This window comes from Pseudobdellovibrionaceae bacterium (assembly GCA_023898385.1).
Lineage (GTDB): Bacteria > Bdellovibrionota > Bdellovibrionia > Bdellovibrionales > UBA1609.
In genome coordinates, this window is the sequence record CP060220.1 from 1441787 (window position 1) to 1499457 (window position 57671).

At 47.2% G+C, this 57671-nt stretch carries 54 protein-coding genes and 1 tRNA gene (2 of these 55 running past the window's edge); 20 read left to right on the forward strand and 35 right to left on the reverse strand.

Annotated elements, in window-relative coordinates:
• Nucleotides 1-608, reverse strand: the beginning of a protein-coding gene (gene hemC, locus H6626_06355; GenBank protein USN48709.1) for a hydroxymethylbilane synthase. 901 nt of this gene lie to the left of the window's left edge; the window shows 608 of its 1509 coding nt (coding positions 1-608); it begins with the start codon at nucleotides 606-608; the stop codon falls past the left edge of the window.
• Nucleotides 599-1501 carry a hypothetical protein gene (locus H6626_06360; GenBank protein USN48710.1) on the reverse strand — a complete coding sequence of 301 codons (903 nt, stop codon included), beginning with the start codon at nucleotides 1499-1501 and terminating at the stop codon, nucleotides 599-601. Before H6626_06360 ends, hemC begins: the two co-directional genes overlap by 10 nt.
• Nucleotides 1502-1686: 185 nt before the next feature.
• Here H6626_06360 and H6626_06365 point away from each other — a divergent pair, with 185 nt between their 5' ends.
• Nucleotides 1687-2526: a class II glutamine amidotransferase gene (locus tag H6626_06365; protein ID USN48711.1), complete on the forward strand. Its 840-nt coding sequence runs from the start codon at nucleotides 1687-1689 to the stop codon at nucleotides 2524-2526.
• Between the two features lie 43 nt (nucleotides 2527-2569).
• A complete protein-coding gene (gene can, locus H6626_06370; protein USN48966.1) occupies nucleotides 2570-3202 on the forward strand; it encodes a carbonate dehydratase in 633 nt (210 codons plus the stop codon).
• A 20-nt stretch (nucleotides 3203-3222) separates the two neighbouring features.
• Here can and H6626_06375 read toward each other — a convergent pair whose 3' ends face one another.
• The 3 genes from H6626_06375 to H6626_06385 form a co-directional block, all read right to left on the reverse strand.
• Entirely contained in the window at nucleotides 3223-3825 is a 603-nt protein-coding gene (locus H6626_06375; GenBank protein USN48712.1) for a hypothetical protein, read from the reverse strand.
• A 463-nt stretch (nucleotides 3826-4288) separates the two neighbouring features.
• Complete coding sequence (locus H6626_06380; GenBank protein USN48713.1) at nucleotides 4289-5083, reverse strand: hypothetical protein; 795 nt, start codon at nucleotides 5081-5083, stop codon at nucleotides 4289-4291.
• A 174-nt stretch (nucleotides 5084-5257) separates the two neighbouring features.
• The gene (locus tag H6626_06385) at nucleotides 5258-6445 is read right to left on the reverse strand and encodes a hypothetical protein (protein ID USN48714.1); all 1188 of its coding nucleotides are present in this window, start codon (nucleotides 6443-6445) and stop codon (nucleotides 5258-5260) included.
• 204 nt (nucleotides 6446-6649) lie between these two features.
• On the opposite strand from H6626_06385, the gene H6626_06390 reads away from it, so the two are divergent.
• Together H6626_06390 and H6626_06395 are read left to right on the forward strand one after the other, a co-directional pair.
• Nucleotides 6650-7228: a DUF2799 domain-containing protein gene (locus tag H6626_06390; protein USN48715.1), complete on the forward strand. Its 579-nt coding sequence runs from the start codon at nucleotides 6650-6652 to the stop codon at nucleotides 7226-7228.
• A 233-nt stretch (nucleotides 7229-7461) separates the two neighbouring features.
• Nucleotides 7462-9039 carry a S8 family serine peptidase gene (locus H6626_06395; protein ID USN48716.1) on the forward strand — a complete coding sequence of 526 codons (1578 nt, stop codon included), beginning with the start codon at nucleotides 7462-7464 and terminating at the stop codon, nucleotides 9037-9039.
• Here the strand turns inward: H6626_06395 and H6626_06400 are convergent.
• From H6626_06400 to H6626_06420, 5 genes are all read right to left on the reverse strand, one after another.
• Nucleotides 9014-11005, reverse strand: coding sequence for a DUF3488 domain-containing transglutaminase family protein (locus tag H6626_06400; GenBank protein USN48717.1), 1992 nt, complete (start codon nucleotides 11003-11005; stop codon nucleotides 9014-9016). The two genes, H6626_06395 and H6626_06400, sit on opposite strands and share 26 nt — an antisense overlap.
• Nucleotides 11002-11937, reverse strand: coding sequence for a DUF58 domain-containing protein (locus H6626_06405; protein USN48718.1), 936 nt, complete (start codon nucleotides 11935-11937; stop codon nucleotides 11002-11004). Before H6626_06405 ends, H6626_06400 begins: the two co-directional genes overlap by 4 nt.
• Nucleotides 11938-11939: 2 nt before the next feature.
• The gene (locus tag H6626_06410; GenBank protein USN48967.1) at nucleotides 11940-12878 is read right to left on the reverse strand and encodes a MoxR family ATPase; all 939 of its coding nucleotides are present in this window, start codon (nucleotides 12876-12878) and stop codon (nucleotides 11940-11942) included.
• 275 nt (nucleotides 12879-13153) lie between these two features.
• Nucleotides 13154-13297 carry a four helix bundle protein gene (locus H6626_06415; protein USN48719.1) on the reverse strand — a complete coding sequence of 48 codons (144 nt, stop codon included), beginning with the start codon at nucleotides 13295-13297 and terminating at the stop codon, nucleotides 13154-13156.
• A 156-nt stretch (nucleotides 13298-13453) separates the two neighbouring features.
• A complete protein-coding gene (locus tag H6626_06420; protein USN48720.1) occupies nucleotides 13454-14692 on the reverse strand; it encodes a hypothetical protein in 1239 nt (412 codons plus the stop codon).
• A gap of 504 nt (nucleotides 14693-15196) precedes the next feature.
• Between H6626_06420 and H6626_06425 the strand changes: the two genes are divergently transcribed.
• Both H6626_06425 and H6626_06430 read left to right on the forward strand, forming a co-directional pair.
• Complete coding sequence (locus H6626_06425) at nucleotides 15197-15523, forward strand: type II toxin-antitoxin system RelE/ParE family toxin (protein ID USN48721.1); 327 nt, start codon at nucleotides 15197-15199, stop codon at nucleotides 15521-15523.
• On the forward strand, nucleotides 15507-15815 hold the full coding sequence (locus H6626_06430; GenBank protein USN48722.1) for a helix-turn-helix transcriptional regulator: 309 nt from the start codon (nucleotides 15507-15509) through the stop codon (nucleotides 15813-15815). Before H6626_06425 ends, H6626_06430 begins: the two co-directional genes overlap by 17 nt.
• 632 nt (nucleotides 15816-16447) lie before the next feature.
• Here the strand turns inward: H6626_06430 and H6626_06435 are convergent.
• The gene (locus H6626_06435; GenBank protein ID USN48723.1) at nucleotides 16448-16912 is read right to left on the reverse strand and encodes a hypothetical protein; all 465 of its coding nucleotides are present in this window, start codon (nucleotides 16910-16912) and stop codon (nucleotides 16448-16450) included.
• Between the two features lie 98 nt (nucleotides 16913-17010).
• Between H6626_06435 and H6626_06440 the strand changes: the two genes are divergently transcribed.
• Entirely contained in the window at nucleotides 17011-17787 is a 777-nt protein-coding gene (locus H6626_06440; protein ID USN48724.1) for a methyltransferase, read from the forward strand.
• 8 nt (nucleotides 17788-17795) lie between these two features.
• Here H6626_06440 and H6626_06445 read toward each other — a convergent pair whose 3' ends face one another.
• Genes H6626_06445 through H6626_06455 form a run of 3 tightly spaced genes read right to left on the reverse strand, consistent with a single transcriptional unit; the run spans nucleotide 17796 to nucleotide 20255 of the window.
• The gene (locus H6626_06445) at nucleotides 17796-18368 is read right to left on the reverse strand and encodes a hypothetical protein (GenBank protein USN48725.1); all 573 of its coding nucleotides are present in this window, start codon (nucleotides 18366-18368) and stop codon (nucleotides 17796-17798) included.
• On the reverse strand, nucleotides 18358-19416 hold the full coding sequence (locus tag H6626_06450; protein ID USN48726.1) for a hypothetical protein: 1059 nt from the start codon (nucleotides 19414-19416) through the stop codon (nucleotides 18358-18360). Before H6626_06450 ends, H6626_06445 begins: the two co-directional genes overlap by 11 nt.
• Nucleotides 19407-20255: a hypothetical protein gene (locus tag H6626_06455; GenBank protein USN48727.1), complete on the reverse strand. Its 849-nt coding sequence runs from the start codon at nucleotides 20253-20255 to the stop codon at nucleotides 19407-19409. Before H6626_06455 ends, H6626_06450 begins: the two co-directional genes overlap by 10 nt.
• A 219-nt stretch (nucleotides 20256-20474) precedes the next feature.
• On the opposite strand from H6626_06455, the gene H6626_06460 reads away from it, so the two are divergent.
• Nucleotides 20475-21428: a prolyl oligopeptidase family serine peptidase gene (locus H6626_06460; protein ID USN48728.1), complete on the forward strand. Its 954-nt coding sequence runs from the start codon at nucleotides 20475-20477 to the stop codon at nucleotides 21426-21428.
• Nucleotides 21429-21476: 48 nt separating this feature from the next.
• Here H6626_06460 and H6626_06465 read toward each other — a convergent pair whose 3' ends face one another.
• A complete protein-coding gene (locus H6626_06465; protein ID USN48729.1) occupies nucleotides 21477-22217 on the reverse strand; it encodes a hypothetical protein in 741 nt (246 codons plus the stop codon).
• 268 nt (nucleotides 22218-22485) lie between these two features.
• On the opposite strand from H6626_06465, the gene H6626_06470 reads away from it, so the two are divergent.
• Both H6626_06470 and H6626_06475 read left to right on the forward strand, forming a co-directional pair.
• On the forward strand, nucleotides 22486-22950 hold the full coding sequence (locus H6626_06470; protein USN48730.1) for a hypothetical protein: 465 nt from the start codon (nucleotides 22486-22488) through the stop codon (nucleotides 22948-22950).
• A 64-nt stretch (nucleotides 22951-23014) separates the two neighbouring features.
• Nucleotides 23015-24469 (forward strand): protease, encoded by a 1455-nt coding sequence (locus H6626_06475; protein ID USN48731.1) that lies wholly within the window; start codon nucleotides 23015-23017, stop codon nucleotides 24467-24469.
• Nucleotides 24470-24500: 31 nt separating this feature from the next.
• Here the strand turns inward: H6626_06475 and H6626_06480 are convergent, their stop codons facing one another.
• The 3 genes from H6626_06480 to H6626_06490 form a co-directional block, all read right to left on the reverse strand.
• Nucleotides 24501-26306 (reverse strand): hypothetical protein, encoded by a 1806-nt coding sequence (locus tag H6626_06480; GenBank protein USN48732.1) that lies wholly within the window; start codon nucleotides 26304-26306, stop codon nucleotides 24501-24503.
• Between the two features lie 415 nt (nucleotides 26307-26721).
• Entirely contained in the window at nucleotides 26722-27597 is an 876-nt protein-coding gene (locus tag H6626_06485; protein USN48733.1) for a hypothetical protein, read from the reverse strand.
• Nucleotides 27598-27684: 87 nt separating this feature from the next.
• Nucleotides 27685-28125, reverse strand: a complete 441-nt coding sequence (locus tag H6626_06490) for a hypothetical protein (protein ID USN48734.1) — start codon at nucleotides 28123-28125, stop codon at nucleotides 27685-27687.
• Nucleotides 28126-28204: 79 nt separating this feature from the next.
• Between H6626_06490 and H6626_06495 the strand changes: the two genes are divergently transcribed.
• Both H6626_06495 and H6626_06500 read left to right on the forward strand, forming a co-directional pair.
• The gene (locus tag H6626_06495; protein USN48735.1) at nucleotides 28205-28921 is read left to right on the forward strand and encodes a hypothetical protein; all 717 of its coding nucleotides are present in this window, start codon (nucleotides 28205-28207) and stop codon (nucleotides 28919-28921) included.
• Between the two features lie 49 nt (nucleotides 28922-28970).
• Nucleotides 28971-29591, forward strand: coding sequence for a hypothetical protein (locus H6626_06500; protein USN48736.1), 621 nt, complete (start codon nucleotides 28971-28973; stop codon nucleotides 29589-29591).
• Between the two features lie 7 nt (nucleotides 29592-29598).
• On the opposite strand, the gene H6626_06505 is transcribed toward H6626_06500, so the two are convergent.
• The 11 genes from H6626_06505 to H6626_06555 form a co-directional block, all read right to left on the reverse strand.
• On the reverse strand, nucleotides 29599-30153 hold the full coding sequence (locus H6626_06505) for a hypothetical protein (protein USN48737.1): 555 nt from the start codon (nucleotides 30151-30153) through the stop codon (nucleotides 29599-29601).
• A gap of 177 nt (nucleotides 30154-30330) precedes the next feature.
• On the reverse strand, nucleotides 30331-31611 hold the full coding sequence (locus H6626_06510) for an insulinase family protein (GenBank protein USN48738.1): 1281 nt from the start codon (nucleotides 31609-31611) through the stop codon (nucleotides 30331-30333).
• 14 nt (nucleotides 31612-31625) lie between these two features.
• A complete protein-coding gene (pnp, locus tag H6626_06515; GenBank protein USN48739.1) occupies nucleotides 31626-33728 on the reverse strand; it encodes a polyribonucleotide nucleotidyltransferase in 2103 nt (700 codons plus the stop codon).
• Nucleotides 33729-33826: 98 nt separating this feature from the next.
• On the reverse strand, nucleotides 33827-34096 hold the full coding sequence (gene rpsO, locus H6626_06520) for a 30S ribosomal protein S15 (GenBank protein ID USN48740.1): 270 nt from the start codon (nucleotides 34094-34096) through the stop codon (nucleotides 33827-33829).
• A gap of 93 nt (nucleotides 34097-34189) precedes the next feature.
• On the reverse strand, nucleotides 34190-35143 hold the full coding sequence (gene truB, locus H6626_06525) for a tRNA pseudouridine(55) synthase TruB (GenBank protein ID USN48741.1): 954 nt from the start codon (nucleotides 35141-35143) through the stop codon (nucleotides 34190-34192).
• A 7-nt stretch (nucleotides 35144-35150) separates the two neighbouring features.
• A complete protein-coding gene (gene infB / locus H6626_06530; GenBank protein ID USN48742.1) occupies nucleotides 35151-37856 on the reverse strand; it encodes a translation initiation factor IF-2 in 2706 nt (901 codons plus the stop codon).
• Nucleotides 37857-37921: 65 nt separating this feature from the next.
• Nucleotides 37922-39367 (reverse strand): transcription termination/antitermination protein NusA, encoded by a 1446-nt coding sequence (gene nusA / locus H6626_06535; GenBank protein USN48743.1) that lies wholly within the window; start codon nucleotides 39365-39367, stop codon nucleotides 37922-37924.
• A gap of 2 nt (nucleotides 39368-39369) precedes the next feature.
• On the reverse strand, nucleotides 39370-39900 hold the full coding sequence (locus tag H6626_06540; GenBank protein ID USN48744.1) for a ribosome maturation factor RimP: 531 nt from the start codon (nucleotides 39898-39900) through the stop codon (nucleotides 39370-39372).
• A 141-nt stretch (nucleotides 39901-40041) separates the two neighbouring features.
• The gene (locus tag H6626_06545) at nucleotides 40042-40494 is read right to left on the reverse strand and encodes a GNAT family N-acetyltransferase (protein ID USN48745.1); all 453 of its coding nucleotides are present in this window, start codon (nucleotides 40492-40494) and stop codon (nucleotides 40042-40044) included.
• Nucleotides 40495-41145 carry a hypothetical protein gene (locus H6626_06550; GenBank protein USN48746.1) on the reverse strand — a complete coding sequence of 217 codons (651 nt, stop codon included), beginning with the start codon at nucleotides 41143-41145 and terminating at the stop codon, nucleotides 40495-40497.
• A gap of 116 nt (nucleotides 41146-41261) precedes the next feature.
• Complete coding sequence (locus H6626_06555) at nucleotides 41262-42380, reverse strand: porin family protein (protein ID USN48747.1); 1119 nt, start codon at nucleotides 42378-42380, stop codon at nucleotides 41262-41264.
• A gap of 253 nt (nucleotides 42381-42633) precedes the next feature.
• Here H6626_06555 and H6626_06560 point away from each other — a divergent pair.
• The 3 genes from H6626_06560 to H6626_06570 all read left to right on the forward strand — a co-directional run bounded on the left by H6626_06560 (nucleotide 42634) and on the right by H6626_06570 (nucleotide 43712).
• A tRNA-Leu gene (locus H6626_06560) sits at nucleotides 42634-42720 on the forward strand.
• 29 nt (nucleotides 42721-42749) lie between these two features.
• The gene (locus H6626_06565) at nucleotides 42750-43148 is read left to right on the forward strand and encodes a high-potential iron-sulfur protein (protein USN48748.1); all 399 of its coding nucleotides are present in this window, start codon (nucleotides 42750-42752) and stop codon (nucleotides 43146-43148) included.
• Between the two features lie 42 nt (nucleotides 43149-43190).
• Entirely contained in the window at nucleotides 43191-43712 is a 522-nt protein-coding gene (locus H6626_06570; protein USN48749.1) for a hypothetical protein, read from the forward strand.
• A 48-nt stretch (nucleotides 43713-43760) separates the two neighbouring features.
• Here H6626_06570 and H6626_06575 read toward each other — a convergent pair whose 3' ends face one another.
• The 3 genes from H6626_06575 to H6626_06585 all read right to left on the reverse strand — a co-directional run bounded on the left by H6626_06575 (nucleotide 43761) and on the right by H6626_06585 (nucleotide 49175).
• Nucleotides 43761-45554 carry a S8 family serine peptidase gene (locus H6626_06575; protein ID USN48750.1) on the reverse strand — a complete coding sequence of 598 codons (1794 nt, stop codon included), beginning with the start codon at nucleotides 45552-45554 and terminating at the stop codon, nucleotides 43761-43763.
• 326 nt (nucleotides 45555-45880) lie between these two features.
• Nucleotides 45881-47206, reverse strand: a complete 1326-nt coding sequence (locus H6626_06580) for an ATP-binding protein (GenBank protein ID USN48751.1) — start codon at nucleotides 47204-47206, stop codon at nucleotides 45881-45883.
• 451 nt (nucleotides 47207-47657) lie between these two features.
• A complete protein-coding gene (locus H6626_06585; protein USN48752.1) occupies nucleotides 47658-49175 on the reverse strand; it encodes a SurA N-terminal domain-containing protein in 1518 nt (505 codons plus the stop codon).
• A 126-nt stretch (nucleotides 49176-49301) separates the two neighbouring features.
• Between H6626_06585 and mreC the strand changes: the two genes are divergently transcribed.
• From mreC to rodA, 4 genes are all read left to right on the forward strand, one after another.
• Complete coding sequence (mreC, locus tag H6626_06590; GenBank protein USN48753.1) at nucleotides 49302-50204, forward strand: rod shape-determining protein MreC; 903 nt, start codon at nucleotides 49302-49304, stop codon at nucleotides 50202-50204.
• Nucleotides 50201-50746, forward strand: coding sequence for a hypothetical protein (locus H6626_06595; GenBank protein ID USN48754.1), 546 nt, complete (start codon nucleotides 50201-50203; stop codon nucleotides 50744-50746). The genes mreC and H6626_06595 overlap by 4 nt, the downstream gene beginning before the upstream one ends.
• Nucleotides 50747-50820: 74 nt before the next feature.
• The gene (gene mrdA / locus H6626_06600; protein USN48968.1) at nucleotides 50821-52779 is read left to right on the forward strand and encodes a penicillin-binding protein 2; all 1959 of its coding nucleotides are present in this window, start codon (nucleotides 50821-50823) and stop codon (nucleotides 52777-52779) included.
• Complete coding sequence (gene rodA, locus H6626_06605) at nucleotides 52776-53897, forward strand: rod shape-determining protein RodA (GenBank protein USN48755.1); 1122 nt, start codon at nucleotides 52776-52778, stop codon at nucleotides 53895-53897. Before mrdA ends, rodA begins: the two co-directional genes overlap by 4 nt.
• Nucleotides 53898-54377: 480 nt before the next feature.
• Here the strand turns inward: rodA and H6626_06610 are convergent, their stop codons facing one another.
• Together H6626_06610 and trxA are read right to left on the reverse strand one after the other, a co-directional pair.
• Nucleotides 54378-54671 (reverse strand): hypothetical protein, encoded by a 294-nt coding sequence (locus H6626_06610; GenBank protein ID USN48756.1) that lies wholly within the window; start codon nucleotides 54669-54671, stop codon nucleotides 54378-54380.
• 321 nt (nucleotides 54672-54992) lie between these two features.
• Nucleotides 54993-55316 carry a thioredoxin gene (gene trxA, locus H6626_06615; protein USN48757.1) on the reverse strand — a complete coding sequence of 108 codons (324 nt, stop codon included), beginning with the start codon at nucleotides 55314-55316 and terminating at the stop codon, nucleotides 54993-54995.
• A gap of 169 nt (nucleotides 55317-55485) precedes the next feature.
• Between trxA and H6626_06620 the strand changes: the two genes are divergently transcribed.
• Entirely contained in the window at nucleotides 55486-57432 is a 1947-nt protein-coding gene (locus H6626_06620; protein USN48758.1) for a response regulator, read from the forward strand.
• On the opposite strand, the gene H6626_06625 is transcribed toward H6626_06620, so the two are convergent.
• Nucleotides 57429-57671, reverse strand: the 3' end of a protein-coding gene (locus H6626_06625; protein USN48759.1) for a hypothetical protein. 744 nt of this gene lie beyond the right edge of the window; 243 of the gene's 987 nt are visible here — the last part of the coding sequence; its start codon lies beyond the right edge, outside the window; it ends in the stop codon at nucleotides 57429-57431. The two genes, H6626_06620 and H6626_06625, sit on opposite strands and share 4 nt — an antisense overlap.

The window sequence follows — 57671 nt, forward strand, 5'->3', positions numbered from 1 at the left end:
TCCAACTGCTCACGAAGTTTAACTCTTGCAGCCTGAATATCCGCCCAAGAGGCCTCCAACAATCGATCCATCGCGGCTTTTGCAACCACCAGAGCATCACCCTCGCCGTCCATCAATTTGTTTAATCGTGTGGGGATATTTCCCCGCACATCTTTAAACTGAATTTGCATTTGGGGTGCCGGCAAAATATTGGGCAAAAGCCGACTCAAATTGTACACGCGACGTGGGGAAGACGACAGCACCGTCAATTGCCCGAGGTTAACCGCCTTTGCCCAGGCCGCTTTTGGAATTAACAACAAGTCCCGATGGTCGGCTCGCGAAAGTGTAGCTACCACTTCGGTATGAGGCCGCATTTCAATAGGCAAATCTTTCCATGAGTGTACCACGGCATCCACCCGGCCCGCCTCTAAGTCTTCGGCAAAATCTTGAGTGAACAGGCCTTTATTCTCAGCCGCCCAAAGGGGCACTTGCTGATCTCGATCGCCCAAAGACGAACTAAACTTGTACTCTATTTGAATATCTGGAAATTTTTTTTTAAGCGCCTCACCCACCGAATAGGCCTGTAGCCTTGCCAAATCGCTTTTTCGAGAAGCTAACCTTACGAGCATAAGTCTTCCCAACCAAAGGGTCGGTGTTGCGTGGTTTTAGATTTCACTTGAATCAACTGCGAAATCATCTTTTCGGCTTGGGCTATTTTTTCATTCACTTGCTTTTTTGTTTTCTTGATCGTGGCAAACACCATCTGCAGATTTCGAACTTCAAGCCACGCCGGTAAAGGGTCAGATGCCGACTCCCCACGCAAATCAATCACTGTCAGATTTTTATTGTCGCCGACCCAAGCAACAATGGCTTGAGCCGAAACGGGAGCCGCTATAACCAAAACTCCTTGCAGTGAATCATTGGCCGATCCCTCAGGCCCAAACACTTCTGAAATCACCTTTGGAAACCCAGCGAGGGCGGCGGCGGCTTTTTGTTGATTCCGGGCATGCACACGCACGGGGCCAGAAAATTTTTTAAGCCAGGGAAGAATGTCTTTTGTTAACAAGCCCGCACCGAGAATATTCACTTCTGGTTGTCCGCGCACAGCTTTTCGCACAAAGCTACCGTAAGATTGACTTCCCAAACCAATCAGATGTTTTTGTCGCACTAGTTTTGCATCGGCAATGAGATCTGCCATAAATCGCCGAAGACTTTGCTCCCAGGACAACTCACCCCAAGGGGTGTCTGAATGCAGAGCCTTAAATTGACCGTATATTTCAGTTTCCCCTTTAATCGGTGACTGTAATCCGCAGACAATGTTCAACAAAAACCGGTAAGCCTCTACACCACGGTACACCTCGTCGGACTCATCCAAAAGAATCTCCTCCAAGGCTTGAGCAGAACAAAACAGAACGCTACGCACACAAGTGCGCCACAGCAACTGCTCCACTGCTGGCTCGGTAAAAACAAAATTTTGTTGTGACCGATGGTGCACAATGTAGATGTCATCGAACATAATCATAGTATAGTGAAATCAGACACATAGAGTGTCACAGTAGTGTCACACGTCCCGGTAATGCTGAAGCCAAGGGGTATGTGGTATTATAAAAAAGCCCTCTAGCGCCATTAGTTTTGCGGCGCGTCTCATAATGAGACAATGGGCTTGAACTTAAAATTGATGGAACCTCAACCAACGGGAGATTTTCCATGTGCCGAATTTTTGGCTTTCGCTCTGTCATTCAAAGCCAGGTTCACCATAGCCTCATGGAGGCCGATAATGCACTTGGCCTTCAAAGTGACGCTCACCCTGACGGATGGGGCGTTGCCTATTACCAAGCCGGAGCCCCCCATGTGATCAAGTCCGGGGCCAAAGCCATGGAAGACGCTCTTTTTAAAAAGGTCTCGGGAATTGTTTCCTCTAACACCGTGGTGGCTCACATCCGGGCGGCTACCGAAGGACCGGTTGCCATTCTCAATACTCACCCCTTTCAATACGGCCAGTGGACATTTGCCCACAACGGCAACATCAAAAATTTTGGGAAACTTCGCGATCAATTACTCACGGAAGTGGACCCGCCTCTGCGCCGATTTATTCTTGGCGACACAGACAGTGAACTGCTGTTTCACCTCACTCTAACTGAACTTCAAAAAAAGCTGGATCTTGAAAAGAAAGTCTGCAAAATCGAATATTTGGCTGAAGCCATCGGCAAAACCGTAAACAAAGTGACAGCCCTTGCCGGAGAGTATTCCAAAACGGATTCGGCTCCATCAACGGAGACCTTTTTGACTTTTATTCTAACCAATGGCCCCTGCATGGTGGCCTTTCATGGCGGCAAGAACCTTTACTACAGTACGCACAAGCAACGGTGTCCTGAACGTGACTCCTGTGGCTACTTTGCACCTTCTTGTGAGTCGGCCACGTCCTCTGGATCAGTGAATCATTTAATATTTTCCAGTGAACCCCTGTCAGGGCAAAATGTGTGGGAACCCATGAAGCCAGGAGAAATTGTAGGTGTCGATGGACTTATGAACCTGTATAAGGGTTAGCTGTGCCGTATTACCTACGATCCGCGACAAAAAGGTGGGGATGATGAAAACACTCAAACATATTTTTGATAAAAATCAGGCTTGGGCGATGAAGCTGCGCGAAGATCAGCCTGAGATATTTTCGAGATTATCCAAAGACCAGCAGCCGGAGTACCTTTGGATTGGATGTTCTGACAGTCGCGTGCCGGCAAATGAGATTTGTGGTCTTGACCCAGGTGAGATGTTTGTTCACCGAAACATTGCCAATATGGTGGTTCACACCGATTTAAACTGTTTATCCGTAATTCAATTTGCCATTGATGTTTTAAAAATAAAAAACATTATCGTTTGCGGACATTACGGTTGTGGCGGGGTAAAAACGGCTTACCAAGGGGACTCTTTGGGCCTTATCGATAACTGGCTCGCCAACATCAAAGACGTTATCGCAAAAAGCCAACCGGAGCTAAAAAGCTTAAAAGACCCGCAAGCTCAAGTGGATCGAATTTGCGAATTAAACGTGGCTCAACAGGTTCAAAACCTATGTTCGACCACCATCGTACAAAATGCCTGGAAACGAGGCCAAGAGCTCAGCGTGCACGGCTGGATATACAATATGAAAGATGGCCTCCTTCACGATTTAGGACTGTGCTTTAGTTCTCCCGCGCAGATTGCGGAAACATTTCAACTCAACCTTTAATGGTGATATCAATCATCGCGCTAGTAATCGCCGTAACGTAAATAGCGCATGACCATGGGCTCATTGTATTGACTATGAAAGCCAAAAACCACGTGACCACAATCACTGTTTTCTGAAAGTATTTCCATCAACCGAGATACAGGATCCGTCTCTTTAAACCTTCGAAATTCTCTTTTGATTCGCAGGCGACCGCGATCCATACGAAAATCCATACGCACAAAATCACCTACATTTAATTGCGAAACCACACACATGCGGTGGTACCGCTGACTTTGCAAATCTTTGGCGATTTTTGCTAAATTCTTTTCTTGCTCGGGCAAGTCCAAATCCCCTTGCACCACTCGCCGCCTCAACTCTTGATAGTTTTCTTCGGTAGAAGCACAAAGGCCCGCCCTCTCGGCCTGCTGCACCAGAGCCTCCACCTCACCGCGGTCTTCCGGCCCACGCACATGAAACAAAAGATAATCACTGTCATTGGCCACAAACATCACATGGGGCCGGCGATCTCCCTCAATAACACAAAGCCCCGTGGGGCCGACTATGGCACGAAGCGGCTTCATTTCCTCGGCCCACAGTCCGCTTTGGCTTTTTAAAACTAGCAATAAGAAGATAAATAAAGACATGGCTCTCACAGCGCCTCCAACAAATCACTTTCAATTCATGAAAAATTTTTAAGTCTCAATTAAACTACAACCTTTATGCCAAAAGGAAATCCACCAGAATCCACAGGGGCAAATCACCGTGTCACGTCTTCGCAAAAACTGTTGCATCAGTTTGCAACCACATACCCGGATATCCCGTTTAAATCGGGTCATTCCCGCAGTTAACGCACGGGCCAACATGGGCGAAGCTTCATGGTACACGATACGCCTTTTAGCCACTTCTACCTACCAGCAGGAAGCTCTGCCGCCAAAAGATCCTACGAACAGTTAAAATTTTTACCTGGCCCGACCCCTTGGCCCGCGGCAGACGTTGTCTTTGCGAAGTTTTGGTAAACGTAATGCTGGGAAATCGGCAAGATAAAAGACTTCGCAACGGGGGCGCCTCTAATAACCTCACGGTGGAATTGCCTTAATTATGGCCGGTTTAATATATCAATGAAAATCCCAAATAAAATAGCACCAACAACACTAGAAAGAACACGATGGTCAGTGCTCCCTCAACTTTTGACTCAAATTGTTTTTGACGGGTCGGCATTTGTCCCGCAGCAGCTGCCATGGCTAGGCGAAGCTGTCTGATCACCACCTTTTCTTCTATAGAATTACAAATAAATCCCACCAAGAAAACCACAGAAAATGCAGCCAGAAACAGTCCCATCCCTTGCTCTAAAGTGGGCACCTGCCCCTGAGATCGCCAAATATAAAAATCGTAGATCACACTCACCGCGGCCGGCACTGCCAGATATTTTAACATCCACCGTGGCCACCTTCGAAGTTTTTCTCGAAGGCGCTGCCATGAAACATCCACTAGGTGACTCATGGCTGTGTATTTCTGCAAGCGAGCCTCTGAAATAAGTGCGGGCTGTTGCCTATACACAGCTTCAAGGATCTTGTGACTGTGGTGAAGGGCTGAAAAAAATCTCCATTTAGTCCCCGTGGAAAGAATGAGAGTGAAACCACCTAAAAAACGGGGGGAGAGCCATGAGAATTTGACCTCTTTTACTTGCTCCCACCGGATACGTTTTTCTGATTTTCGATACCGGATCACTAAATTTTCTGGCAACACTTCATAAGTTGAAAATAGCGGCGGTCTCATAAAAAAATAAAGCCGTATAAAAATAGATAGGGGCACTGTTGATGCCAATAGCATCTTAAACAAAACCTTCCACCAAGGCTCGCCCATGACTGAAAACAAGTTAATACGAATGATTATGACTTCCACCAAGACGAGTCCTAAAAGGACATAATTAAAAAGATTTTTTGTAAATCGGCGATAATGCAATTGCACGAAGACAAGCCTTGTTCTGTGTTCACCCTATTAAATAAAACAACTACCATGGTGACACAGACGTAGGCTAATGAAAACACCAATTCCTAAAAGGGGGCCACGACGAGACTAGTTGCTCGCACCAGGAATCAAGATTCTGTACCTGAATTCAATGACCACCTGCGATCCACCGCTACCGGCATCCTGAGATGCAATATGCACAGCCCCTGTGCTTGGCTCAAAAGTGAACGGCACATCATGACCATCGACCTGCACTTTGATGGTGTCAGCCATAATTTGATCTGGTCGTGTGAGGTTGGCAAATCGCACAGGGTCTACTAACAAAAACTCAGTGATAATATCCAACTTTAACTGGGTCATTTCTCCAATCACAGCCAAGCCATTGGCTAGATTTCCTGCACCCAAATCGATGGCCGGACCTTTATTTATGTCAATGATATCGATATAACCATACCCGATTTCATCTTCATTGTTCACCGGCACGGCGGAGCCGCCAGTGTATATGATTCCACCCACCAAAAGCGGAGCCCCGTTTTGAAGCGCCAATAGCTCTTGGTATGTACTCTCTGCCGTTACACTTGGATTTTGACAGTCATTCAAAAACGCTGGGCCTTCTTTTTTGTCTGGATCTACCTTGGGAGTGACACCATTAGGATATTGGGCACAAATATCATTTTCATCAGAAAGAAACACCACGGCCAGAGCCGTCCCGGCCCGAAAAAAGCCCACGTCTCGGGCCGCCTGCAGGCGATCACCGTTGAGCAGCTGATGCAAAGAAAACAGGCCCTCTTCGCCACCATCAGACACAGAGTCCCCTGCGGGTCTTGATAATTTAGTTGATAAATGCTGTCGAAGCTCATCCGTCGTTAATTGAGCCGGATTCAACACCACTGGTTCTGAGCTTTTTTGATACAATCGACCCGAATGGGCACTGGAGCTGCCATGGGCTAACAGCACCCCAATTTGGTAGTTCACGCCTAGACTCAATCGCGATACAAACTGGTCTACGTTGTTGACGATTTCGGCTCGCTCATTATCCAAAGACCCAGAAGTATCCATCACAAATAGAATATCTAATTTGTCAGAAATCTGAGATTGCGGCTGCTCAGATCTTGAATAGGCCACATACTCATTGAAACAGCTTTCACTCGCCGTGCCCTCATCCACACACACTTTTTTAGGGTCTTCTGAATAGCCCAGCGTTGTAAACTTCACTTGCGAACACGCCTGAAAAGCGAAAACAAGTGCCACCGTCAACAGCTGCACTAATCCCATAATTTTATATGAATTCTTCATGGCTTCCCCCACTCCTCTGCCATAAAATCAAGCATCATTGATGCCACCCCGTTTCGCGATATTTTCGAATTCAGCGGTGTACAATGTCTAAAACCTGTTACTGCATGTGAGATTTTAACAGGAGTCTCAATTTGAGACGGTTGACTGGCGCCCCTGTCTTGGGCAGAGTTATTTTATTAGCCAATCACCTAAGGAGTCCCCACCATGTTAAAAAGTATTGTCTTTTCTGTTTTGCTCACTGGATTCGGGTTTATGGTGAGTTCGTGCTCTTCCATATCAAAAGAAGAGTGCCAAGTGGGAGACTGGACTGGCATCGGGCATCGAGATGGGTCGCAAGGCCGCGAGCAAAAGCGGTTTTATAGCTATGTGGAAGATTGTGGCGAACACGGCGTTACTCCGAACCATGACCAATATAAGCAGGGCTACGAAGAAGGGCTCAAAGTATTTTGCACACCGGATAACGGCTGGTCAGTAGGTCGGTCGGGACGCTCTTATAACAACATCTGCCCCCCTCACCTGGCTAAAGAATTTATGTCTCAGTACAGAAAAGGCCAAAAAGTACATCAACTTGAGGTTAAGATCAGAAATCTACAGCAAGACATCAACGCCACAGACAATGAAATATCGGTTCAAGAAAAAGCTTTGCTCAACAAAACCAATACAGGCGCCGACGTTTTGCTCATCGGAGCCCAAATTGATAAGCTTCGCCGCAAGAAACTGGATCAAGAAAAAGAAATTTTTAAGCTGCAGCAAGAAATGCAGCGGGTAGAACAAGGAGGATGACCTCCCCCGTTGGGGTTTTTCCCGCTGGATTCCAACTGTTTTGTCGGTCATTTATACACCGGCTCTGTGACACTGCATTTAAAATGTCCAGTGATTCTGTCAAAATTCAGTTTGGCTTCTCAATATGAGCCGTTTCTCCGTCTGACAGAAAAAATTTATTTTTTTTATGTGAAAATTAGCTCATGTTTTCAGACTTTCGTCCGATAAAAAGTTATTGGGGGAGGTCGTGAGTGATGGCGGTACAACAAAATAGAGTATCAAAACTTGAGATTTCAATAGTTCTTATATTTACAACAATCATGCTCTCGGCCGGCGGCTGCAAGGCACCAGAACCGGCTAGCAGTGATAGCGGATCCGGAGGGGGCGGGGCCTCGTGTGAGGTGAGCGCGTCAGCCGTCGTGGCCAGCAAAATGCCCGGCACAAATCTGCACGGAAAAGTGCAATTGGACAAATTTCTCTTAGGGCAAAGTCCGCAAGCCGGAGCTCTTCAAAAAGGATCTCAAGCTTTCGTTCCCGCCGGAACAAGACTATCCATGGCCATTGACCGTGCCTGCGCCTCGCAACCAGAAAACGCTTCTGGATTTTTTTCTCACGAAATTCAGGCAAGCCTAGTCAGTCAGCCGTCCCTTCAAATTCATGCAAAAAAAGTGATCTATTCATCGCTTGAGCTTCATGACGCTCACTCCGTTGCAGAGCTTGAAGATCTCGCCGATCAAGACCCGTGTCTTTTAAAACTCGGCGTAGATATGCAACTTAAAACCACGGCGGTTTTCTCAGATCCATTGGCCATCAACCAAGCCCACCTCTCATCCATTGGATACAGCTCCGCCTATGATGGATTTTTTGGAGCTAACGGAATTACCGGGGAAATTGTAGTGGCAGTGATCGACACCGGGATGGAACTCACCCATCCCGATCTTTCAGCCAACGTTTGGGTCAATACCAGTGAAGTCGATGGCGACAGTATCGACAATGATGGTAACGGATATGTAGATGATGTGAACGGCTATAACTTTGTCGATAACGATGGAGACCCCACACCCATCACCACCAGTGGACCCCACGACATCTCTCAACACGGCACCATGGTGGCCGGCCTACTAGCCGCTCGCAGCAACAACTCGGTGGGAGTTGTGGGTATCATGGGCACAAACGTGAAAATCATGGCTCTCAATGTTTTCGGCGATCAAGAGGGGTCAAATTTATCTGACGTGGATGAGGCCATTCAATATGCTGTGGACAATGGAGCGGATGTCATTAATTTAAGCCTTGGAGCGCAAGGGACATCCGTCACCACTCAGATGGCCATACAAAATGCCGTTTCAAGTGGAGTCGTCGTCCTGGCCGCCACCGGCAACAGTTACCTGCACCTTTCACCATCTGTATGGATGACGCCGGCCTCCTATGCTGTGGGAATCAATGGCATGATTTCAGTGGGCGCCAACTATTCTGATAGCAAGCAAATCACTTACTACTCCAATTATAGCAGCGACTACGTGGAGCTTGCAGCCCCCGGCAGCGAGACTTACGGTTCCTCCGGTAACGAAGGGCTTTTGACCACCGCTAATACCAACATGTATGCCCGGGTTGAAGGCACTTCCATGAGTTCGCCCGTAGCCGCAGGTGCGGCCGCATTGACCATTGGATTAATCAGGGCCCGTGGCGGCAGCCCCACACCAGCGCAGGTGGAGAGCCTCTTAATAGGTTCAGCCACTCGAGTGGACGGATTAGTGGGCTACGTGAAAGGTTGCAAAAGCCTCAATGCGAGCACGCTCTACAACCAAGTTAACTTGCAATATCCAGCGCCTTGATCTGCTTGCGCAAGTTTTTGACTTTTTTTGCTGAAAACTCGGTCTGGCCATAGCGAACTTCCACGATCTCTGCAATGATCGCAGCCGCCTCTGTTCGCCCGGCCTTGTCTTTTTCCATTAAGATTCGATCTCGGTAAGAGATTGGCCCTTCATTAAACTGCCTGGGAAGGCCCCGCTTAGCCAGCCGTTCACAAAGTAGCCTGTACACGGATAAAAGTGGATCTACCTTTTCTTTTTGTCTTAAGCTTATGAGATAAAGTATCGCCAAGACAAACACCAACGACGAACCCAGAAGCAGCCAGAGGTATTTTCGGCTCACCGAAGAAAACCCTAGTTTCTCCAAAAACTGTTTCTGCCACGAAAAATCATAAGTTAACACGAAGCTTGCCCAAGACGACTCCACCATGTCCCACATCAACAGCCCTTGGGCAAACATACGAGACCACGGTCCTTCCACAACGCGCCCTCCTTCAACTTGCAAGTTGTCGTCGCCCAGTCGCCCTTGCAAATAGGCTTCTCGATAGGCCGCACCACCCAGGCGCAAACGCTCTGGCGCCACCCATTGCGTGGGATCCTGCCGAACCCACGCCCCTTTTCGCTCACTCCAGTATTCCACCCATGCATGGGCATCAAGATTACGTACAATTAAATACTCTCCAAAAAGCCCCATGGTCCCGCCCTGGTAACCCGCCACCACTCTGGCCGGTACCCCAGCCACGCGCAACATGCTGGCCATGGCCGAGGAAAAATGTTCGCAAAACCCACGACGCTCTGAAAATAAAAAATCATCAAGGCTTGCCATCTTTCCTGGCTCCAAGGTGTATCTAAAATCCTCTGATACGAAGAATTCCCGGATTTTTTTTACTAACTCGTCAGGATCAGCCGTCTCAGAAGCCCAACGCTTAGCTAATCGTTGCGCTCTTGGCGCAGTTTCCAGGTCGCATATGATATCACCCACTGAGCTTGGCGGCGGCCACGTGATCTGCTCAGAGTCCGGCGTGGACCATACCTTGTACCGAACGAGTGATAAAACATCAGTTTGACTTTGCAAGACACGCCCTTCCCGCAACCGGACCCGCAGTCGATGAGAGTCTGTGATAAACTCTGCCGAAAGCGGCCAATCCAAACCAAAAAGATAGGGTTTTTGGGTTGGCTCTAAAATCACTTCTTGTTGAATACCTGACTCGCCTTTTGCCATTGGATAATAAAGCGATTCTTCGCTCCGCCGCCACCGCAAACCGGCACAATTATTTAAAATGGCCCCACGCCAATAGAGTTCTGAAATGGTGGGATAATACGACTCAGGAAAAGAAACCCTCATCACCACTTTTTCGGACTGTGCTAGTTTTGCCACCTGTCCCGGATCTACACTGTCAGAAAATTCCGTCGTGGCCTGACTTTGAGCACTTGGTCGGTACATCCCCATGTTGAAACGGGGAAACAAAAAGAACAATAGTGCCGCAATAGGCACCGCCTGCAGCGTGATTCGCAAGGCATGCGAGCCCAACGATCGCCAAGAATGGCGCTCGTTGGGTGAGTGGTACAAAGCGAGCATCGTTGTGATTAACACCACATCCAAAACAAGAAATGCAGTCATCAACAGCGTTTGTGTGAGTACCAAGCGAAACATCAACAAGAGGTAACAGAGCAAAATCAATAAGACCATATCTCGATCTTTTTGAGTCTCAAACAACTTGTAACTGACCATCAACACCAATAGTGGAATGGAGGTATCCGGCGTCCAAAGGTTGCCGTGAATATAGTAGAGCCCTGTCGCTGATAGAATTACAAAAACATTGACCCAAAATCTTTTTGGTGGCTTTAAGTATCCTGAATCAGACAACACTCGCCAAAGCAAAAATGATATGGAAATAACAATCACCCAAATATCCACTTCCAAATAATTGGGTATGAGATTCACAAGCACCAGGCCATAGATAAACCTACGGATGGTTTCCCGGTTCATGCGGCCCTCTCTATGCGGGCCAGCTCTCTTAGGCACTTTTGATAGTGATAAATTCCGCCATCAGCTAACATTCGGTTTGCTGGCAAGACAAGCTCATAGTGATGTCCCGACTTGTGGGCCGTCTCAATCCATTTTGCCAGCTGCTGCAACCGCACTTCATGGTCTTTGGCATGGGTATCTTGATAGCGAAAACTATAAATAACGGGTTCATCGCCTTCAAAAGTCTTCTTTAGCAATAACCTCTTTCTTGCATACACTTTCCAGTCTACATGCCGAAAGGACTCCCCCGGCAAATAACTTTTGTGTTCGTTAAACTCATCGCCTCGAAGATCGCCCTTGTTTTCATAAAACTGACTGGATTGATTCCTATACGGAATAGCCCTTTGCATGCGCTGAATGCCTTCAGGTTTCGGGTATACATAAAATGGGTGCTCTGGATACTCATACGCCCACGCATAAAATAGTCCAAGCGGGTAAACCGTCGAGAAAGTGAGTCGGTCCAGAACATGAACGCCTCGACCTGGATTGGGCATCTCAAACTGACCGGCTACAGATTGGCTGGGGTGCACGTACTCCTTGCATAGGGATGCTCCACTGGTTTTTTTGAATGCCGAGATATTCACTTCTATGCGCTGGCGCACCACTCTTGATGTGTTTGTAATGCGTGCTAAAACTTGCACAGGCTGACTGCTGGCCGTATCTCTAATGTCGACAATCTCAACGCGAACGCCTCGTAGATTATTGTGAGTATGGACCATACTGGTAATAAAAATGGCGAACATCAAAAATGCCAACATAAAAACTAAGTTGTTACTGTAGGTTCCCGCAGAGATAAGAACAACGATGTTTACTCCTAAAAATAAAAATCCGTTTTTGCTGGGAACGATGTAAATTTTTGGTTTTCTAGGTCGCCGCCTTTGAAACAAGCGCATGGCTAGTCCACCCGTACAGCTTGCAAAATTTCCTTTGCTCTTTCTTGCTCGCGAAAACTATCGTGCTCGTCTATTTGATTCAGTCGATGAGCCATTACGCTGACGCCAACGGCTTGCACATCATCCGGCACCACCATGTTTCGACCCTCTAAAAAGGCCCACGATTTTGCAGCCGCCATCAACGCCAAGCCCGCTCGTGGCGACAGTCCAAAACTGCCGCCAGATTGTGTGCGGCTATATTCGAGGATCTGCTGAACATAGTCCACAATGGCAGCCGACACATGCACCGATGCACAAGCCTGTTGCATGGCTAGCACCTCTTCGGGAGTCCAGAGGGGGTCAAGTTCATCAATTAACTGTTGCCGAAGAGTCCCCCTTAGAAGTTCTCGCTCCGCCTCTCTGTTGGGATAGCCCAAAGATATTCTCATTAAAAATCGATCGAGCTGCGACTCGGGCAAGGGGTATGTCCCAGCTTGTTCGCGCGGGTTCTGAGTGGCTATCACCATAAAAGGCTTTGGCAAATCATAAGTGACCCCATCGATACTGACTTTTCGCTCTTCCATGGCCTGCAAACAGGCACTTTGCGTTTTCGGTGTGGCACGGTTGAGCTCATCAGCAATAACCAGTTGGCCAAAGATAGGTCCTCTATGAAAGCGAAACTTATGAGCCTCAGAATCATAAACAGTGGTTCCGAGAATATCGGCAGGCAAAAGATCGTTGGTAAATTGTATGCGAGTGGGTTGAAGACCAAGCGCCTTCGCTAAGAATTTTACCAGGGTCGTCTTACCCACCCCCGGAACATCTTCGATAAGCAGATGCCCTTGCGCCAAAATTGTACATAGAGCCAATTGCACTTGATGAGATTTTCCGAGGACAATTTCACCGGCCCGCTGAAGAAATTCTGAAGGTGAAACTGATGACAACTGGCTTGCTGCTAAAATTTGGGAGGACTTCAATGCTGGCTCCTTTTTTACCTCAAAGGGAACACCCTCAGATCGGAAAAAAAAGGCCAAATCTTTAGCAAAAAAAAATGCGTCAAGTCGGCGGCCTCATGCTCGGCTTAGACCCAGATTTTAATACCTTTAGATCTTGTCGAATGGCCGCGCTATCGCACACCAAGGTCGAGGCCAGGAGACCAATCGAAACGGCAATCAGCAAACAAGTCAGGGCCGGTCGAATAGCAAACGTATCGCCACTGACAAAACCCTCGCCGTCTTCAATGAAGTGGAAAGCCGGACCGACTAATGTCTGAGCCCAAATCGTACTTGAGTAGCTTCGGCAGCTTCGCCTTAAGGCGATAAGACTCGCGAACGAAGCTATAGCTCAGTTGGTATACCGGTAAATGCTGATATCTTGCCACACCCAACCATCTGCGGCTTGCACAGGCCACTGGAAAAAATCATTAAATCACTAAAAACTTAAGGACTTCTTCTTGCCATCGCGCCGTGCAATGGGCACGGGCGCGCTAGCAGCGTCGATTCAGTTCATGGAATCTTTCTGCGAAAATTCCCTGCGCCTAGCGACCAACACACCGAACCGCCCTTGTGCCGTAGCGGCTGAGGAGGCTGACGCTGCCAGTTGACCCGTTGAAGATCCAGGCGAGGTTCCGAAGAGACGAAACCACCGAGGCGGACCATTCATAATTGCCATCGGAATCCGGTAACACAAAGCGGATACCATTGATATTGGCTTGCTCATATTCGTATATACTGGGCAGCCGCCAGCGCACAGCTGGCGTAGACGCCGACCCTAGACTTCCTTTGCCCGCGTCGTCAATGGCGCCGTCTGTGCCCGTGAAGTAATTCTCACCATCTTCGTAACAAGCGCTTATGGCCTTATTCCCAGGGCCCGTCCCGGTTGTTTGGGAAGTGGCATTGTCGCAATAATCATTGGGGTCATCTTGGGCTGAGGGATTATTGGTAATGAAATTACTGCCGCTGGCTTTACACCAGTTTAAACTCGTTGCCACTTTTGACGACCACAAAAGTCCTGTTCTCTCATCGCGCCAGACCTCACGACCCGCACCGGCAAGAGAACTCCCCAGGTCGCCTTCACGAGTGACCAGTTTCCAAGCACCCTGCCCCGCATTGCCCTTAACGGCACCATCCCACGTGGCCTCAGTGCCTATGGTGCCATTTGCCGCACAGTCCGCTATTCTCTGATCAATCGTGCCCGAAAGACCACAGGTGGTGGTACTCCACCCTGTGCGGTCCACGAAGGTCACGTTGCCACCGACAGAGCCCTCATCATCCAGCAGAATGTCTGGCACCTCCCGGTACCCTGCTGGTAGGTCGACACCAGCATAAGTCGTCACCTCATCACTTTGGCTGATCTGGGTGGCCCCGAGATTTCGATGGGCGTTGGAGGCTAAGCTGGATGCGCCAGCACTAAGTGACCCTGTCACACCGAAGATCGTGACACCATTTACAATATTGCCAGGTGTAAGATCTGAGTCTTGAGCGGTGCAGGTTTGCGCGCCAGAATAATAGCCTTGGGGAATTGAAAACGAGACCTCTCCGTCACTGCCTATGACATTGCTGCCCTCTGATGCCGAAAAATACCCAGGCTCCACCACACACGGCCCGCCATTAAAACCCTCCGAACAGGGATTGGACTGACTCGTCACTTTAACTGATCCCTTGATTGAATTGTCGCCGATTTTGCAACCTGATAACAACAGGGCGGCCAATACCGCAGCACTGCCACTCAATGGTAATCGGTATGTCATCATGATTTTTGGGCAACATTTTGTCATGCTAAAAACTCCATCTGGTTTGATGGACTTCGTATCGGTCGTTGGTCCGAATTACTTGATCGGATTTTTTAGGTTTTTTTAGACTTTTTTAGGTCGAATTGATCCGAAATTATCGACACCGAAACGCATCGAATTAAGGCAAAAGGCCAGTGATGGCATTGTGAAGTTCAGCCTGGTTGACTCATTGACCTTGGTCCGTCTTTTTTTTAGGTGAATTGCCTAAAAATGAGAGTTAATGGGCATTTTAAGGGGTTACTTCCCAGACGTTGGCGCTGGGAAAATAGCCTGAAGACAGCTTGTGCAGAACAAATAATGGGAAGATCACTCATGGGGCAGCTCAGCGAGTTTATTTCGTTAATCTCCAGGTTAAAAGTTGCCTCAAAAGTGCAATTTTAGTTGGCACAGAATCTCAGGGAGAAACCAACAATGTCTCCTGGCTTCAGCGTTTTAAACTTATTCTTGACAAACTACGCTATATGACGTAATTTCTCCAAAAGGATTAGGATGATTGAGAAACAAGTTATTTACTATACGCTCGAGAACGGGAACTCACCTTTTAGAGACTGGCTGAAAAAACTCGACAACCTGAGCCGTGCGATTGTCGTTCGCTTCATCCAAAGAGTCGCATCTGGTGGGGCAAGAAAATCCATTAAAGCTTTGAAAGACGGCATATTTGAAATAAAAATCACTCATGGACCTGGTTATCGAGTTTATTTTGCCGAAGACGGTAACGATATAATAATTCTATTAATTGGTGGTGATAAAAAAACACAAACCCGTGACATTGATAAAGCAAAAGAGTTTTGGAGGACTTATGGCAAACAGACATAAAGACTTTAATGAATTAGTCGCTCAGGAATTTGAGGATTTAGGCTTCGCTCAAGCTTACATTACAAATTTAATTAATAATGAGGGACTTTCTCTAGAAGATGCCTTAAGAGAATCCGTCAAATCTATGGGACTGCAGGCATTTGCTGAAGAAGCAGGCATATCCATTTCTTACGTTTCTGATTTCGTAAATAAGCGTCGCAAGTGGAGCACTGACAATTTAGTGAAATATATCGAGCAAGTGTTTGATTTAAAAGTAAAAATGAGCATTGAATCTACTGATGAAGTCGCATAAATGGCTCTAGTTGAGTTATTAACCCAGCAATCGATAATAGGTCCACAACACTTCAACTTCGAGGCTGACCTGAACCAGTATTCGAACGCGAGACACTCCCGCATGGGAGTTCGCTAAAATGGCCCCTTTAAGAATCCGTAAACAAGACCGACTAATGTCTGAGCCCAAATCGTACTTGAGTAGCTTCGGCAGCTTCGCCTTAAGGCGATAAGACTCGCGAACGCATGAATTTACCTGATGAGCTTCAAAAAATACTCTGGGTCTCGGTTACTTCTGCTCATATAGAGACTTAATAACTTTCATCCGAGGTTTATGATGACGGTGGTTAATCGCCCACGTGGCGGCCCGCTCGGCGCTTCTGGACTTCGCACTCCGAGTCAACGTTATGTTTGTGTCTATTCGTCTCTCTCCATGAAATTCACCGTGATCCCCATTGCCTGTCGATTCACCGAACAACCACTTTCGGCGCAAGTTTTTACGAACCACTAGCCTTCATTTCTACCAATAACTTTGACTTGCTTAATAGGGTATTTTACTCATATCCAACCTGATGAACATTCAATCGTAATCAATTTAGTCAAAAAATATTTGGCTGAATCTGTTACTTGGTTTTGCCAGGTAAATTTCGATACTTAAATAGCCGCGTTATCACACACCAAAGTCGAGGACAGGATACTGGCCGACACGGCATTGAACACGCCTGGAAGATCAAATTGTATGGCATAGGCATCGCGACCGATGAACCCCTCGCCGTCTTCGTTGAAGTAAAAATTGATTTGAAATCCAGGCTGTACCAAGACGATGTGGTCTCTGTATAGGGGTTCTTGCAACAAACACGACACCACTATCTCTTGTTTTTCTAAACCCACTCGCTGAACCGTGCAATTTTTCAACTCATTACTCTTAAGTTGATCCTCTTTTGCGAAAGACAAATACCTCCACAAGGTCAACTCACCCCCACCTTGACCAGGATTCACATTCAATTGAAAGGACAGCTCATCGTCTCCGTCAAACCGGCAATCCAAAGACTGCGACTGCGCCCAGGCGCCTACTACAAGGAACTGCACAAACAAAGCTCTAACAATTATCTTTCCCACTTAATTCCTCCCACAAAAATTAAAACCCACTGAGTGGCATGATCCCTTTTCAAAATTCGTTCCCGGAAATAGCCCCAAGGCAACGGCCGATCCGCCATTTGGGTAAAAAACTGTTTCATCAAGTTGAGACGCAGTTTTCTCAAATTGATACAAAAATTCTTTACAGAAGAAGCCCACATCTGCTACCCCATCCCCCCATGGCACTATTTATTGTAGCAACCCCCATAGGAAACCCTGGGGACTTTTCTGAACGAGCCAGAGCCACCTTAAAAGGCGCTGATGTGGTCATCGGCGAAGAGGGCAAAATGGCCCGGAGGCTTCTTAAGCAGGCCGGTGCTTTGCCTAAAGAAATCCACCTCCTCAACGAACACAGTGACGCCGACGATGTGAACCATCTGGCAGAAATGTGCCTCACAAAGAATGTGGCATTAATTTCTGATTGTGGAACTCCAGGCTTTAGCGATCCTGGCCCGCGACTGGTGGAGCGCTGTCGCTCCTTGGGCGTTGCGGTTAGCCCAGTTCCTGGAGCGTCTAGCCTGACCACCCTGTTGAGCGTGAGCAGCCAGCCTTTAAGGCAATTTCTATTTGTCGGCTTTCTGCCAGCCAATATGGAACAACGAAAAGTGGCTTTAAAAAAATTAAAATCCGAACAGAAGGCGATGATTTTGATGGACACGCCCTACCGCCTCACACGCCTACTGGCGGAGGTGGCCCTGACTTTTAAAGGCCGAAGGGCGCTACTTGGCCTCGATATGACAAAAGAAAATGAAGTCTACCTTGAAGATCGCATCGAAAATCTAGAAAAGCTGATTCCACGAGAAAAGGCCGAGTTTATGCTGCTCATATATGAAGATACAAAATGCCATCAAAAATAAGGGTGTTTTTAAAAAGTGTATGAAATGGCTGCCAAGCCGCTAACGCCACCCACAAAGTAGAGAGCTGTGGACAGATTTTCATCATCCGTCTGTGAAGCGTGATACAAGTTCAAGACTGATATCAGGCCATAAGACAAAACTTTGATCCACTTTGCTTTTTCTACCTGGTCATGATCAACGCGATAATAGCTCAACGCCAGGTCATGGCGTTGCTCGGGGCTCAGACTCGGCACCCCGCTCACCACATCATAAAACCGTCTGTGGCGCCCACCGATATTGTACAAATAGGCCCCATAACCGATACCTGCGATCCCAAGACTCTGAGTCAATGACAAGGCAAACTGTGATGCATTGTCGTCAGCCTCGCGATAGCCCACGCCACCAGCAATAAGCACCAGGGCGCCACTAATCATGTAGGCCAGCCCGTATTTTTCTTCTTCAGACGTATTGAATTCGGCCTGTATCCGAAATTTTTCCCAAGGTTGAGGGTCGCTCGGCTGAAGATCTAACGCGTGCGACACGATCGACGACATCAACGTCACCATAAGAATTCCTGCTTTTAATACTTTCTTAAAATACAAGTGCAAACTCCGAATACAAAGCATCATCTTCAAGTTTAAACCCGCCAAATTTTTCCCACTTCTCACGTTTATACAACAATCCCACCTTCAACTTATCAAAACTGGTCGTCACACCCAAGGATAGGTCTCGATCACTCCAGCCCCACTGCGCTCCCATCAGACCCAATTCATAGGTGCCGCCCAGTCTCCACATTTCATTTAAAGTTTTGGAGTCCCGGTTGGCTCGGAATACCACGCCCAGACTCAACTGTCCCAGCTCCAGAGGCGGAACGACACTAAAGCCCAAATCAAACTGCGGACTGAAACTGACCTCATCGTAATCTTTATCAGCAGTCCCCCAATTCGTCATCAAGGCTGAAAAATAGGAGTCCCAACCTTCTGAAAGCTTATACACAATTCCCGGCTCAAAATATAAGGCCTGTTGTTTTTTTACGTTAAGTATTGTTTCGCTACTTGCCAATTCATCGTAAAGCGAAAACTCGTCATCCACAAATTCACGGTGGACATAGCGCAACTGAACTCCCCAAAAAAAGTCTCGATCAAAAGCTCCGCCAACCTGCCCCGACAAGGATCGCTCTTGCATAGCGTGCACGGACAATATGGGATGATAGGGGTTACGCAGCTGAGAATGATAAGTCACATGATAGGGCACAAAGGCACCGGCAAAATGTTTTGACCGAAACGCAAGTCCTATCCCGCCCTGGGCCCGCAAAAGTTCACCCTGATCAAATAGAGTTTCTATAAAGTCGAGACTCTTTTCTTCCTTTAATAAATCCCTGATTTTCTTTACCTCATCGTAGGCGTTTCCCACATAAATATTGGCTTCGCTAAAGCTTTGCGGGGCCACTGTTAGCATGGCTGGGTTACAGGGCATGGCCGAGTTCTTCACCGGAAAAACACTACACAAACTCTGAAGACCCAGCTGAACGGTGTTCAGTGTCATTCCATTTGAATAGTAATCGGGCCAAAGAGAATTGACTGAAGCTAACGCCGGCAACCCGCAAAAGAAGATGATCACTCCCGCAACCACTCGGTTTGCTAAATGCATCGTGCCCCCTCAGGTAACACGGCCTCGATCAAAACCAACATTTCTAGAGGAACCTCAGAACGCAAGGTGTGACGATCCTGCTGATTGAACCCTTCGCCAATTTGATGAAGGGCCCGCTGAACCCGAACAAACTCATCACTCCTTCGAGGCAAACCATTTTTTAGATCCTCAACAAATTCTTCAAGATCAACCACTAAATCTCTAAATCCACCTTGAAGATGGCTCACCTCAACATCTGAACAATCGTGAATAACCTCAAAATATTTTCTTTGATCCCAATTGTATTTCAAAAGCACTATCCGAAGCACAGCACGAAACAAAGACATCCCACGATCCACGTCTGGGGATTGGTTAAGAGTTTCAATGGCCATTTCCACAGAACTGGCCTGATGGCCATCAATGGCTGGCACTTGTTCTATACTGCGTATGACTCGGTCAAAAACATAAATGCCGCGATTGTAGGCCATCATCAATGCGGCCAAACGCTTGCCATCCTCGCCGCCTTGTCGTTGTAGATAGTGGGCAGGTGCCGAATACCGCTCGAATATTTCTCTATCACTGTCGGTTTCTTCTAACGTTCGAGCCAACCCCATAAACTTATCAAAAGAAAGTCCCGCTTTCGCCAGGTACGAAGATGCCAACGCCATTCGCCCCTCGCGATTATACGGATTGGTCGCAATCAGCTCTTCTAAAATCAAAGTGGCTTCATCGGGTTGGTTATGTTGCATGTGCAAATAGGCCTGCCCAAGCTGGTGCTCTTCCCACCCGACCGTAGGTGAGTCGCTTGAGCATCCACTCAACCACACCGTCAAAATTCCAAGTGCTATGATCGCCTTCACCACACGTCCTATTTTTTTATAAATTTGATAATATTCCTCGGCTCAGCGATGCAATTCATAGGCCGTCAGTTCAGTGAAAAAGCGGGCTTTGCCAAGGCGGAACTGTCTAGTCTTTTGACATCTCAGTCGTATTTACAAGGCCATCTTCACCCACTTGACCTCTCCTCTGCCAACCAAGAAGATGCGGCTTAAGAGTTTTGAACAAAGAGGTCCATTCCCATGAAAAATATTTTGGTTATTCTATTCATCGCTACTGGTTCAATACAGGCCTTTGCTCTCTCGGGGGTGAAAGACCTGTTCGCAACTGACACCAGTTTATTACTAATCATGGAGCAGCTCAAAATACCCTTGCGCCCCGAGTGGCGCGCCGATGGCCCCACAACAGTGCCTGACAAAAATCCCGGTCGAATTGTTCAAAAATACACTCTCTATCCAGAAAATTTAGGCGCGGTGAACTTGGCCATCTCATTTCCTCAGTCCTATCTAGCTGACCAAGATCAAAGGTATCCGGTATTGATATTGCTTGGGGGTATGCAAACCGGACATGAAATTATTGATCTCATACATACACCCGGAAACAATGTGATCGTTGGCTTTGAATATCCCATTGCCCTACCCGACACCCCTAAGCAGGCCCAAAGCTCCCTTCGCCGGGCACTTACAACTCCAATTAATATTTCTATGTTGATCAATTGGGTTTACGAGCAAACCTGGGTCGATCGACGTCGAATCAATGTTATGGGCGTAAGCTTTGGGGCATTTATGCTGCCCATGAGCTTGAGATTTTCGCAGCTCACTGGCGTCTATCCGCGAACAGCCGTATTGGCCTATGGAGGTGCAGACCTTCGCCACTTTGCCGAAACAAGTCTCAACAATGATTGGAGCCAAAAGGATCGCGACAGTTTCGTGGATATACTCAGTATTATTACAGATGTGTACGATCCACGCACTCATCTGCCACAAGTTCGCGACACTCACTTTCTGGTAGTTAACGGCACCCAAGACGACGTGATTCCTACGGCGTCAATCAATGAACTGAATGAAATTGTTCCTAACCCCAAAGATGTGCTGGAAATCCCGGGCCCTCACATAGGGACAGATCGGCCCGAAATAGTTCAGGCCCTAGTCACCACAGTGTACGAGTGGCTCGTCAGCCAAGGCGCCATAAATTAAATAGGCACCCCCGAAAAAGGTATCCCTTTCTTTTTTCGGGATCGCTTTTTAAAGCTTGGCTACTTTTAGGCGTTTTTGAATTTCCCGTAGTTCTTTTTCAAGGAAAAGTCCGCCCAGTTGGGATTTTCTTCTGAACGAGTGAATCTGTTTTTGCGCTTTAATAAACTCACCGTTGCCCATCAAAACAACCACGTAGTCACGAACAAGGCCGGGATCTGGCTTTTTACCGGCGAGTTGCATTCCCCATTTAAAAAACTCTTCGGATCGCTTAACCTGGCCAGTGGTTGCTAATACGTTCGCATAAGAATGCACCATCTCAATATCGCGACCTTTAATCTTAAAATACTTCTCGAAGGTTTGAGTGGCTCCAACTAAGTTTTTGTTACTTACTTGTATCTGGGCCAATTTCTCCAAAATACTCTTGTCTTCAACTAACTTTTGACTCAACTGAAAAAAGGCTTTTTCCACACACTGGGGTTTTTTGCGAGACTCGCAGATGGTCACTACACGATGCAAATCGGCTTTCGTGGCACTTCCTGTCCATTGCTTCATCTTTAGTGGAACAATCTCCGCACTGAAGTGATCCCATTCGGCCACATGTATGAGCGATGCCAGAACCAGCCCCGCAATCGCAACCACAACCGCAATAACGCCCTTTTTGGATTTTGTTTCTGCCCTCGACCGCTGCTCACTCTGCGTCCAACCACACTGGCAAACGATAGTCCCACCAAATTGGTGAGCTGATTCAAGACTTTCATTACAAGCGGGACACAATGTAGGCAGCAGCATGTTTTCACTCCTCTTTGGGGCCGTTAATTCCGAGCTCCCTTGGCCCGCTCCCCTAAAGGCATTTTCAGAGCATTTCTCATACCACCTGGACGGGGCCTCAGATCCCATAAACCGTTTAATTTTGTTTACAGTGTGAAAAATGCTCAAAAACTAGACAAAAATCGCGCGTCGACGCCCCTAAATCCTGGTTTTTGTTGCATCGTATCAAAGATATGATATCACCTGCCCCAACAGGTACGAACGCTTTTTATTTCCTAGGAGGAATCCCATGAAAACAGCCGTGTTGGCATTGATCATATTAGGATCATCTTTTGCCATGGCAAACCCAGAATTGGACGGAGAAAGACTCACCACGAACCAGCAGGACATAGCTAAGCTTCGAGAAACTCTTCCCCAAGTTGTGATCACGCGAGAAACAAAAGATGGGAAAATTGAACTCATGACCTCTAAAGAGGGCATTGATATTGAAAACCAAGATCAAGCTGAAGCTTTTATTGCCGCCAACGAAGAGGCCTTTAAAGATGCGAGCGGTATGCAGAAACTCTCAAGCTATGACGAGCTCGACGTCGTCTCTGGCACCACGGGTTGGTATTTCTATTTCTACATGAACCCTGGTTTTTACAACCCCTATGCTTGGGCCCCTGTCTACTATTCTTACAGCTACCCGTGTTACTATCAACCTTATTGGGGCGGCTGGTGGGGCGGTTACCGCTACACTTTCTGGTACTTCTAAAAGTGAGTTGACCTAAAGGCCCTCGAGATGAAGGGCCTTTTCATTATCGAGGAGTCAAATTGCCATGTTGTTAAAAGGGATCATTTTTTTGAGTTTGTTTTTCAGTCAGGTGGGCTACGCCGTGACCCCCATTGAAAATATCGATGCCATGATTTCGAACATGAATTTCTCTCCTTACTACAAAGCGAGAAACAGCAAGAAAAAAACCGTTCGAGTGGCGGTTCTCGACAATGGCTTTACCGGATATGAAAATGAAGTTGGGCGATCTTTGCCATCTAACACTCAGTACTGGCCAGGCCCCAAGCCCATTGAGCAAATGGAACAAGATCTAAACGCAAATCTTGATGAAACTCATGGACTGTATATGGCGCAAATCCTCAACGGTTTGCTGACCAGCGGCGGTCGGTACCTTGAGCTGGAACCTGAACTCCACTTAATGAATGCCCGAGGGTATACCAATTTTGCAGCTGCCATTGAAAAAACCATCGAGCTAGATGTCGATATAGTTATTTATTCTGTGGTTTGGGAATACGGCGGCAACGGCGATGGCCGGGGTTTTATCAATGAAGCCGTCAGTCGCGCGACCGATGCGGGCATCATTTGGCTCAACATGGCTGGAAACTTTCGCAACTATATGTTTTCAGCCCCCGTTCGAACCGGTGACAACGATTGGGTTCAGCTGCCCGGCCCCAACAACAGCGTTCGCTTTTTGTGCCTCAGAGGACATGGTCGATACTTCAATCAAGCTGAAGAAAAATTTGAATACCAATATGCCAATGAAAATGGAAACTGTAAGGTTCGCGTTGTTCTGAGCTGGAATGATTTTAAAGATGATGTGGAAAAGGGAACCGACAAGGATCTTGACCTGGTCGTTATTAACGACATGTTTGAGTCTGATGGGACCTCCACCCTCACGCAAGTCGAAACCAAAGCCGAAGTCGCTCCTGGAAAATCACGATACCCATTTGAGATTGTATCGGCTGTAGTTGAGCCTGGCGAGCATTTCATTCGAGTGAAAAACCGAAGCCGTAACTTTGACAGTGACGATGACTTTTTACGACTCACAGTGAGTGGTGATTTTATCCATTTATCAGATAGAACGCCCAATGAAACCTTGCTTCCCCCAGCCGATCACCCCGATGTGATCACGGTAGGCGCATCTGATTCTGCCAGAGGATCCGGGTCATACCAACATGATAAGCCTGACTTGTTTGTTGACTCATTCGTGGTAGTTCAAAAATCCAATGAGGGAATTGATAGGGAAGATTCAGATTCAGAAACTGGCGAAAACCGAGTGAACGTATTAGGTAATTTTCTTGAAGGTTACAATGAATATGAAGCCTATAAAGGCACCTCAAACTCAACAGCCATGATGGGTGCGGCCGTGGCGGCGATGATGGCTTTTAAACCTGACATCAACAAAAAAGAAATTATTGGGTACTACGAAAGTGGACCTCGATATGCGAGGCCTGAAAAGCCACGCTCGTTTCGTCTGCCTGACCTAGAAGAGCTTCGTTAGTCCCCAAAAGGTATCGGATTCCCTTTGGGGACTACCTGTACCAACGCACAAACCTTGGCGTATCGCCGGTTCCAGTTAGAGGTCCAGTGTCGCCTAGAATTTCAAATTGCGTATTGGCCCATCGAGTAAGAATCTGGGCGTCTGTTTTTGATTTCGGTGCTGCAATGGAGAATGGTAATCCTGAAAAGGGTACTTTTATTTTCACGGTCTCGTAACAATTCGCCGTTGCCGTAAAAGGCCGTGACATCCTGCAATCATCGTGTGGCCCTACGCTTTCGTGCCACTGACTCCATACCATGAATTTGACGGTAAACTCACTTCGGCCGGGATGGGCTTCCCAGACTTGGTTGACATGGACGTCGTCTTTGTCAAAGGAGCGGCTTGGTAAAGACAAGGCGGCCACTTCAGTGCTCGCATTGACCCCCACATCAGAGTCATGATTAAGAATAAAAGAACGCAGCACAGCTGCGGCCGTGGGCCAGCCATAGGCCACAGAAAAAGCACAGTGGCTCCCAGCGTCCAGGTTTAAAACCTGAAGGTTTCCATTCCACCCGTCGAGTCTTTCTGCCAAATCTCCTGCATTAAACTTATTTTTTACAACCATGTCATCCTTGGCGCCCCAAACCAGTGTGGGAGTTCCCACTTGCTTTGCAAATCGTGTGAAATCGTTGAGTTGCCAAAAATCGTACAAGTCCGTCAGTGGTTTGTCTTTAAAAGGCCTTAGGTAATCGTCTTCATTCACAGTGGCCAGGTATCTTGTCGCCGCCTCACCAAGGAGGTCCGGAAATCGCTGAGGCTCCGGAGGTTCACCTGAAAAGAAATCCGCCAATTCGGGTACTTGAGGTAAAACAGATTGCACATTTCGCCACGTCACCAGCGAAGCCAAGTAGCCAAAGTATTTCCAACCGTAGAGGCTCTCAATTGTGGGTTTTATGTTGACCGCAGGACAGTAGGCCACCGCACTATCAAAGACTTTCTTTCCGTGCTCCAATCTATTGTGGTCATTGTAGAGAGCCGCAAAAAGGGACGCATTGCCGCCCAAACTGATTCCCATTGAATGCACAGACGATATACTATTTCTAAACGGAGCCTTTTCTCTCGCCCATTTTCCAACGGCCATAATTTCATGGCCCTCAAAAAAACCACCAAATACGATGCGATGATTGTCTCTCACACTGTTGGTACCGGTATTGTTACCTAAGATAATGACATTAAAGGGGCTCTCATCAAACAAGTGCATCATTATTGTTTTAATTGAAGTCGATGGGCTCCCATCGCAAAAAAGGCCACACTTCACAATGACGAGCGGGCGGCGTTCTGCCCCTGGCTTCAACCCTACTATTCCGTATGACACATCTCCGTTTTCAAAATAAACTCGAAGAGCATGTACCTGGGGATTTTCAAAAATATCGTATTCGACGCGAGAAAATTCTAGAAGAGTGAACAACCCTTTATACCCTTTTCGATTGAGCCATCGACCGCATTTGCTGAAATACTTTTGTCGAATTTTGTTGGCGACAACCTCTGATGGCAACTTACGGCGAAGCTCAGATTCAAGGGTTTTGGGATGGCATTCCAGGGGCACGGGCATATCAAACGCAGCATTCGGGTATTTCACTAGAAACTCTCCCGAAAGGTTCTCTTCGTGATCGACCTTACTTGCTTCTGAGAGGCTGGCTGTCTTGAATCCTAGAGCCTCAACAAATCCAACTCCGCTTGTAGAAAGGGTGCCCATTTCCACCCGTTCAACAACCAGAGGATTAGCTAAAATAGTATGTGACCACAAAAAACAACCTATGAATGCAGAAATCAGATGCCAGAATTTTGCCAACTGCATGGTGCCTCCTTTTGTCGCGATCTCTTGGCCTCAACAGAAGTAAATAAAACAAGGCCAAAGACTTTTTCGACAAAAGCAAGGCTCGACTAAACGGGAGGTTAAGAAATCTGTAGCTTAGTCGAGTTAATTAGAGTTTTTTTGAACTAAACTGGAGTCGCCTGAAAGCAACAGCCATTTTGCTGATTTATTACTGGGGGCACGAATTAGTTAGGCGGTGTCGCGAAAGCGACCCGCCTAACTAATTCGTGCCCCCAGTAATAGGTCTAGAAAATTATTCCGTCGAATCTAGCGCAAACGAAATTGGCGGACACCAATGGGAATAACAGGTCGAGTTCGCATTCTATTTCTACCTGCTGAAGAGGGCGCAATGCTAACCACCAACAGTGAATTGTTTCTAGTAATCATCATATTCAGGCTAATAGGTGGTTTGAATAGAAAGCTCGGCCCCCACGTAACCGGCTTTTTCGTAGTAATATTTGGCACCAGCGCGAACAAAAAATCGATCGGTCACCTGGTAGACCGCACCACCTAGAACAGAAAGCCCCAGGCGTAACTCTTGGGAGTCAATGCTCACTGAATCGGCGGGTATTGTGTATTTGGCATAGACATACATCACTCCCAGGCCGTAGTATCCATACCACTGCGGCTTCTCAATGGCCGGCAACATAAGAGCCAGGTGGCCGGCAATAAAAAAACCTTTCACCGGCGAAGACGTCAGCTTGGAATAATAACTGGGTGCAGAGGGTGAAACACCCACCTCAAAATCAATGGGTGGGCCATCAAAAAGGGCTCCAGGACCCGTGACCTTTAATCCGAATACTGTCACAGATTCTGTTTCAAACCGATCTACCACTTTCTCCGAAAAGTTCAGCATGCCTCCATACAATCCGACGTAACGCCGGTAAAACATCGGCTCGCCCCCAACTGGCGCATCATATCCCGCTTCGGCTGCGTTGGCCCACGGATCCGCCGGAGCCTCTTCTTTTTCGATCGGCCTTTTTTCCGCTGGCCGTTTAGAAGTCGAAGTTGGCTGAATCACCACATCGATGTCTGTGATATATCCATACAGACCTTTTCGAATTCTAATTTTATAGAACGAACCAAGGCCACCGATACCCTCATATTTTTTATTCGATATTTTTACCCGCTTGTTGTTCTGGAAATACTCTAGAATTGGAGCATCGAAATTGGGAAATTTATAAACGGCTGCTCCTTCAACAACAACAATAGCGTCTTGTCCGCGATCTACCGGCCGACGTTTTGCGGCCTGAGATTCTAGAGACCACAACACAAGAACCACAGAGACGAACTGAACCATGTATAATTGGAGATGATGTCTGAATCTTTGATGCATGAACATAAAACCATTATGGAGGAACTAAATTTGCAAATCAACCGGTGCAGGAAGACTTTTGTCGCGCGTGTGGCGCTTGCGCTGTCGCTGAACCATCATTAAATTCTTAATGGGGTCGTGCTTAGACAACAAAGACGAGGGTTTAGTTTGCCTGACCAGCAAAAATTCTTTGACTTTCGCTGCCGCAGCCGCTTTATCACGGAGATAAAGGGCGGGATCAAAACCACAATAGGGGCACGGTAGCGACACCCGCCATCTGATTTGGATAAACGCCTCTGCTATGGCTAGGTTTACAACAAAAAACACGATGGCTCTGGGGTCTGGACCTTGCCAAAGTATCAACATCAGCAAAACGGCGGCCAGGAGCGACAGCACTACGTTGGTCAGGGTCATGTGTTTCTTGCGATAAACTCTTCTTGGCGTTCTACAAAAAGCACAAAATGATTTTTCAGATAACTGGGCCATACAATTATTTTGCCTTGAACTCAGGCTTTCGGGAAGGCGAGTTTTTGCCTTTTTTAAGTTCTTTGCTATCATTAATGGTATGAACAAAATAAATAAAATTTCCCTAGCATCCATTTTAATATATTTACTCTCGACTTTTGGCCCAGTGGCCTACGCTTATGACGAAGATTATTACTCCTATGATCAGATTGTAAGAGGATTGTCGTCAAAGGCACCCGCCCCCAGAAAAATCTCTGAAGACCCTTTCTCCCAAGTAAAAATTCACAGTGGAATTGCTGCCGCTACGAGCTTTTTAGATTTACGCGACACGAAGGTGGCTAAACCCGGAACCCCAGTAAGAGGTATTCAAGTGAGTTTGGGCATTGACCTCTTTTCTCCGCAGTGGATGGCTGAAGGCACAATGCGAACGCTCTCCGATCATATGGAAGATCAGTCGGAAATTTCTTTAAAAGAGTTTGAACTGAAGCTCGTCTACAGAACTACACTCAGTCGTTTTTTGGATTTCAGAGGAGGAATTGGAATGGCCGGTAGATATCTTCGTCACAGTCGAAGAGAGGCTTTAGATCCAGTTAGCCCCGCAACGAGTGATGGATTGAGTGAGGCGGCTTCATCCTCCTATCGAATCATCGAAGACCATCAATCCACATTGGCTTCGGTTTTTGTTGGCGGAGTTGATGCGTATATCAACAATACCTTTAGTCTGGGTGCTGAAATCGGATATCGATCCTCACTTATTGAGGGCTCCCTTGATAATAAGGCTGTTGACGCTCTCCTGAGATTTGACGTTCACTTTTAAACACTATTTTGAGCTTGCTGCCGGGCCTGTAAAATGGTCCCATTGAGTTATGAGCTTCTCATCCCCAGAAGGCCCTCAATTTTTTAAGTTAATAAAACCCGTCTATGATTACCTTTTGTTGTTCTTTCGCCACCCTTTTAACTCCGTTCGAGAAATTCCCGATTGGAATTGGCCCACGGTATTGCTTCTCCACACATCCGTGGTGGCCATCTGCGGGACCGTTTCTGGTCTCATTGCTCAGAGTCTTCGCGCCACGCTGGAGGGCCTCATTCTCCTTCCCATTTCCTCAACGGTAGCCCTATTGATTTTATCTGCCGTTTTTTATTACTTGTTTCTATTTGTGCATCATATTGAGCTTAGTTTACGCCGGCTCTTTGCGGTGATGGTGGTTGCCAGCCTCCCCTATTTTGCCCTGTACACATTGCAGTACTTGATTCCTGTTGTTCACCCCATAGGATTTGCCATTACCGGGCTATTGATTCACGTTGGCCTGGTCAGTCAATTTGATGCGCCCAAGAAATTTACGGCTCGAACAATTGCCGGAATCTTTGCGCTGCTTATGATTATGTGGCTTGGATTTGCCATTCAATGGGCCCACGACGCCTATAAAGAACGATATTTACATTCACCCAAAACCCTTGAAGAGCTTGAGAAAAGTCTTAATCAATAAGTTGATTTCATTGCTCTGTGCTACTCACGCCAGCAAATAGAATTTCTTTGGCCTCTTTGTTAACGATCATCCAACCACTAAAGCCAAAATTAAAATACGCCTCTCCACTATACCAAAACGTATAAAACTCAAATTGGTTAAAACGGGCCACTTCTTTTAAAATTTCATCAGAAAGGGCATCCACTGCCACCATGTCCTCTTTTTCCATTGACGTTTCTTCTGATACGAAGCCCCTAGAAAATAGTCGATCGCTCGGGGACCGATTCATCCGAACCCCAACCACTTCTGCTGTCCACTTGGATACATAGTGAGCAAACTGCCGCAGCATTTGCCGCTCTGACTGTTGTTCGTGCAATTGATATTTGACGATCCCTACAAGGGGCTCATCCACACCGTGGTAACGGGCCAGATCTTTTTGAAGACTTTTGATTTTTAACAGCCACACAGGAAAAGCCAGAGTGCGCACTTCACCATCAGTCACCAACGGCTCAAATTCAGCAGCATACGCTCCTGAAGAAAACAACAATAATCCAAACAGGGCCAACCGAACAATGGCGGTCATGGCTTCCCCCAAATGCCGTAATTTTCCACGAAGATCTCATCGCGTACAGACGTCAAAAGTGAACCCTAGTCCAACAAATAACTCAACGAATTTTGCAGAAAATGGCTGGAAAACCACCGCCAAAAGCACCTTTTTGCCCTGGCACCCGAGAGCGTAACGCACGGCATCTCGCTTGCCTCACCGACTTTCAATTAAAGTCCGAACAGATGCGGTATCCACGTCACCGATCACGGCGATACTGGCCTGATCTAAATCCAAATTAGATTCTATATACTCCTGCACGCTGTCTTTGGACACTTTGCGAATTTCTTCCATAATTTCATCCACTGAGCGATAGCGGCCAAAAACCATTTCGTTCACACCTAGTGAGTTCATTCGATTTTCAATGTCGTCTGATCCCAAAAGAATGTTTCCTCTTACTTGGGTTTTAAAAAAATCGAGGTCTTTCCCACTCACTCCACTTTTTTTAAGCTTGGAAACCTCTTTATAGAAGTGATCAAGCACTTGAGCTAAAAACTTTTCTGATGTGCCCGCATATAGCAACAATAAACCCGTATCAGTGAAAGAATGAAGGTAACTGTACACAGAGTAAGCTAGCCCCAACTCTTCGCGCACCTTCTGATAAAGACGAGAGGTCATCCCCCCGCCCAACAAAGCATTTACCACAAAGGCTTCAAATCGATGACTGTCTTTAAACGATGTTGACGGCAGCCCCATAAGTAAGTGGGTCTGTTCAGAAGAGCGCTTAAAGATCTCCCTAAACTTGTTGAGGCTTGGTTTTCTTCGATGGCGTTTTGCCACTTTCTTTCTTCGGACATTCAAAGAACGCTCGGCCCATGCGACCACATCGTCATGGTCCACATTGCCCGCCACGCTCACCACCATTCGTGGCCCGTGATACCTTTCTCGGTAAAAATCCTGCAGCTGTTTCCGGGAGATTTTGGACAAGGACTCAGGCGTTCCCAAGATACTGTGTCCAAGGGCATGGCCCGAATAGGCTTCTTTAAAATAGAGATCAAAAATGAACTCTTCAAGATCGTCGGCAGACATATCTATTTCTTGAAGTATTACTTCCCGTTCACGATCAAAGTCGGCGGCATCAAACACCGCACCACTGACCAGGTCTGCTAACACATCCACAGCATAATGGAGGTGCTCGCGCAAACAAGTGGCATGGAAACAGGTAAACTCATGAGTGGTGTAGGCATTCAAATCTCCGCCCACAGACTCAAGGCTTTTGGCAATATCCATGGCCGTACGCTGACGGGTTCCTTTAAACACCATATGCTCAACGAAATGAGCTGAGCCAAATCCATCTTTCGGCTCGTCTCGAGAGCCAAGATCTACATAAATGCCCGCACTACAGGCGCGACTATAAGGATGGTGCTCGGTGACAATCCGAACACCATTATTTAAAACTGTTTTTTTAAAGGTAGGTTGATAATCAAAGGCCTTCAAAGATGACTCCGCAATCACTCACCTTTTTCAAGGAGAGCCTTGCGACTCAATCGAATGCGACCCGCTCGATCCACATCCAACACCTTCACCTCAACAGCTTCACCTTCTTTTAGTACATCGTTAACACTGCGAATTCGCTCATGAGAAATTTCAGAGATGTGCAACAAGCCGCTGGTGTTGGGAAGAATCTCAACAAAGGCACCAAAATCAGTGATTTTCACTACGCGACCAGGATAGGTTTTACCCACTTCGGCTTCGGCGCAAATGTCCATAATCATCTGTATGGCTTTTTTTGAGGCTTCTGGATCAGCCGATGCCACGTGAACCGTACCATCGTCTTCGATATCGATCTTAACACCTGTATCTTCAATAATTCCTCGAATCACTTTACCGCCAGCGCCGATGATTTCTCGCACTTTTTCTGGCTTAACCTTAATTGTCTCAATTCGAGGCGCGTACTGAGAGATTTCTCCACGAGGCTTATCTATGGTTTTTTCCATTTCGCCCAGAATGTGAAGACGCCCTTCCTTAGCCTGATCTAATGCGCCTTTTAGGATGCTAAATTTGATGCTGGCAATTTTAATATCCATTTGCAAAGCCGTAATCCCGTCTCGAGTGCCGGCCACTTTAAAGTCCATATCACCTAAATGGTCTTCATCTCCGAGGATATCTGTCAATACAGCATAGCGATCTCCGTCCGTAATCAAGCCCATGGCAATACCGGCGACATTTCCCTTAATGGGAACGCCGGCATCCAACATGGCTAAGGTTCCAGAACAAACTGTACCCATTGAGCTCGATCCGTTGGATTCCAAAACTTCACTAACCACTCGAAGCGTGTAGGGGAACTTTTCATAATCAGGGATAACCGCCTTAAGCGCTCTCTCTGCCAAAAATCCGTGACCCACTTCACGACGACTTTGCCCACCCATGCGACCGGTTTCTCCCACGCAATAGGGTGGAAAATTGTAATGAAGCATAAATCGTTTGGTTATTGTACCTTGAAGTGCATCTATTTTTTGCTCATCATCAGCTGTACCAAGAGTAACCGTACCTAATACTTGGGTTTCACCACGAGTGAACACTCCAGACCCATGGGCTCGGGGTAACATACCCACTTCACACCAGATGGGTCGCACAGTTTTAGTGTCGCGACCGTCAATTCGAACCTTATCATCAAGAATCATCAATCGGGCTAGATCGTACTTAAGGTCACCAAATACCTTACCAAGATCTTTTTTGCGAGCCGCAACGAGAGACTCTTCCACCTCTGCAAGCAAAGCGGCCTCGGCCTCTTTCTTTGCCGCATCCAAAGCCTCATAGCGGGCCATCTTTTCTTTGATGCCCAAAGCCGCTTTGATTTTTGGCTTTAAGAATTGCTCGGCTTTGCCGCTAAAATCTGGGTCAACTTTTTTAGCTGTAAACTCTCGCTTTGCCTTTGAACCCGTTTTTTGTCGCAATTCATTTTGTGCGTTTAAAATTGGTAAAATGGATTCATGACCAAACTGAAGAGCGGCCAAGACATCTTCTTCGCTGATGAACTGGCTTTCGCCTTCCACCATAAGAATGCCCTCTTTCGTGCCCGCAATCATAATTTCAAGATCTGAGCGTTCCATCTCTGAAAAATCCGGATTGGCCACCAACTTGCCATCCACTCGACCCACATTCACAGTGGCAATGGGCCCATCAAAGGGAATGTCACTAATGTGCAAGGCCGTTGAAGCGCCAATGCTAGCAAGTGTATTGATAGGATATTGCCCGTCGTAACTTAAAATCGTCGGGACGATTTGTGTATCGAAGAAATACCCGTCAGGAAAACAGGGTCGAAGAGGTCGATCAATCAATCGACAGTTTAAAATGGCTTCTGAAGTGGGGCGACCCTCACGTTTGAAGTAACCCCCAGGTATTTTACCGGTGGAATAAAACTTTTCAGAATACTCTACTGTAAGTGGAAAAAAATCGAGATCGGTCTCTCGTTTGGATGACACCACGGTGACAAGAACCACGTTGCTTCCACAGGTGACAAGCACTGAACCATCGGCTTGTTTGGCTAGGCGACCGGTCTCCAGTGTAATTTCTTTTCCGTTTAGTTCAAAGGTCACTGTTTGCTTATTCATTGAAACTCCTAAAATTCACGGTGCTGTACAGGCTCTTAGAAAAGTGCAGCCATCGAATTATAGACCGCACTTTCATCAGACTAACACGACGTATGTTCTTATTTTCGAATCCCTAGATCACCAATGAGCTTGGTGTAACTGCCGGGTTGTTTACTTTTCAAATAATCTAAAAGCTTTCGACGCCGGTTTACTAAACGAATCAACCCTCGACGGCTGTGCTCGTCTTTTTTATTTTTTTTGAAATGCTCGGTGAGTTGTTTGATACGGAATGTGAGCAATGCCACTTGAACTTCTGAACTTCCCGTATCCAGTTCAGATCGACGAAAATGATGGATGACCTGCTCTTTTTCTTCTCTTAATAACGCCATTTTTACCTCCGATAAAAACCCCAATAGATACCGTTTGGCACTCGGTACCAGGAGCCAATTGGCCTGCAATCTACAAACAGAGAGTCCCTGCCGTCAAGGAAGGGATTTGAAAACTCTCTTTATCTTCAAGCCCTTAAAGGGTCTTGCCTCGAGCAACGACAATAACCTTCCATCATCGCCGCTCATCACCTTAATACCTATTGCCGTGTCTGTCTGATTAGCTGTCTTTTGCTCACAGATCAGCCGCCGCCACAGGTCATGAGAAATCTGACCATTGAGAAGTAATCGCTGATCCTTTCCCGACACTGTCAGAGCCCGCCAATGGGGCAAAACCTCCGCCATCGAGACAAAGGCTGACCCGCATCCAGATAGGGCCTCGGCCGCTGGCTGATCCGCCAGGCTCCCGGTCTGCAGTTCCACTAAGGGAAGGGCACGATCCACCGAATAGGGCTGTGATGCCAGTCGTCGTAGGGTTTTTACAGTGGCTGGGCAACCCAATAGGGCACCCAGGGCTACGGCCCATGAGCGAATATAGCTCCCCTTTGAGCAGCTCAAGCTCACATCCACCCAATCACGACCCATATCATCTATAGCCACGCCGTAAAAACGCATGGGTCGCACCGGAGCGTCCACGGTTTTTCCTTCGCGGGCTAGTTCATACAACTTTTTGCCCTTTTGTTTAATGGCCGAAAAGGCCGGCACGGGCAGATCGAGATCTCCCGAAAGTTGATGGACGGCATCCCTAATTTTCTGAGGAGTCACCGACACTGGCTCTTGCCTTAAAACTTCGCCATCCACGTCCCAGGTGTCTGTTTCGATGCCGAATTGCACTCGTACGAGGTAGGATTTATCTCCATTGAGTAAATAATCGGATAGCTTGGTGCCCTCACCTAACAAAAGCACCATCAGGCCTGTGGCCAAGGGATCCAATGTTCCGGCATGGCCCACCGCGCGGGTCTTCAGCAAACGGCGCACGGCCGCGACCACATCATGGCTCGTCATTGCCGTGGGCTTATCTACAAGGAGTAATCCGTGAGCTTCACTCATCTAAAACCTAAAGCTCTCGTTGCACTTCTTCTTTAACAAATGCCTCAATGACGTCACCCACTTTTAGGTCATTGAAGTTTTCAATTCCAATACCACATTCGTATCCCGCGGCTACCTCTTTGACGTCATCTTTAAATCGCTTCAGGCTGCTGAATTTTCCTTCGTAAACCACTCGACCATTCCGCACGAGTCGCAACAGATCCGCTCGATTGATTTTACCATCAGTGACGCTACAGCCGGCAATCACTCCCACCTTTGGCACGGTGAAGGTCTCGCGAACCTCTGCCGAACCTTTGGATTTCTCGACAATATCAGGTTGCAACAGACCTGAAAGGGCTTTTTTCACATCATCGATAAGCTCATAGATGATCGTGTAGGTTTTGACTTCCACACCCTTTTCTTTAGCTATACGTTGAGCCGTGGTGTCAGGGCGAACGTTGAATCCGATGACAATCCCACCGGCGGTCGACGCTAGCAGCACGTCTGATTCACTGATTCCGCCAACGCCCGAGTGAATCACTTTCACTTTGACTTCGTCGGTGCTTTCTTTCTCAAACATGCCCTTTACGGCTTCGTTACTTCCCGCCACATCCGACTTTAAAACCACTGGCAATTCTTGCAGGCTACCTGTTTTTACTTTTGAAAACAGGTCTTCCAACGACATCTTGGAATTTGGTGTCTCAACCAATCCGTCCATTTGCTTTCGAGCATCCGAAATTTCTCTTGCTGCAGCTTCATCTTTACACACATCAAATCGATCGCCGGCCGCCGGAGCTTCGGGCAGACCCAAGATCTCCACGGGGTCGCCAGGCTCTGCTGATTTTACATTCTTACCCTGATCATTGATCATCGCCCGTATGCGACCAGCCACTTTACCTGCCACCACGGATTGACCCACTGTCACCGTGCCATCTTGTACAAGCAGTGTAGCCACAGCACCTCGCCCCTTTTCTAAGCGGCTTTCGATAACCAAACCGGTACCCGATCTCTTTGGATTGGCTCTGAGCTCAGCCATTTCAGCAAGTAAGTGGAGTTGCTCCAGTAACTCTTTAATGCCATCACCTTTGAGGGCCGAAACATGACAAAAAATGGTGTTACCTCCCCACTCTTCAGGAACTATTTCGTGCTCCGTTAACTCTTGCTTCACTTTGTCTGGATTGGCACCAGGCCGATCCATTTTGTTAACCGCGACAATAATTGGAACGCCGGCCGCTTTGGCGTGATTGATCGCTTCCACTGTTTGCGGCATAACTCCGTCATCAGCGGCGACCACTATAACGGCAATGTCTGTGGCCGTGGCGCCTCGGGCCCGCATGGCAGTAAAGGCCTCGTGGCCTGGAGTATCTAAAAATGTGATAAACGCACCATCATCGAGCTGAACTTTGTATGCACCAATGTGCTGGGTGATCCCGCCGGCTTCTTTAGCGGCCACATTGGCTTTTCGAATTGAGTCTAAAAGAGTTGTCTTTCCGTGATCCACATGGCCCATAACAGTGACCACGGGAGGGCGGATAACTCTTTCTGCATCAAGTTCGCCAAAGGCGGTGGCTCCCACTAGGTCATCCACAGAACGATGTACGTTTTCGGCCTCAAAGCCAAATTCGCCAACGGTCAATGCCACTGTATCAAAATCTAAAACCGTGTTTAAATTGGCCATCACACCGCTTGTCATTAATTTCTTAATAAGCTGCGGACCTTTTACGCCTATCTCTTGTGCTAAGTCTGAAACAGTAATGGTCTCATGCACCTTCACCATTCGCTTAGATGCCTTTGGTGTGGTGATTTGGGTCTTCTTGAAGTCGCCGCGAAGGTTTGCCCGTTTCTTTTTGGGCTGAAATATCACTTCGCGCTTTCTGAAGTCTGCAGCTTTAAAATTCTGGGAGGGCACTTCTTTTGTGGTGGCTCCGACTTTCTTTTTTGGACGCTCTTCTTTTTTACGATCCGAATCACGAGATTGGTCTGGCTCAACAAACTGAGGCATCGGTGCCACAAAACCCGTTCGTATTCCTCGGGCTGGGCCACTGCTGGCTGGCCGCGGCGGACGCGAGTCCGATCGGCCGGCTGGCGCTCCTGTTGTGCCGCGAACTTTTGATAGATCCATTCGACCCACGATGCGACCACCACCGGCACGGGGTACCGACTTTGATTCATCAGTTGTGGCTTCCGCCTCAGAGGCCGCTACCAAGTTTCCGGTGGCTTGGTCCCCGGCTTCGATTTGCTCTGGTGCGATCTCGTTTTCTTCGCCCGCGAGAGCTGCCGCTTTTCTAGCTGCCAGCTCAGCGGCTTTTTGAGCGGCTTCCGCTTGTGCTGCGGCCTCGGCCTCAGGAGAATGAGCGGCTTTTCTTCGGATCACTGCCCGCTTCCTTGCCGCTGTTTTCTTCGTCGTTGCCGCCGGTTTAGCTTCTACAGCTTTTGCCTCAGCCTCTACCGAGGCCTTGGTCGTGACTTTTTTAACGACTTTTTTAGTCACCGCTTTCTTTTTCGCAACCTTTTTGGCCGCTGCCTTTTTGGCGACCTTTTTCTTGGCCGTTTTCTTTTTGGTTTTTGGTGCCTTTTCTGCATCAAGGCGATCACGAATATCAGAGACTAAATCTTCAGTTAAAGCCGCCATATGGCTCTTTACCGGCAGATTCCATTCTTTGATCTTGTCCATTAGAGCTATTGTTTCCATCCCAAGCTCTTTGGCGAATTCATAAACTTTTGGCTGACTCACTCATTCTCCTCGTATTCAATACCTGAACCTTTAATGCTCTTCTCTTCACCACCAACCCATATAAATTAACTTGTTGGCACACTCGCGGTTTCGTCAGAATTTCCTGACTGATTTTCGTTTGCTTCTTCTTTGTTGAGTTGTTCAAGCTCCTCTTTCAGTCGCTCTTCAGCCTGACTCTTAGCACTGCCCTCTCGGCTCTCCGTAGCAGCGGCCTTGGCAGGAGCCGATGGTATTTCTTTGCCTTCCTGCTGGTACTGTTCCAGCAGGGTCTTCGCTGTCTGAATCAATGCTTCCGCTTTTTCAGGGACATCGTAACCCGGAATATTCATGATATCCTCAACTGCGGCGTCAGCAATGGCCGGGAACGATCCGAATCCTGATTGAAAAATATTTTGCGCCATAGTCTCTGTCATTCCAGGCATCAGCATTAAGTTGAAAATAGATTCCGCCGCTCGCGCTTGAGCATTAGATTCAGAAAGAATATCCAATTTCCAACCCGTCAGTTTGGCCGCCAAACGGACATTCTGCCCTTTTCTGCCAATGGCAAGGCTCAATTGGTGATCGGGCACAACCACTTCCATTTCGGCACTCCCATCATCCACAAACACTTTCGAAATTTCTGCCGGAGCTAAGGCGTTGCAAACAAAACGAGTGGGTTCTTCTTCCCAGTTCACGATGTCGATTTTTTCGCCTCGTAACTCCTGGACAATGTTCTGAACCCGACTGCCTTTCATTCCCACGCAGGCTCCCACTGGATCAACAGAAGAGTCTTTCGTTCGTACTGCAATCTTTGCACGCTGCCCCGGCTCTCGAGCCGCAGCCACGATTTCAACAATTCCATCGTAAATTTCTGGAACTTCAATTTCGAATAATTTCATCAGGTATCGTTCATCCGCTCGCGACATAATGATTTGCGGACCACGAGTCGTCTGCCTAACGTCAGCAATGTATCCTTGAAGGCGATCACCAGGCTTATACATTTCTCCAGGAATCTGCTCTCTTGGTGGAATGTAAGCTTCTGTTCGGCCAAGATCTACCACTATCGCTCCACGCTCCACACGTCTGGCTATGCCTGAGGCAATTTCCCCTTTGCGTTGTTCAAATTCGCTAAAAATAATATCTCTTTCGGCATCTCTCACTCGCTGGGTAATGATTTGTTTTGCAGTTTGTGCGGCAATTCGCCCCAAACCCGTTGTTTCCAACTTTATACCGATGGAGTCTTGCACCTGTGCTTCGGGATCTAGTTCCAGGGCGTCTGTTAGCTTGATCTCCACTTCTTCGTCGATGAAATCTTTATCTTCAACAACTTCTTTGAATTCAAAAAGTTCTACTTCACCTGACTCTTCATTGTATTGGGCTTCAATGTCTCTGTAGGTGCCCCACTTTTTACGGGCTGCAACAAGCATACCTTGCACCACTGCATCTACCACAATCTGCTTGTCGATCCCTTTGTCTTTGCCTACTTGTTCGATCATCCGACTCAAGTCAGAGAACACATTATCTGCCGCCATGATTACCTCTTTTTCTTACCCTTAGCGCCCTTACCTGATTTATCTTTTTGTTTCTGATGCTTTTCACTCACTAATTCAAAAATAACATTAGCTCGATGAATCTGAGAAAAATCAATCTCCCATTCATTTTTTCCATCGCCTAAAACTATGTGGTTTGGCTCTACCTTAAGCAGGCGCCCCTGCACTTGTTTTCGCCCCGCTTTTGCCGCCGCAGGTTCTGTACCATTTGGCACCACACCTGCATTTGTTCGAACCCGAATGGGTTGCCCCAATGCCTTTTCAAAATGCCACAGTTCTCGCAATGGTCGCTCTAAGCCCGGGCTTGAAACTTCAAGCTCGTAGCGACCACCTGGAATCACATCTTCTACGTCGAGCATTAAACTCAACCCTCGCGAAACATTGGCACATTGATTCACGTTCACTGCGCCCTCTTCACTTTCAATAAAAAGCCGAAGAGTGCGGCCTCCACCAGCACCGACAAACTCCAAGTCGTACACTCGACAGCCTTCTCGAGCACTGACTTCACTAGCCATTTCCTTTATCTTTTCAATCGCTTGTGGCGCTAACATGTATGGATCTCAATAGTCCTTTTGGAGGGCTACCCCCTCCAAAACAAAAAAAAGAGGGCCAGTTATGGCCCTCTACGTCATAAGGTAGATAACAAAGTTCGAACCCTATGGCAAGCAGGAGAAAGAATATAAATAAGCATCGCCTCCGTCGGCATAGTAACCGGGCCGCTGTCCCACCTGGGTAAACCCTTGCTCGCGATAAAAAGCCTGGGCGCCCTGATTTTCAGCATGAACTTCAAGCCAAATCACATCTTTTGCCGTCAACCCCGCATTGAGATGCAAAAAAAGTTGGGACATGTGACCCTGATGACGCTCCTGGTAATGAGTGGCCAAAAGGGACACCTCAAAGACTTCCGGGGCCACCTTACGGTAGCAGAGAAACGCGATCAGCTCCCCGGCTTTTCGTACGCCAAGGGTTTTCGACTCACGCAGCTCTTGTTCAATTTTTGGCAAGGTCCAACTTTTAAGACCATCTCGGTGGGGCTTGTGAGACTGCAAGATTTCAAAGACCCTTGGGGCATCTTTAACAGCCAAGGGCTCAAAGGAGCTGCCTGACATTTATTTTCCCTGCACGTAGGATTTCACGTGATACTTTGATTGCAGCAAATCAAACCATTCTTTGAGACGGCTATCCACTTGTTGCCGACGCAAAAAAGACTTGATGCTGGATTTGAATTTTTCAAAGGGCAAGTTTCCAAATTTCAAACGGTTTTCATCAAAATATCGACGCGCTTCTGTATCTGTGATCGGTACCGCCGCCGCCTGCACCTTAAATTGAATCAATTGCTTTGATCGAAGCTTTCTCTGCACCAAACTTTCAAGCTCGGCATCCGTCACCTGAAGGGCTTTCCAAGGCTTTGCTGCTTTAACCGCATCTTTGACTTTTTTTATAGCTGTCGCTTGCTGCTGACTGCCTGCCGTTGCGGCCTCAAAGTTTTCAGCTTCTAGGGCCACCGCCCACTCTAAAAGTGTATTTGATAGGGCTTGAGAAAATTCATTTGAGGCATCACCCAACCACTGAGGGGGCCGCCCCTTTTTTCCGTAGAGAACCGATTCCACGACGTAATTGATCTTCACTTCCCGGCTAGTCACTACGTGGTCCATCACGCGCCCAGCACTAAAAGCCAAAAGATCACTTGACACCGCGGCGTCAGAACTCCCGCCCCACAGATTTAAGATTATTAAAATTCCCCAAAGAATTTGAATCATTTAGTTAAACTACCACTCGGGCAGGGCTCTGCCCATAAAAAAAAACCGGACTCTGAGATCAGAGTCCGGCAGGTCAGAGGAAAACCGTCAATAGTCGGTCATTTTTGCAACATGAACTAGAAACGAGCTTTGGCTGTTACCGAAAGAATCCAATAGTCCGTTTCTTGTAGCATGTAGCGAGCACCCGTAAAAGTAGCCTGGTTCCAGTAATCATTAGAATCGGACCAGTTATCTATATTCATGTAATACTTAAAGCTTCCGCCCAATGAAAACGATCGCGAAAGCTTCACATCGGCACCACCCACTATCCCAAAATCAAGGGCCGACGTATTGTAGCTGGTGTCGTAGGGCGATCCACTGTTGTAAGCCGCAGTTGGCCCATAGCCTGAGCCATAACTATCTTTGTACTTGCGGTAAGTGTAACTCAACACTCCGCCCGCATAGGGCTGAAACGTTCCACGAGTGAAGTAAAATATTCCGCCACCTTCCATATTGTACTGGTCTACTTTTTCTTTCGCCCAACTATAACCATAATTCTGAATCTCAAATTTTGAGTACGTGAAACCACCAGTCACCGCAAAATTGCGGTCGATGTTATAGTCACCGGTAACACCCAATGCGATATCACCATCGATTTTAAAGGGCAGGTCCCCAGAATAATTGGGCAACCCCAAGCTTCCACCCATAGCGAAGTACTCTGCGCTTTTGGCTTTGATGGCCGCTTCGACTATCTCGCTTGATTCTGTGACCTCTACCACGGGCTGCGGAACCACCTGCTGCGGAGCCACGGCAACGACACCCACTTGGTTATTGCTTATTGTTGTGGTCTGCGCCTGGACACCCACCGTGTTTACAGACTCGTCTCCGAAGGCCGCGCCAAATATTCGCTCAGACCGCCGCCTTTCATCTTCCATGCGATCTTTTTCAAGACGCTCTACAATCTTTTGCTCAGTGGCCAACTCCGCCTCTTGACGTTTTCTGCGCATCTCGTCACCCGAGCCGCGGACGAGTGGAGCTGCTTCCACATATGTTGTTGGCTGCGTCACCACCTGTGCCGTGGGCTGTGCGGGCTGAATAATTACCATGCCCTGTGCGCGCGTGTTTACGGGGGTTTCTGCTAGAATCTCCCGTTGTAGGTCTGCATCTAATATTTCTTGATTATATGCTGGCTCCACTTGGGCCCATGAAACGGCGCTAACCAGCAACAAACCCATACCGACGATTTGATTTTTCATTGTATTTTCCTCCATCTCTTGCCCCAAATGGGACAAAACGTACTTCCAACCTTGACTGCACCTACAGCAACTTGTATGCCGCAATACGTCCAAGCCATTTGCGTCATAACTCCTTGAAATGGCCGGCTTTTGGCAGACCCTGAAGTTCTTACACGTTGTCGAACTCCAAAACAGAACTTGAAAAATCTTCTTGAGTTGCTCGGCGGCCTTCATTACATTCGCACCCGTTTGTAATTAAAAACTAAATGCAAATGGCTTCTTGGCGGAATTGGTAGACGCGCTGGATTCAAAATCCAGTGGGGGCAACCCCATCCGAGTTCGAGTCTCGGAGAGGCCACCATTTGTTAACAATATCAAGGAGTACGTCACATGTCCCAGAACTTTATTTCCACCCGACGCGGTTTTATTAAGTCTGCTTTTGTTGTCACCGGCGTTGCCGCTATTTCTTCTTTTATTGGCAAATCTGTGGCCTGGGCCTCAAAGACGCTCATTGATATGAGTAAAAAATCGGACCCGGTGGTTCAGCGAGTGGTCAAAACTTTATCTTATGTGGCTGACGCCAAAGACTTGGCAGGCCTAGTAAAAACCAATGGCGGAACTCTTGCCGAGAAAAAAGATAAAGCCGGAAAAGTAGTTCCTCCTGAAAAGCAGTATTGCATGAACTGCACGTTCTACACGGGCGATGATAAGCAAGGGGCCTGCGTGTTAATTCCTGAACACAACGTACACGCTCACGGGTCTTGTGCCTCTTGGAATTCAAAAGTTTAAATTGAATTTGAAATTAAATAATACCATTAAGGAGTCACAGCTATGAAAGCCATCTTACGTCGGATATTTTTCGCATTCACATTGTTACTGACGTCATCGGCTTGGGGGGCATCAGCCAGTGATACACTCTCCAAGTATGACCATTTTGCCAATTTAGGCGTGAGTTTCTCACGAGGTGGCCTGGCTTTAAGTGCCGACTATGAATATCCCATGCATCAAACCTTTGGGCTTGGCGGCTTTTTTCGTATGAACCAAAAGAGTGAAGACCCAGCCGTCACTGGCGCCACGATGCTTGGGGCATTTATTCGCCCCCATTTTCATCGCCGTGGTTGGGACCTCTATGTGGCCCCCGGCTTTGGATTAATGATGGTGGACGCACCCAGCACCGGTGAAGATGAAACGGCACTCGGGCCATCGATGGCCGTGGGACTCCTCTACCAACTCACTGACAGCATTGCTGTCGGCAGTGAATGGTTTATGGCCACGCCGTGGTTTGCCAGCAGCACTTTACGTGGCAACCAATTAGTGAACGACATCAATGCTCGGGTCCGCTTCGCGTTCTAGTTAATACTTGAGTCAATGAGGTCTCGCCTCCTTGGAGGCGAGCGCCCGTTAAGAGGCTTTAGTTAGATTCTTTGTCCAGTTTTGGATACGATCCAATACAGATGTTCGGGCTTCTTCAAACTGCACACCGTAGGACTTGCGAGCTTCAGACCAAACCACTCGCCCTTCCACTTGTAGGTCATCACCGCCATCTGGACTTGAAATGGTCATCTTCACAATTCCGCCCTGTTCAAGTAGAGCGTCGGTATCGAGTTTCACACCACCCATTGATAGAGAACTGATTGAAGCCACAAGCTCGCGCTCACCGGATTTCACGGTGACGGCCGTATTAACCACAAACCGCTCGTATTGACGACGCGAAGGCTGTTGTCGTCGGAGGATCGATGCAATGGCCAATGGCAACAACAACAGTCCAATCACTAGGCCAATATACCAAAGGCTTGGTGATGGTGTGGCGCCCGAGCCCGGGCCGCCTTTATTAAAATCTCGGTAAACTTTGGTCACTAAACCACAACCACCACCAGAGGCTGCTGCTGACGCCAATCCCCGATCGGCCATCGAATAAGAGGGATCATTGGAATAAAGCTCGGCCACTCGTGCCTGGTCCACGGCACTTTTCACATTCACCCGCGCTTCGGTGGCCACCTTATGGTTTAAGGATGAGGCATGGTCACCCTTAGACATAATAATATCTCTAATTTGATATCCTCGCATCTGAGGTGATTCGAGCTTCATTAATGCTGCTACACCGGCCACAAAGGGAGCGGCCATGCTGGTGCCTGAGGAAGTTCCATAGCTATTACCCGGCACTGTGCTTAGTACGAATACGCCTGGACTTGCCAAATGCACCGACAAGAAACCATAGTTTGAAAAGCTAGCTAGGTAGTCACTGTCGTCAGTGGCAGCCACTGAAATCACGTTGGGCACGTCCAGATTAGCTGGATACATCGGAGTGGAATCATTGTCTTTACCACTATTTCCTGCAGCTACCACAAAGCTTGTTCCGGCGTTGTAACTATAGACAACGGCTTCGTGCAAAGATTTACTATAACTTGGCCCGCCCCAAGAGTTGTTCAAAACTTGGGCGCCATTGTTTACAGCATAATAGATGGCCTTAATAGCATCAGATGTTTTTCCAACGCCTTGACCGTCTAAAAATTTAAGGGGCATTATTTGTACCTTTGACTCATCAAAAGGAGTTTGAAAAATATCGAGCCCTGTACCGAGAACAATCCCTGCCACATGGGTGCCGTGGCCATCATCGTCGTACATATTTCCGTCACCCGTTACAAAGTTCCAGCCATTTACATCGTCAGTAAAGCCATTGCCGTCATCGTCAATGCCGTTTCCTGGAATTTCACTGGGATTAGACCAAATAGCATGCGAGTCCACAAATACTTCGTGGCTGGTATCGAGGCCCGTATCAATAATAGCCACAACAGGTTTTGGCGGAGGCGTTGAAAGTGTGGACCACACTTCGACCGCTTGAATGGGCGCTCCGGTAGCTAAATACCCACCCCCAGCAGCCATGGTTTGAATCTCTGATTTTGAAAATGTCTCACTCAATCCGGTAACTGAGGCTTTTCGAATGATGTAATTGGGCTCGGCGTATTCAACGGTGGGATCCGACTTCAGCTCTTCAACAATTTGGTGAACTGATTTGCCGCCTTTACCGGATTTAAAACTGAAGTGATAAAGATTGAGGCGGCCCCATTTATTTTTAAGAGCCATGTTTTTTGAGGAATAGGCCTTGCCCAAAAAGGCATAAGAGTCCGTAGTGCCCTCATCGGCCTTAAGCTTCACAATGACTTCGCCTTCAACATAGTCCTGTGCCCATGCCAAATGACCCCAAGCCATACTAATACTGATAATAGCCCCTAACAAACGGAGCAGACGTGAGTTCCCCATACAGTATAGGTATCGGACAAAAGTCTAAAAACCTTAGGAGAAAAAGCAGGCCCAGCTCAAATAAAACCGATCTGGAAAAGATTTTTTATGTCGAACTTCTAGGCGCTACAAAGGGGCAACACTTGCCCCTTCCAACTGCTTAAAAAATCGAATGGAACCGCCTCCATTCTTCCTCTGTTTTGCGTCGACTTTGAGCTTTTCATTTAAATAGCATAGGTTGTAACCTGTGCAGGGTCACCAAAACGGACTCCCCAACAAATTTAGGATGAATACGCCCTCGCGGCCAGAAACACCGCATACAAAGGAATAAATAATTCTGCTCTCGAGCGCTCATACGGCCTGAGTGACAAGCGCACTCCGATCTTAGTTTGCGGTTTTTCCTTCATAAACACTCGCAAACTTTTAGCGCTGCCGCGATGGCCGCTCTTCACTTCGATGGGGATTACGTGGCCGCCTGACCCTTCTATTATATAATCCACCTCGGCCATTGCCCCAGGCTTTTCTCTCATCCAGTAATAGAGTTGTGCTTTTTGTTTTGGGTCGAAATAGGCGATTAACTCTTGGCCAACAAATGCCTCCGTTAGATATCCTAAGTTTGTGTACTGCCCTTCAAAATCCACGATCCATTTTGCATAATCCAAACCATGTAAAGCTTGGGTGAGAGCGATATCTAAGAATATCACTTTAAACTTTTTTGAATTCATCTCAGCCCCCAAGGGGATTCCATTACCCGACGAATGATAAATTCTATGCATAACAGCCGCTTTTGCAAGGAGGTCCAATGCTGGGGATAACTCCCTCGCTTTGTAATGCTCTGATATTTTGGCATAGGTGAACTTTTCGCCAAGAACAGCTGGCAATTTGTCAAATATAAGATCTAAATACTTAACCTGATTTTTCTTGGCATATTTTTCAAAATCATCCTTGTACGACTGAACCAAGTTTTGATGGATGGCCATGCAGGCCTTGATGTCTTGGGTTTCACACCACATTTTCACTGCCTCGGGCATGCCGCCGACCACAAAATAAATCGATAAATGCTCTATTAACTTCTGGTGAACAACACCATTCACTTCTTCTAGCAAATTCTCATGTCCCAAGCTCTCAGTGAGTTTTCGCGTATTGCTTTGTGCCTCTAAAAACTCTAAAAACGACATGGGGTACAGATGCAGATACTCCACGCGGCCCACCGGCACGCCCACCTTTTCAATAGTAAAATCGATCAGTGAACCTGAGGCAATAACATGCAATTCAGGCAACTTTTCATAAAAGTAGCGTAGAGACTTTAGTGCCTCTGGGCATTCGTTGACCTCGTCAAGAAATAACAATGTCTTGCCCGGTACGATTTCAACACCGGTCACAATGGATAGGTCCCGTAGAATTCGGTCCACATCTAGGTTTTTGCTAAACACCGTTTTCAAATCCGGCCGCTCTTCGAAATTTATTTCGCAGTAATGTTCGAAGTTTTTGCCAAACTCACGCACGACGTAGGTCTTACCCACCTGCCGAGCCCCTTTAAGCACCAAGGCCTTGCGGTTGCGGCGATTTTTCCAGTTCTCTAACTGTTGATTTAGGTGTCTTTTCATAAATTCAATTATTCCAGCAGGTTAACAACTTTTTGTATATTTTTAGGGGGTTACAGTCATATATTCGCACATTTTTAGGGGTTAAAAAAGGCCAGAATTGCACAATTTTAGGGGTTAAGATAGAGTTAACCCGTGTTTTGAATATACCACTACAACGCCAATTTACTGGCGACAAAAACTGAATTTTGAGTCTTTACCATGGTAGCGTAGCTGAGTGGACCGTGAAATATGCCAATGTTTGTTCAGACAAAAGAGAGAGGACGGGAGCCGGGGTCAACCTTCGCACGGATGAAGTGGACCGCATGAAAATTGCTACGGCTACTGGAGTTTAAACATGAAGACCAGAAATCTCCAGCCAAACGCCACAAAAGGTGAGGTGAACACACCACCATAGGGTCAGGTGAAAGTTATAGGTCGCTACAAAGGGGCAACACTTGCCCCTTCCAACTGCTTAAAAAATCGAGTTGTTACGGCGGATCTTTGCCTGTTCTTTGAGGCCCTCTTGCCAGTCTTCCAGGGCCTCGTTGGCCCGAGGTGAGCCAAAAAAGCTCACCTTTGATTTGTCATCCGTGGGTTTTACCTCGGGCATAACCACAGACTTGATTTTGACCACGTGATATCGTCCGTCGATGTTAGCGAGTTCGGGTAAGTGTTTGCCCACTTCAGGTGTTGTCATGAGAGGCTCTAGCGATTTCCATTGTCGCAACTTAGGAATGGAATCACGATCGAGTGCAAACTCACCGGTTTCTTCCCATTTAAAATTGTGACCCGAAGCCCAGGCGCTTATTTTTGCCATATCTCCATTTTTCAACCACTCTTCCACTTGACTCACTTCAGAATCCACCCGGCCCGAAGCCATTTCTTTTCTTGCTATTTCCTGTTTTACGTCATCAAAGCTTTTATAGTCCCCGCCTTTACGCTCTTCAATTTTAATAAGGTGAAAGCCAAACTGGGTCTGTACCGGGCCACTGGTTTGCCCCACCGGTAAATTAAATGCCACCTCATCAAACTCCGGCACCATCCGACCTCGGTTGAAAAAGCCCAGGTCGCCTTGCTTAGTTTTTGTTGCCATATCTTCGCTGAACTCTTCAGCCAATTTCGCAAAATTCTCAGGATTTTGCTTTAGCTTTTCTTCGATCTTCTGAATCTGCGCCAGAGCCTTGTCTTCTTCGTCTTTGTTGCCCTGCTTGGCTTTTATCAAAATATGCCGAGCCCGGGTTTGCTCTGGATTTTTATATTGCTCTTTGTCTTTATCGTATTTTGCCTGCAACGCTTCTAGATTTTTTGAATCTTGAATGTAGGCACCCACTTCTTCACTTGAAATCGCTTTTTCCACGGCTTTTTCAAGCTGGGCCCGGTCAAAGCGCAAGTACTCAAGGTTAAACTTTGTGTCTCTGGCTTGTTGTTCCAACTGGTCCTCGGCTTGACTGGTGGCCACTCCCTGCACAAACAGCTTGGCCACAGTTTGTGCGGCCATGTCTTTTCGTAAGCGTTTTTCAAACATACCCGGGGTTTGCCGCGTGTAAGTGATGTAACGATCATAAAGCTCCCGCTGGAATCGACCGTCTTCTTGAAAGGCCGCGATGTTGACGATGGTCTCACGCAGCTCATCATCCACGACCACAAAACCTTGGCTTTTAGCCGCCTGCGACAATAACTCTCGATTGATCAACTCACCGATAGCCCTTTCAGCCAACTGACCGTAGTACTTTTTTCTTTCTGAGGCCGGCAATCCTGCAAGTTGCTTTTCATATTGCTCTCGCAACCGGTCGTAGTGGCTCTGAAAGTCGGCCACAGAAATCACCTGGCTGTTGACTACTGCGGCACCAGTGCCGCCGCTCACTCCACCAATATCCATTGGAAAAAAACCAAAAAATACAAAAACTAAACAGATCGTGCCAAAGACAACGTAGGCGACGACGCCCTTTGCCGTCTTCCCGCGAGTGGGTTTTCGAACCTTTTCCAACATGTATGGCCTCCCCAAACAAAGAAAAATAAGAGCGACCAGCTTCACCATTTTTATTAACTTTTTCAAGGAGATTTGTTGGAATCAACCGCGCCATTTGCTACTTTTATGCTTTGGAGGGGAATTGCTATGGGCTTTTTCACAACGGAAATTAAAAAATTTGTTTTGACCGCCCTTGTCGTCTCCATGTCGCTCATCGCGGTAAACATGCAGCAGAGTGTCGAGGATTCCCCGTGGTATTTGCGCCCCTTTTCTGTGGCCGCTGGATTAGTTCAAAATGCCTATTCTGGGTTCAGTTCAGGAGTGCGTGGCACCGCCGCCTTATATTTAAACCTTGTCGATATTAAAAAACAAAATCGAGAACTTTTGAAAACCAACGCCAAGCTCACAACCGAGTTAGGCGACATGACGGAGCTGCGTCTTGAAAATGAAAGACTCAACGATTTGCTCGCCTTCAAAAAGAAAACGACCATGGATTTACTGGCCGCCAAGGTGATTGGTCGGGATCTTATGCCCGATCACTATAGTGTCACCATCAACCGCGGCACCCAACATGGAGTGAAAAAGGGCATGGCCGCTATTACCGTTGGAGGCATTGTTGGGTATGTGATTCAGCCCGAATTATTAACAGCACAAATTCTTTTGCTTCCGGATCGCTATGCTTCTGTGGATGCCATCGTTCAACGGTCGCGAGCCCGTGGAATCGTGCAGGGCCTGAGTAAGGACACCTGCCGCATGGAGTATTTGCAACGCGGTGACGATGTAGTTGTGGGAGACTTAGTCGTCACAAGCGGCCTACAAAATATATTCCCGAAAGGATACCCCGTGGGAACAGTGACCCAGGTGAGGAAGAATCGCTACGGAATCAGCCAAGATGTGGAGCTACAACCGGCGGTGAACCCCTTTACCATTGAAGAGTTGTTTATTGTTTTAAATACCAATAACGAAGATTTCACTCCGCCTCCGCCTAAGCAAAGCCTCGTCCCTGGCAGAGCTCTTCCCTCTGGTCGCCGGCCGGCGGAGGGCACATGAACCTTCGGACGCTGACTCTGCGTTTAGGCAACTATGGTTTTTTTTGGATTTGCGCCATCGCATTGACGGCTTTTCAGTCCGCTCTTTGGTTACAGCTGTTCGGTTACACCTCAAGCCCTTATGCGTGGATAACTGTACTGGCTTTTTGGTCCATCTACCGCTCAGCTGTTGAAGGTCTGGCAATGGCCTACCTCCTCACTCTCACTGTGGCCCCCTTTACGGCCATGTCCCTGGACCTGATTTTGTTTAGCCATGTGTTTTTGTTTTTTTGCAGTTATATGCTGAGACAGAGAATTTACTGGCCAGGTGCCACTTACTTTATGTTGGTGTGTGGCTTTATGGCCATGCTGTTGCCTTTTGCTCACCTTGTGGGTTCTTGGGTGCTCGACGATGCTGAGAGTGCCAATTTTTTGTTTTTTGAATGGATTATGAGAACGCTCTTAACGACTCTAATGGGACTTCCTGTTTATTCGCTTTTTGTTTGGTTGGATCGGTTCACTAAAAAACCTCTTCCCCAAGAAGCTCGAGGAGACTTGCTGTGAGTCCCAATCTTCGAAACTCGGAAGACGAAGCTCGAGAGCTTGCCCCTCGCTTGCGAATACTTTATGTCGTTTTGATGATATCTACCGCGGTAATTTTTTCGCGGCTCTGGTACTTACAAATTATAAAAGGCCACGAGCTCAGTTCGTTTTCGGAGAAAAACTTAATCAAAGCTATTAAGCGTCCTGCCGAACGAGGGCTGTTCCTAGATCGCGACGGTCAAATACTGGTTGAGAATTTACCAGGCTACAACGCTGTGATCTCTCCTCAATATGCTAAAGATTTACCGGAGTTGGCAAAAGCCATGCAGCCGGTTTTGAAAATACCTGCAGATACCATAGTTGAACTGGTCAAAAAGAGTCGCCGCCAGAATGGGCCTTTCCGCAATGTGGTGATCAAAGAAAATCTAACTCTCGATGAGGTTATAAAACTAAACCATATTCGGTTTGAACAATCTGGCTTAGATATAGAAGAGGTGATTTTGCGTCATTACCCCCTCAAAGAAAACGGCGCTCAGTTATTAGGATATGTGGGTGAGATTTCGAAAAGTAAAATTCAAACTCTTAACAAAAAATATGCCGATGAAATCAAAAATGGAAATCACCTTGATGCTTTTGAACAAGGAGACATCGTTGGCAAAAATGGGTTGGAACGAGTCTGGGAAGCCGAGGTGCGTGGACGCCGCGGGCTTAATTTTGTAGAAGTGGATGCCCGAGGCCGAGAGCTGAATCGTTCTGACTCAAAGTTTTTAGGCTTAAAAGATAAACCCGAAAGCCATGGTCACAACTTGGTTCTCACTCTTGATCGCGACCTGCAAGAGGCGGCCTACCTTGCAATGCAACGCCAAGATCACATTGGCCCTCGAATTGGGGCCTTGGTGGCAATGAAATCGAACGGTGAAATCTTGGCCTGGGTGAACACGCCCTCCTTTGACCCCAATGAATTTTCACTGGGAATCTCTCAAGAAACCTGGTCAAAGCTTGTGAATGACCCCAATAAACCTCTGCGCAATAAAGTGATCCAAGATCATTATGCGCCTGGCTCCACAATCAAGCCAATAATTGCATCAGCAGCATTGCAAGAAAAAGTTATCGAGAAAAACACCGTGGTGTTTGCGCCCGGATCCATGCGATACGGGCGCAGAACCTACCATGATTCTTTAAAAGGTGGCCACGGAAACATCACCGTGAGAGAGGCCATTGAGCGATCCAGCAATATCTTTTTTTATAAAATGGGTATTGAGCTTGGGATCGATAACATGGCCAAGTACGCAAGCCTTTTGGGCCTTGGACAGAAAACAGATTTACAAGTGCCCAACGAAGTTTCGGGATTGTTTCCCACGTCTAAGTGGAAGCTTGATGTAAAAGGAGAACCGTGGCAACCCGGAGAAAACTTAAGTAACGCCATTGGGCAAGGGTTTGTGCTTACAACGTTGTTACAAATGGCCGTAGCCTACAATGCCATTGGGCTTGAAGGAAAAGTCTATAAACCCTATTTAGTTAAAAAGATCATCAGCCGAGACAATAAGCTTTTAGCTGAGTTTCAACCTGAGATGATTAGAGATGTTTCAAAGCCCAACGCCGAAGGGGTTTACGTCTCGCCTGCGCACCTGAAAACCGTGAAAGAAGGCATGTGGGCTGTGGCAAATGGCGCTCGAGGCACCGCGCGCTACTGGAAAATCCCTGGCGTTGAAATGGCCGGCAAAACGGGAACAAGCCAAGTCATGTCATTTTCTGCAGACCAAATTTACAACAAATGTGAAAAGCGGCCTTTTTTTGAAAGGCACCACGGATCCTATGTCGGCTTTGCTCCGGCGGATAAGCCAGAAATCACAGTGGCGGTATTGGCTGAACATTCCTGCCACGGCTCTACAGGAGCAGCTCCCATTGTTCGTGATGTCATCCAAGCCTACATGGAAAAATACCATCCAGAGCGTACAAAATCGAAATCATCTACCACTGCAGACAAACCTCTCGTCCGCCATGATGAAGTGCCCGACGAAGATCAGCTCGACGAGGAGACCATCACACAATGAGAACGGGCCTACAGGTTCAAGAACGCACTTTTTTTCGCCGAATGGATATCAACTTCGCCTTGGTGATTTTGGTTTTAAATATAATTGGGCTAATCAATCTCTACAGCGCCACACATGGCGTTTACATCACGTCTTCATCGAAGCTTTTTTGGCAGCAGCTATTTTGGTTGGGTGCTGGATGGTCCCTGTTTTTTGTTGTCACTGTTATCGACTATAAGTTTTTTAGTCGAGCCGCCTACATTTTGTACGGACTCAATCTTTTGGCTTTGGTCGCGGTGATGGCCTTCGGTAAGACTTTTTATGGAGCCCAACGCTGGCTTGACCTAGGTTTTTTTCGTTACCAGCCCTCAGAAACTATGAAGCTCACGGTGGTGCTAGTGCTGGCGAAAGTACTTTCGCAACCGCAGCCGCATCAGGGCCTTGGGTTTAGAGGTTTGGCTTGGCCACTGGTCATCACACTTTTGCCCTTTGTCTTAACGGTACGACAACCCGACCTGGGCACGGCTTTATTGATTGCTGCCATATCGGGATCGATGATTTTATTTGTTGGAGTGAGAAAGTCTATTTTAGTTCTGGCCACGGTCAGCTGTGTAGTAGCAGCCCCTCTGGTGTGGAGTTTTGGTTTAAAGCCTTATCAAAAAAGTCGCATTCTCACTTTCTTAACACCAGGTAAAGATCCCCGCGGGGCCGGATACAACAGTATTCAATCTAAAATTGCCGTGGGTAGTGGTAAGGTTTTTGGAAAAGGTTTTCGAAAAGGCACCCAGTCGCAGCTTGAGTTTTTACCAGAACGACATACAGATTTTATTTTTAGTGTTTTGAGTGAAGAACATGGGTTTGTTGGCAGCGTCTCCACCTTGGGTTGTTTTTTAGTGTTATTTCTAATGGCTCTTCGCATAGCGGCCCAAGCTCGGGACCGGTACGGCATGCTTATTGTGGTCGGCGTTGTGGCCCTTATTTTTTGGCATGTGTTTATTAATCTAGGTATGGTCATTGGCATTTTGCCTATTGTAGGGGTTCCGTTGCCGCTATTGTCCTATGGGGGATCCAGTATGATCACCACCATGGCGGGGTTGGGTATTGTTTCCGCTGTGGCTTACCGGCGGTATTTGTTTTAAGTTTAAGGCAGCTTATAACTCAATCACATGAACAAAAAGGTCTTTCACTCCGTCGTTATCGTCGTCCAAAGTGTATTGGGTGGCAAGTTTGCCGCGACCTTAAATCTGTAAGTTTTGACTAGTTGAAATGAGTCATCATGGACTTTGGAGTGTCTTGGCCGACCAAAGACATTTTGACCAATCTCAGAAATAATTGCTCCACCTTGCAAACGTCTGTAGCTTTCTTTCGACACTGTCCGAGTTCGTTGTTGCCATTCAAAATGATTGTATACTTTCGTCGATTCCTCTTAGATATCTGTATTTGGCCTTTTCATGACTTGGATAGCCCTTTGCTTGTAAACTCAATGCGGTGAATCCAACAATGGCTGCTGTGGCTAGTTGTAATTTCATTCTGCCCCCCCTGTGGGTTGTTTTGTCCGTTTGATTGGATTTCGCAACCGGACGGGGATTTGTGACAGAATATTTTGGTTTTAAATTAAATTACTGGCAAGAAATCACGGCCGTGGCTTTTGCTGTAAACCGACTGCTTGAATATTTTCTGGTAGACGACCATTTCATGCCCACTACAAATTCGCCGCCCAACTCATGGCAATCGGCCTCGGCTTGCTCCACAAGTTCATCACGCATTTCTTGAGCCAGCTTTCGAGCTTTAGCCGCCTTTATTGACTTGGCCTCAGTCCGAACCGTTCTTTCTTGATAGAATCCCTCTGGAATTTCTGCAAACGCTGAAGTCACAGATACACTCAATAATGCCAATACCATCCATTTTGTCATTGAATCCCCCTTATGTTTTTAAATATGGTTACTTTATAAACTTAAGAAAAGATCCAAGCAAAAAAAACACCTAGATGTTTATCTACTGAAACGCAGTTGAAAGCTGATTGATTTCTCAGGCCCCCAGTTTAACTTTGATTGACTTGGCGTTGAGTACAGTTGAGCGCTCTTCCAGAAAAAGTCGGCATCTGCAGCGCCATACAAATCAAAACTAGTCTGGTACTTTTGACTTTTGAATGAGGCGCACACCCATAAAACTTTGGCTGCCTGCAGGTCGCAGGGCCAACTAACGCCATGCAAATCAAAATGGAACCGGGTACCTTAGAGATGTTGGTTGATCATTGCCACAATGTTTTCTTTGGGCTGGTTTCCGACCACTTGGTCAACCACTTCGCCACCTTTAAAAAGAATCATTGTGGGGATACCGCGAATGCCGTAACGGCTTGGGGCACTGGGGTTTTCGTCCACGTTCAGTTTAACCACTTTCATTTTGCCGACCATTTCCCCAGAGATCTCTTCCAACTTAGGACCAAGGGCTCGGCAAGGACCACACCACTCTGCCCAAAAGTCTACGAGTACAGGCTGATCTGAATTAAGAACGGCAGTTTCAAAATTGGCATCGGTTACGGCTTCTGGTTTGCTCATTTTTTCTCCATGGATAATCAACAACAAGGCCCCAAAAATATCAGATCCGCCGGGGGCTGTCGATGGCTTCTCTGCCCTATGCCCACCTTACGCGTCGCACCACCCCGACTCTGGGCCAGGTTTTCTGGCCATCACCTCAGATTTTTTAAGCCTCTACCGATAAAGAATTATGCAGAAAAAAGACATCCAGATCTTAATAGTTGATGATGATGAAACCATGGGCAAGGCCATGAAAGCCGCTTTGGAACGAGAGGGTTATTCGGCCACCATGGTTTCCAGCTCCAATGAAGCCCTGTCGCTTTTTAAAGTGCATGACTATCGTGCGGTGATTTCTGATTGCATGCTTCCCCGCATTGACGGCGTAAAGTTGATGGAACAAATGCGCGCCAGCGCGATGAACGAATTCTACCTGGTTTTAGTCAGCGGTATTTACAAAAATCGCGACTACATTCGAGAAGCCACGGCCCGCACCAACGCTCAGCTTTTTTTAACGAAGCCGTTTGATCTTGAAGAGCTCACTACAAAGATCAACGAACATTTCGCTGGCGAAATTGACACCGAAAGAACTCCCCTGCAGAAACTTCTCACCCTCGCCACCCCTTCCCGAGGCGACAGACAGCGGGCCCTGAGCGAAACAGAAAATATTCACGGATATGAGCTGCCATTTGTGTATTCAAATATCGCACAATCAGACCTTTCCGGCGTTTTGACTCTCTCTGCTGAGGGGCGAGATGATGAAAAAATTTACTTTTCAAAGGGCAAGATTTTTCGAGTTCATATCAATGACAAAGAATCTTATTTTGGAGTTCTCCTTATTGAAAAAGGCTTTACCACTCCTGCCGAAGTGGAAGCGGGACTGGCCTTAAGCGATAGCTCCAAACCCATTGGCAAAAGACTTGTGGATATTAACTCATTAAGCCCTCACGCGATTCAAGTTATTCAAATGGAACAAATGATGATTCGCCTCAGTAAAACAGTGCAAGACACTCACTTGACTATGTCGTTTGAAACTCAACCCGTAACGGTTGAAGAAGCTTACCTTGAGTCCACGCAGGTGTATCCATTGCTCAGCGATTGGGTGGCGTCTAAAATCTCTTTAGATTGGCTGAAATCCACTTACCTGACTTGGCTTGACTTTACTATTGCACCTGGACCGAACTCGGCCTCGATGGCAAGTTTGTCGCAACTTCATGTGGCGCAAAACACTCCCGGCATTGTCGAACAGCTCAAGGGCCAGCCCACAGTGCAAGAACTTTTTGAAAACACCGGTGCCAATGAAGAAGATGTGTATCGAAGCCTACACCTACTTCTCATTTCCGGCGCTATAAGCCTGGGACGAGCTGCGCAGAATCAGTCAGATTTTCAAAGAAGACTGCAACGGGTTCTACGCGTACAAAAAGACATTGAAGGCAAAAACCATTTTGAAGTGCTTGGCCTTAGTCAACAAGCTCGACCGAATGAAATCAACAGGGCCTACCATGACCTTGCAAAGGCGTTACATCCGGATAAGGTACCACTGCATGCGCCTGATGAACTTCGTAAAGTCACCGAGGATGTATTTGCTCGCATTAACAGTGCTTATAATGTGTTAAGCGACCAAAAAGGTCGTTTAAATTATCTAAAAGAGCTTGAGCACGGCAAAGTTGAAGAGGCCCTAGCTGCCGAAGAAAACTTCAATAAAGCCTATCGATCACTTATCTCTGGAAAATATCGCAAAGCCTACGAACGATTTAAGGAAGTGCATGCAATGAAGGGACACCGCGCCGACGTCCCTGCGTTTTTGGTATGGTCTGGAGTCAAAGCCGGAGGCGGACAGAAGAACCCCGTGGCTTGGGAAGAAAAAATGACTAAACTATTAAGCCAAGTGCCCCCAGAAGATCGTCATGCTGTGCCCTACTATATGGCCCGAGGCATGTACCATTCATTTATGGGCAACTTCGATAAAAGCTACAAATACTTTAAAAATGCCCTCGCGCAAGACCCCAACAATATTGCCATTAAGAGAGAACTCGCATCTCTTAAAAGTGCCGCCAGTCAACGCAAACAAAAAGGCGCTCTTTCTGGTGATTTTTCTTCAGTGGTGACAAAGTTTTTTAGAGGCAAAAAATCGAGTTAGTTTTTCTTGAAAAGGGCTTTCACAAAATCCTGTCTGGATTTTTCAAATTCTCCGTTCTTGTCTTCGATTTTTTCAGATCTTATCTTTTTGTTAAAGGCAATAATCGCCTTTCTATCGAAATGCTCTGAACTATCAATGGGAGCTTTATCTTTTAGATACTGAGTGAAGCGCTCTCGCCGTTGTTCACCGGACAAAACTGACACGGGCGCATGGGGTCCATCTCCCTGCCCTGACACCGC

Coding starts and splice junctions, on each gene's coding strand:
- H6626_06360 (USN48710.1), bottom strand. CDS start 1,501: ATGATTATGTTCGATGACATCTACATTGTGCACCATCGGTCACAACAA.
- H6626_06365 (USN48711.1), top strand. CDS start 1,687: ATGTGCCGAATTTTTGGCTTTCGCTCTGTCATTCAAAGCCAGGTTCAC.
- can (USN48966.1), top strand. CDS start 2,570: ATGAAAACACTCAAACATATTTTTGATAAAAATCAGGCTTGGGCGATG.
- H6626_06375 (USN48712.1), bottom strand. CDS start 3,825: ATGTCTTTATTTATCTTCTTATTGCTAGTTTTAAAAAGCCAAAGCGGA.
- H6626_06385 (USN48714.1), bottom strand. CDS start 6,445: ATGAAGAATTCATATAAAATTATGGGATTAGTGCAGCTGTTGACGGTG.
- H6626_06390 (USN48715.1), top strand. CDS start 6,650: ATGTTAAAAAGTATTGTCTTTTCTGTTTTGCTCACTGGATTCGGGTTT.
- H6626_06395 (USN48716.1), top strand. CDS start 7,462: ATGGCGGTACAACAAAATAGAGTATCAAAACTTGAGATTTCAATAGTT.
- H6626_06400 (USN48717.1), bottom strand. CDS start 11,005: ATGAACCGGGAAACCATCCGTAGGTTTATCTATGGCCTGGTGCTTGTG.
- H6626_06405 (USN48718.1), bottom strand. CDS start 11,937: ATGCGCTTGTTTCAAAGGCGGCGACCTAGAAAACCAAAAATTTACATC.
- H6626_06420 (USN48720.1), bottom strand. CDS start 14,692: ATGACAAAATGTTGCCCAAAAATCATGATGACATACCGATTACCATTG.
- H6626_06425 (USN48721.1), top strand. CDS start 15,197: ATGATTGAGAAACAAGTTATTTACTATACGCTCGAGAACGGGAACTCA.
- H6626_06430 (USN48722.1), top strand. CDS start 15,507: ATGGCAAACAGACATAAAGACTTTAATGAATTAGTCGCTCAGGAATTT.
- H6626_06450 (USN48726.1), bottom strand. CDS start 19,416: ATGCATTTAGCAAACCGAGTGGTTGCGGGAGTGATCATCTTCTTTTGC.
- H6626_06460 (USN48728.1), top strand. CDS start 20,475: ATGAAAAATATTTTGGTTATTCTATTCATCGCTACTGGTTCAATACAG.
- H6626_06465 (USN48729.1), bottom strand. CDS start 22,217: ATGCTGCTGCCTACATTGTGTCCCGCTTGTAATGAAAGTCTTGAATCA.
- H6626_06470 (USN48730.1), top strand. CDS start 22,486: ATGAAAACAGCCGTGTTGGCATTGATCATATTAGGATCATCTTTTGCC.
- H6626_06475 (USN48731.1), top strand. CDS start 23,015: ATGTTGTTAAAAGGGATCATTTTTTTGAGTTTGTTTTTCAGTCAGGTG.
- H6626_06480 (USN48732.1), bottom strand. CDS start 26,306: ATGCAGTTGGCAAAATTCTGGCATCTGATTTCTGCATTCATAGGTTGT.
- H6626_06490 (USN48734.1), bottom strand. CDS start 28,125: ATGGCCCAGTTATCTGAAAAATCATTTTGTGCTTTTTGTAGAACGCCA.
- H6626_06495 (USN48735.1), top strand. CDS start 28,205: ATGAACAAAATAAATAAAATTTCCCTAGCATCCATTTTAATATATTTA.
- H6626_06500 (USN48736.1), top strand. CDS start 28,971: ATGAGCTTCTCATCCCCAGAAGGCCCTCAATTTTTTAAGTTAATAAAA.
- H6626_06505 (USN48737.1), bottom strand. CDS start 30,153: ATGACCGCCATTGTTCGGTTGGCCCTGTTTGGATTATTGTTGTTTTCT.
- pnp (USN48739.1), bottom strand. CDS start 33,728: ATGAATAAGCAAACAGTGACCTTTGAACTAAACGGAAAAGAAATTACA.
- rpsO (USN48740.1), bottom strand. CDS start 34,096: ATGGCGTTATTAAGAGAAGAAAAAGAGCAGGTCATCCATCATTTTCGT.
- truB (USN48741.1), bottom strand. CDS start 35,143: ATGAGTGAAGCTCACGGATTACTCCTTGTAGATAAGCCCACGGCAATG.
- nusA (USN48743.1), bottom strand. CDS start 39,367: ATGGCGGCAGATAATGTGTTCTCTGACTTGAGTCGGATGATCGAACAA.
- H6626_06540 (USN48744.1), bottom strand. CDS start 39,900: ATGGCTAGTGAAGTCAGTGCTCGAGAAGGCTGTCGAGTGTACGACTTG.
- H6626_06545 (USN48745.1), bottom strand. CDS start 40,494: ATGTCAGGCAGCTCCTTTGAGCCCTTGGCTGTTAAAGATGCCCCAAGG.
- H6626_06550 (USN48746.1), bottom strand. CDS start 41,145: ATGATTCAAATTCTTTGGGGAATTTTAATAATCTTAAATCTGTGGGGC.
- H6626_06555 (USN48747.1), bottom strand. CDS start 42,380: ATGAAAAATCAAATCGTCGGTATGGGTTTGTTGCTGGTTAGCGCCGTT.
- H6626_06565 (USN48748.1), top strand. CDS start 42,750: ATGTCCCAGAACTTTATTTCCACCCGACGCGGTTTTATTAAGTCTGCT.
- H6626_06570 (USN48749.1), top strand. CDS start 43,191: ATGAAAGCCATCTTACGTCGGATATTTTTCGCATTCACATTGTTACTG.
- H6626_06580 (USN48751.1), bottom strand. CDS start 47,206: ATGAAAAGACACCTAAATCAACAGTTAGAGAACTGGAAAAATCGCCGC.
- H6626_06585 (USN48752.1), bottom strand. CDS start 49,175: ATGTTGGAAAAGGTTCGAAAACCCACTCGCGGGAAGACGGCAAAGGGC.
- mreC (USN48753.1), top strand. CDS start 49,302: ATGGGCTTTTTCACAACGGAAATTAAAAAATTTGTTTTGACCGCCCTT.
- H6626_06595 (USN48754.1), top strand. CDS start 50,201: ATGAACCTTCGGACGCTGACTCTGCGTTTAGGCAACTATGGTTTTTTT.
- mrdA (USN48968.1), top strand. CDS start 50,821: ATGATATCTACCGCGGTAATTTTTTCGCGGCTCTGGTACTTACAAATT.
- rodA (USN48755.1), top strand. CDS start 52,776: ATGAGAACGGGCCTACAGGTTCAAGAACGCACTTTTTTTCGCCGAATG.
- H6626_06610 (USN48756.1), bottom strand. CDS start 54,671: ATGACAAAATGGATGGTATTGGCATTATTGAGTGTATCTGTGACTTCA.
- trxA (USN48757.1), bottom strand. CDS start 55,316: ATGAGCAAACCAGAAGCCGTAACCGATGCCAATTTTGAAACTGCCGTT.
- H6626_06620 (USN48758.1), top strand. CDS start 55,486: ATGCAGAAAAAAGACATCCAGATCTTAATAGTTGATGATGATGAAACC.